At 35.7% G+C, this 57671-nt stretch carries 56 protein-coding genes and 1 tRNA gene; 43 read left to right on the top strand and 14 right to left on the bottom strand.

The genetic code is table 11. The features are described from left to right. Positions 1–194: 194 nt before the first annotated feature. The 5 genes from HFD15_RS03475 (at position 195) to glmM (ending at position 8749) form a co-directional block, all read left to right on the top strand. Positions 195–1331 (top strand): ABC transporter ATP-binding protein, encoded by a 1137-nt coding sequence (locus HFD15_RS03475; RefSeq protein WP_003131545.1) that lies wholly within the window; start codon positions 195–197, stop codon positions 1329–1331. Positions 1332–1638: 307 nt separating this feature from the next. Continuing rightward, positions 1639–5310 (top strand): pyruvate:ferredoxin (flavodoxin) oxidoreductase, encoded by a 3672-nt coding sequence (gene nifJ / locus HFD15_RS03470; protein WP_058208676.1) that lies wholly within the window; start codon positions 1639–1641, stop codon positions 5308–5310. 207 nt (positions 5311–5517) lie between these two features. Continuing rightward, on the top strand, positions 5518–6396 hold the full coding sequence (gene cdaA, locus HFD15_RS03465) for a diadenylate cyclase CdaA (RefSeq protein ID WP_003131542.1): 879 nt from the start codon (positions 5518–5520) through the stop codon (positions 6394–6396). Continuing rightward, positions 6386–7345 carry a YbbR-like domain-containing protein gene (locus HFD15_RS03460; RefSeq protein ID WP_012897245.1) on the top strand — a complete coding sequence of 320 codons (960 nt, stop codon included), beginning with the start codon at positions 6386–6388 and terminating at the stop codon, positions 7343–7345. Before cdaA ends, HFD15_RS03460 begins: the two co-directional genes overlap by 11 nt. Positions 7346–7390: 45 nt before the next feature. After that, complete coding sequence (glmM, locus tag HFD15_RS03455) at positions 7391–8749, top strand: phosphoglucosamine mutase (protein ID WP_003131539.1); 1359 nt, start codon at positions 7391–7393, stop codon at positions 8747–8749. Positions 8750–8824: 75 nt separating this feature from the next. Here glmM and treR read toward each other — a convergent pair whose 3' ends face one another. Continuing rightward, on the bottom strand, positions 8825–9541 hold the full coding sequence (gene treR, locus HFD15_RS03450; protein ID WP_003131538.1) for a trehalose operon repressor: 717 nt from the start codon (positions 9539–9541) through the stop codon (positions 8825–8827). A 110-nt stretch (positions 9542–9651) separates the two neighbouring features. On the opposite strand from treR, the gene HFD15_RS03445 reads away from it, so the two are divergent. The 4 genes from HFD15_RS03445 (at position 9652) to pgmB (ending at position 15027) form a co-directional block, all read left to right on the top strand. Further along, positions 9652–10137: a glucose PTS transporter subunit IIA gene (locus HFD15_RS03445; RefSeq protein WP_012897247.1), complete on the top strand. Its 486-nt coding sequence runs from the start codon at positions 9652–9654 to the stop codon at positions 10135–10137. A gap of 136 nt (positions 10138–10273) precedes the next feature. Then, positions 10274–11839, top strand: coding sequence for a PTS transporter subunit EIIC (locus tag HFD15_RS03440; protein ID WP_025016545.1), 1566 nt, complete (start codon positions 10274–10276; stop codon positions 11837–11839). Between the two features lie 67 nt (positions 11840–11906). Then, on the top strand, positions 11907–14216 hold the full coding sequence (locus HFD15_RS03435; RefSeq protein WP_058208678.1) for a glycoside hydrolase family 65 protein: 2310 nt from the start codon (positions 11907–11909) through the stop codon (positions 14214–14216). Between the two features lie 145 nt (positions 14217–14361). Next, a complete protein-coding gene (gene pgmB / locus HFD15_RS03430) occupies positions 14362–15027 on the top strand; it encodes a beta-phosphoglucomutase (protein ID WP_012897250.1) in 666 nt (221 codons plus the stop codon). A 58-nt stretch (positions 15028–15085) separates the two neighbouring features. Here the strand turns inward: pgmB and HFD15_RS03425 are convergent, their stop codons facing one another. Beyond that, complete coding sequence (locus HFD15_RS03425; protein ID WP_058208679.1) at positions 15086–15853, bottom strand: alpha/beta hydrolase; 768 nt, start codon at positions 15851–15853, stop codon at positions 15086–15088. Between the two features lie 111 nt (positions 15854–15964). Between HFD15_RS03425 and HFD15_RS03420 the strand changes: the two genes are divergently transcribed. The 12 genes from HFD15_RS03420 to HFD15_RS03365 all read left to right on the top strand — a co-directional run bounded on the left by HFD15_RS03420 (position 15965) and on the right by HFD15_RS03365 (position 26299). Continuing rightward, entirely contained in the window at positions 15965–16660 is a 696-nt protein-coding gene (locus HFD15_RS03420) for an ATPase (RefSeq protein WP_017864144.1), read from the top strand. Positions 16661–16867: 207 nt separating this feature from the next. Next, a complete protein-coding gene (gene tsaE / locus HFD15_RS03415; protein WP_023188979.1) occupies positions 16868–17314 on the top strand; it encodes a tRNA (adenosine(37)-N6)-threonylcarbamoyltransferase complex ATPase subunit type 1 TsaE in 447 nt (148 codons plus the stop codon). Beyond that, complete coding sequence (locus tag HFD15_RS03410) at positions 17311–17829, top strand: GNAT family N-acetyltransferase (protein WP_167593323.1); 519 nt, start codon at positions 17311–17313, stop codon at positions 17827–17829. The genes tsaE and HFD15_RS03410 overlap by 4 nt, the downstream gene beginning before the upstream one ends. 104 nt (positions 17830–17933) lie before the next feature. Further along, positions 17934–19319, top strand: coding sequence for an LCP family protein (locus tag HFD15_RS03405; RefSeq protein ID WP_003131524.1), 1386 nt, complete (start codon positions 17934–17936; stop codon positions 19317–19319). 78 nt (positions 19320–19397) lie between these two features. After that, a tRNA-Arg gene (locus tag HFD15_RS03400) sits at positions 19398–19471 on the top strand. A gap of 148 nt (positions 19472–19619) precedes the next feature. After that, positions 19620–20381: a tRNA pseudouridine(38-40) synthase TruA gene (gene truA, locus HFD15_RS03395; protein ID WP_058204098.1), complete on the top strand. Its 762-nt coding sequence runs from the start codon at positions 19620–19622 to the stop codon at positions 20379–20381. A 32-nt stretch (positions 20382–20413) separates the two neighbouring features. After that, a complete protein-coding gene (locus tag HFD15_RS03390) occupies positions 20414–21202 on the top strand; it encodes a bifunctional hydroxymethylpyrimidine kinase/phosphomethylpyrimidine kinase (protein ID WP_023188975.1) in 789 nt (262 codons plus the stop codon). Between the two features lie 39 nt (positions 21203–21241). Further along, positions 21242–21742 (top strand): ECF transporter S component, encoded by a 501-nt coding sequence (locus HFD15_RS03385; RefSeq protein ID WP_167593324.1) that lies wholly within the window; start codon positions 21242–21244, stop codon positions 21740–21742. After that, complete coding sequence (locus HFD15_RS03380) at positions 21723–22265, top strand: TIGR01440 family protein (protein WP_039114660.1); 543 nt, start codon at positions 21723–21725, stop codon at positions 22263–22265. The genes HFD15_RS03385 and HFD15_RS03380 overlap by 20 nt, the downstream gene beginning before the upstream one ends. Next, entirely contained in the window at positions 22266–23402 is a 1137-nt protein-coding gene (locus HFD15_RS03375; protein WP_039114661.1) for an alanine--glyoxylate aminotransferase family protein, read from the top strand. A 235-nt stretch (positions 23403–23637) separates the two neighbouring features. Continuing rightward, positions 23638–25245, top strand: a complete 1608-nt coding sequence (locus tag HFD15_RS03370; RefSeq protein WP_015425877.1) for a CTP synthase — start codon at positions 23638–23640, stop codon at positions 25243–25245. Positions 25246–25384: 139 nt separating this feature from the next. Continuing rightward, the gene (locus HFD15_RS03365; protein WP_058208089.1) at positions 25385–26299 is read left to right on the top strand and encodes an L-lactate dehydrogenase; all 915 of its coding nucleotides are present in this window, start codon (positions 25385–25387) and stop codon (positions 26297–26299) included. Positions 26300–26330: 31 nt separating this feature from the next. Here HFD15_RS03365 and HFD15_RS03360 read toward each other — a convergent pair whose 3' ends face one another. The 5 genes from HFD15_RS03360 to HFD15_RS03340 form a co-directional block, all read right to left on the bottom strand. Beyond that, positions 26331–27203, bottom strand: a complete 873-nt coding sequence (locus tag HFD15_RS03360; protein WP_039114668.1) for a DUF1003 domain-containing protein — start codon at positions 27201–27203, stop codon at positions 26331–26333. Between the two features lie 347 nt (positions 27204–27550). Next, positions 27551–27751, bottom strand: a complete 201-nt coding sequence (locus HFD15_RS03355; protein WP_012897261.1) for a YjzD family protein — start codon at positions 27749–27751, stop codon at positions 27551–27553. 97 nt (positions 27752–27848) lie between these two features. After that, complete coding sequence (locus tag HFD15_RS03350; protein WP_058208088.1) at positions 27849–28328, bottom strand: nucleoside 2-deoxyribosyltransferase; 480 nt, start codon at positions 28326–28328, stop codon at positions 27849–27851. Continuing rightward, positions 28312–28866, bottom strand: coding sequence for a TIGR00730 family Rossman fold protein (locus HFD15_RS03345; protein WP_003131507.1), 555 nt, complete (start codon positions 28864–28866; stop codon positions 28312–28314). The genes HFD15_RS03350 and HFD15_RS03345 overlap by 17 nt, the downstream gene beginning before the upstream one ends. Continuing rightward, entirely contained in the window at positions 28866–29519 is a 654-nt protein-coding gene (locus HFD15_RS03340; protein WP_003131506.1) for a deoxynucleoside kinase, read from the bottom strand. Before HFD15_RS03340 ends, HFD15_RS03345 begins: the two co-directional genes overlap by 1 nt. A 478-nt stretch (positions 29520–29997) precedes the next feature. Here HFD15_RS03340 and HFD15_RS03335 point away from each other — a divergent pair, with 478 nt between their 5' ends. After that, positions 29998–33180, top strand: coding sequence for a DNA polymerase III subunit alpha (locus HFD15_RS03335; protein WP_058208086.1), 3183 nt, complete (start codon positions 29998–30000; stop codon positions 33178–33180). Positions 33181–33210: 30 nt separating this feature from the next. Here the strand turns inward: HFD15_RS03335 and HFD15_RS03330 are convergent, their stop codons facing one another. Next, the gene (locus HFD15_RS03330) at positions 33211–33864 is read right to left on the bottom strand and encodes a hemolysin III family protein (protein WP_021464201.1); all 654 of its coding nucleotides are present in this window, start codon (positions 33862–33864) and stop codon (positions 33211–33213) included. Between the two features lie 201 nt (positions 33865–34065). Between HFD15_RS03330 and HFD15_RS03325 the strand changes: the two genes are divergently transcribed. From HFD15_RS03325 to HFD15_RS03305, 5 genes are all read left to right on the top strand, one after another. Beyond that, on the top strand, positions 34066–34902 hold the full coding sequence (locus tag HFD15_RS03325; RefSeq protein WP_014570388.1) for a DegV family protein: 837 nt from the start codon (positions 34066–34068) through the stop codon (positions 34900–34902). 13 nt (positions 34903–34915) lie between these two features. Beyond that, the gene (locus tag HFD15_RS03320) at positions 34916–35755 is read left to right on the top strand and encodes an SGNH/GDSL hydrolase family protein (protein WP_370519720.1); all 840 of its coding nucleotides are present in this window, start codon (positions 34916–34918) and stop codon (positions 35753–35755) included. Continuing rightward, entirely contained in the window at positions 35752–36963 is a 1212-nt protein-coding gene (locus HFD15_RS03315) for a glycoside hydrolase family 3 N-terminal domain-containing protein (protein ID WP_167593326.1), read from the top strand. Before HFD15_RS03320 ends, HFD15_RS03315 begins: the two co-directional genes overlap by 4 nt. A gap of 9 nt (positions 36964–36972) precedes the next feature. Then, positions 36973–37629: a YpmS family protein gene (locus HFD15_RS03310; protein ID WP_010905401.1), complete on the top strand. Its 657-nt coding sequence runs from the start codon at positions 36973–36975 to the stop codon at positions 37627–37629. A 104-nt stretch (positions 37630–37733) separates the two neighbouring features. Further along, the gene (locus HFD15_RS03305) at positions 37734–38009 is read left to right on the top strand and encodes an HU family DNA-binding protein (protein ID WP_010905402.1); all 276 of its coding nucleotides are present in this window, start codon (positions 37734–37736) and stop codon (positions 38007–38009) included. Between the two features lie 91 nt (positions 38010–38100). On the opposite strand, the gene HFD15_RS03300 is transcribed toward HFD15_RS03305, so the two are convergent. Continuing rightward, complete coding sequence (locus tag HFD15_RS03300) at positions 38101–38598, bottom strand: GNAT family N-acetyltransferase (RefSeq protein ID WP_058208085.1); 498 nt, start codon at positions 38596–38598, stop codon at positions 38101–38103. A gap of 146 nt (positions 38599–38744) precedes the next feature. Between HFD15_RS03300 and HFD15_RS03295 the strand changes: the two genes are divergently transcribed. The 8 genes from HFD15_RS03295 (at position 38745) to HFD15_RS03260 (ending at position 44592) form a co-directional block, all read left to right on the top strand. Further along, complete coding sequence (locus HFD15_RS03295) at positions 38745–39254, top strand: methylated-DNA--[protein]-cysteine S-methyltransferase (RefSeq protein ID WP_167593327.1); 510 nt, start codon at positions 38745–38747, stop codon at positions 39252–39254. A 13-nt stretch (positions 39255–39267) separates the two neighbouring features. Then, positions 39268–39828: a bifunctional transcriptional activator/DNA repair enzyme AdaA gene (locus HFD15_RS03290; RefSeq protein WP_003131759.1), complete on the top strand. Its 561-nt coding sequence runs from the start codon at positions 39268–39270 to the stop codon at positions 39826–39828. Between the two features lie 93 nt (positions 39829–39921). Further along, entirely contained in the window at positions 39922–40731 is an 810-nt protein-coding gene (locus HFD15_RS03285) for an ABC transporter ATP-binding protein (RefSeq protein WP_039114681.1), read from the top strand. Further along, positions 40728–41453, top strand: coding sequence for an ABC transporter permease (locus tag HFD15_RS03280; RefSeq protein ID WP_023163807.1), 726 nt, complete (start codon positions 40728–40730; stop codon positions 41451–41453). The genes HFD15_RS03285 and HFD15_RS03280 overlap by 4 nt, the downstream gene beginning before the upstream one ends. 62 nt (positions 41454–41515) lie before the next feature. Further along, entirely contained in the window at positions 41516–41974 is a 459-nt protein-coding gene (locus HFD15_RS03275; protein WP_058208084.1) for a LytTR family DNA-binding domain-containing protein, read from the top strand. Continuing rightward, the gene (locus HFD15_RS03270) at positions 41971–42348 is read left to right on the top strand and encodes a hypothetical protein (RefSeq protein ID WP_012897270.1); all 378 of its coding nucleotides are present in this window, start codon (positions 41971–41973) and stop codon (positions 42346–42348) included. Before HFD15_RS03275 ends, HFD15_RS03270 begins: the two co-directional genes overlap by 4 nt. A 113-nt stretch (positions 42349–42461) precedes the next feature. Next, on the top strand, positions 42462–43607 hold the full coding sequence (locus tag HFD15_RS03265) for a cysteine desulfurase family protein (protein ID WP_167593328.1): 1146 nt from the start codon (positions 42462–42464) through the stop codon (positions 43605–43607). A gap of 106 nt (positions 43608–43713) precedes the next feature. Continuing rightward, positions 43714–44592 (top strand): C40 family peptidase, encoded by an 879-nt coding sequence (locus HFD15_RS03260; protein WP_039114687.1) that lies wholly within the window; start codon positions 43714–43716, stop codon positions 44590–44592. A 57-nt stretch (positions 44593–44649) separates the two neighbouring features. Here HFD15_RS03260 and HFD15_RS03255 read toward each other — a convergent pair whose 3' ends face one another. Together HFD15_RS03255 and cysK are read right to left on the bottom strand one after the other, a co-directional pair. Further along, complete coding sequence (locus tag HFD15_RS03255) at positions 44650–46299, bottom strand: peptide ABC transporter substrate-binding protein (protein WP_167593329.1); 1650 nt, start codon at positions 46297–46299, stop codon at positions 44650–44652. A 210-nt stretch (positions 46300–46509) separates the two neighbouring features. After that, positions 46510–47442 carry a cysteine synthase A gene (gene cysK, locus HFD15_RS03250; protein WP_003131750.1) on the bottom strand — a complete coding sequence of 311 codons (933 nt, stop codon included), beginning with the start codon at positions 47440–47442 and terminating at the stop codon, positions 46510–46512. A gap of 217 nt (positions 47443–47659) precedes the next feature. Here cysK and HFD15_RS03245 point away from each other — a divergent pair, with 217 nt between their 5' ends. Beyond that, entirely contained in the window at positions 47660–48745 is a 1086-nt protein-coding gene (locus tag HFD15_RS03245; protein WP_058208082.1) for a LysM peptidoglycan-binding domain-containing protein, read from the top strand. Between the two features lie 39 nt (positions 48746–48784). Here HFD15_RS03245 and HFD15_RS03240 read toward each other — a convergent pair whose 3' ends face one another. The 3 genes from HFD15_RS03240 to recU form a co-directional block, all read right to left on the bottom strand. Continuing rightward, positions 48785–49417, bottom strand: coding sequence for an MBL fold metallo-hydrolase (locus HFD15_RS03240; RefSeq protein ID WP_003131748.1), 633 nt, complete (start codon positions 49415–49417; stop codon positions 48785–48787). Continuing rightward, positions 49418–51412 (bottom strand): transglycosylase domain-containing protein, encoded by a 1995-nt coding sequence (locus HFD15_RS03235; RefSeq protein ID WP_058208081.1) that lies wholly within the window; start codon positions 51410–51412, stop codon positions 49418–49420. Positions 51413–51491: 79 nt separating this feature from the next. Beyond that, positions 51492–52121, bottom strand: a complete 630-nt coding sequence (gene recU / locus HFD15_RS03230; RefSeq protein ID WP_167593330.1) for a Holliday junction resolvase RecU — start codon at positions 52119–52121, stop codon at positions 51492–51494. Positions 52122–52201: 80 nt separating this feature from the next. Here recU and HFD15_RS03225 point away from each other — a divergent pair, with 80 nt between their 5' ends. The 7 genes from HFD15_RS03225 (at position 52202) to tig (ending at position 57407) form a co-directional block, all read left to right on the top strand. After that, the gene (locus HFD15_RS03225; protein WP_010905434.1) at positions 52202–52726 is read left to right on the top strand and encodes a DUF1273 domain-containing protein; all 525 of its coding nucleotides are present in this window, start codon (positions 52202–52204) and stop codon (positions 52724–52726) included. Between the two features lie 159 nt (positions 52727–52885). After that, on the top strand, positions 52886–53272 hold the full coding sequence (gene spx / locus HFD15_RS03220) for a transcriptional regulator Spx (RefSeq protein WP_010905435.1): 387 nt from the start codon (positions 52886–52888) through the stop codon (positions 53270–53272). A gap of 91 nt (positions 53273–53363) precedes the next feature. Beyond that, positions 53364–53645: a UPF0223 family protein gene (locus tag HFD15_RS03215; RefSeq protein WP_003131743.1), complete on the top strand. Its 282-nt coding sequence runs from the start codon at positions 53364–53366 to the stop codon at positions 53643–53645. Continuing rightward, positions 53611–54390, top strand: coding sequence for an inositol monophosphatase family protein (locus HFD15_RS03210; RefSeq protein WP_058208079.1), 780 nt, complete (start codon positions 53611–53613; stop codon positions 54388–54390). Before HFD15_RS03215 ends, HFD15_RS03210 begins: the two co-directional genes overlap by 35 nt. A gap of 93 nt (positions 54391–54483) precedes the next feature. Further along, positions 54484–55776 (top strand): UDP-N-acetylglucosamine 1-carboxyvinyltransferase, encoded by a 1293-nt coding sequence (gene murA / locus HFD15_RS03205; protein WP_058208091.1) that lies wholly within the window; start codon positions 54484–54486, stop codon positions 55774–55776. Next, entirely contained in the window at positions 55776–55967 is a 192-nt protein-coding gene (locus HFD15_RS03200; protein WP_003131739.1) for a DNA-directed RNA polymerase subunit beta, read from the top strand. Before murA ends, HFD15_RS03200 begins: the two co-directional genes overlap by 1 nt. A gap of 156 nt (positions 55968–56123) precedes the next feature. Further along, a complete protein-coding gene (gene tig / locus HFD15_RS03195; protein WP_033900528.1) occupies positions 56124–57407 on the top strand; it encodes a trigger factor in 1284 nt (427 codons plus the stop codon). Positions 57408–57671: the final 264 nt, after the last annotated feature.

The raw sequence follows: 57671 nt of genomic DNA, 5'->3' as shown, positions 1-57671 counted from the left end.
GTAACTTTTTCTGTCAGTAAAATACGACGGCTCGGAGCATTTTAGTTGAGGCTAAGAGAATTGTCAACTACATTAATAATTCTGTCAGTAAAATGTGCAACTTGTACAATTAATTTAGGCAAATCACTGATTGAAAACAGAAAACGTTTACAGTAGAATAATATTAAAGAACAAATGTTATTAGAGGAGAAAAAATGACAACACTCAGTTTAGACAAAATCTACAAAAAATATCCCAATGCGACGCAATACGCTGTTGAAGATTTCAACATTGATATCAAAGATAAAGAATTCATTGTATTCGTTGGTCCTTCAGGTTGTGGTAAATCAACAACATTGCGAATGGTCGCTGGTCTTGAAGATATTACTGAAGGCGAATTTAAAATTGACGGTAAAATCATGAATGATGTCGCACCAAAAGATCGTGATATTGCCATGGTTTTCCAAAACTATGCGCTTTATCCACATATGACCGTTTTTGATAACATGGCCTTTGGTTTGAAACTTCGTAAGTTCAAAAAAGATGAAATTAAACGTCGTGTTGAAGAAGCTGGAACAATTCTTGGTCTTTCTGATTTGCTTGACCGTAAACCTGCTGACTTATCAGGTGGTCAACGTCAACGGGTAGCAATGGGACGTGCGATTGTCCGTGATGCCAAAGTTTTCCTCATGGATGAACCTTTGTCAAACTTGGATGCTAAACTTCGTGTTTCAATGCGTACAGAAATTGCAAAAATTCACCGTCGAATTGGAGCGACAACAATCTATGTAACCCATGACCAAACTGAAGCGATGACTCTTGCTGACCGTATTGTTATTATGTCATCATCACCAAACTCTGATAAAACAGGGACAGTTGGTCGTGTTGAACAAATCGGAACACCACAAGAGCTTTATAATGAACCTGCTAATAAATTTGTTGCCGGTTTTATCGGTAGTCCTGCGATGAACTTCTTTAATGTCAAAGTTGCTTCTGGAAAATTAACAAATAATGAAGGTTTGAATATGGACCTTCCAGAAGGAAAAGCAAAATTGCTTAAAGAACAAGGGTATGAAGGAAAAGAAGTGATTCTTGGAATTCGTCCAGAAGACATTCAAGCAAGCAATTTGGCACAACAAGCCTATCCAAATCAAACAATTGAAGCTGAAGTTGTCGTTTCTGAACTTCTTGGAGCAGAAACTATGCTTTATCTTAGAGCTGGTTCAACTGAATTTGTTTCTCGTGTTGAAGCGCGTGATTTCCGCAATCCAGGAGAAAAAATTACAGTGGCTTTGAACCTAAACAAATCACATTTCTTTGATGCTCAAACTGAACATCGCATCATTGATTAAAATTTACGCCCTCTTATCTCTAAAGATTCTGTCATTAATTGATAGAATCTTTTTTAGTTTGTAAGTGAAAAAATTACTGATAGGTCTTGTAAATAAAGGCTTTTCAACGATAATGTCAAAGATAATTGACACTAAGCAGCTTCAACTTTTCAGGCTTAAAATGCTAAAATTAACTTAGTCAAAATAATATTATTAGGAAAGCTCTCGTCTTTTTCGATTTAGTACTAAATCACATAAAGAACACCGACACCGCTCTTTATGCCGTAAAAATGTCGAATAAATGCTCTCCTGAGAAGGTTTGAAAAAAATGAAAAAAACAATGGACGGAAACATGGCGGCAGCACATATTGCTTACGCCTTTTCAGAAATTGCCGTAATTTATCCAATTACCCCAAGTTCACCAATGGCAGATTATACTGACGCGTGGTCAGTTGCTGGTCGTAAAAATATCTGGGGCTCAACAGTAAAAATTACAGAACTACAATCAGAAGCCGGTGCAGCAGGTGCCATGCACGGTGTTCTTAAAGCAGGAGGGCTTGCGACAACTTATACCGCTTCGCAAGGGCTCCTTTTAATGCTTCCAAATATGTATAAAATGGCTGGTGAACTTTTGCCAGCAGTTATTCATGTCGCAGCTCGTGCCGTAGCGGCTGGGGCGCTTAATATTTTTGGAGACCAGTCTGACGTGATGTCAGCCAGAACAACTGGGTTTGCCATGTTAGCAGAGTCATCTGTTCAAGAAGTGATGGACTTGTCAGCAGTTGCCCACTTAGCAACACTTGAAGGTTCAGTTCCTTTCTTGAATTTCTTTGACGGTTTTAGAACTTCTCATGAAATTCAAAAAATTGATGTTATTGATTATCAAGATTTATTACCAATGGTTAATCAAGAAAAATTAGCTGATTTTCGTGACCGTGCAATGAACCCTGATCATCCTACAGTTTCAGGGACAAATCAAAATGCAGATATCTATTTCCAACAAAGGGAAACGGTCAATTCTTACTATGAAGCTCTTCCTGAAATCGTTCAAAAATACATGGGAAAAATCAATAAACTTCGTGGGACAGATTATGATTTAGTCAATTATTATGGCGCACCTGATGCGACAGAAGTCATTGTTTCTATGGGTTCTGTTGCTGGGACAATTGAGCAAACAGTTGATTATTTAAATGGACAAGGCCGAAAAGTTGGTTTTATCAATGTTCACTTATATCGTCCATTTCCATTGGAAAACTTTCTTGAAAAATTACCAAAGACAGTCAAATCAGTAGCGGTCTTAGACCGTACAAAAGAATCTGGTTCAAATGGAGAACCTCTTTTCCTTGACGTTCAATCAGCGCTTTTCAATTCTAATGTTAAACAAGTGATTGGTGGCCGCTATGGAATTGGTGGAAAAGATACTCGTCCAGAACACATCGTCAGTGTTTTTGATGAATTAGTCAAAGCACAACCAAAACGTATGTTTACAATCGGAATTAATGATGATGTTACAAACTTGTCTCTGACAAATTCAAAAGTCCTTGATTTAACACCAGCAGATACATTTCAAGCAAAATTCTGGGGCTTTGGTTCAGATGGAACAGTTGGTGCCAATAAAGCAGCAATCAAAATTATTGGTGACCATACTGATAAATATGTTCAAGCCGCTTTTGAATATGATTCAAAAAAATCAGGTGGATTAACCATTTCACATTTACGTTTTGGTGATTCGCCAATTACTTCTGAATATATGACAGCTACACTTGATTTTGTTGCTTGTCACAACATGACTTATGTACGTAAATATAACTTGACCAAAGGCTTGAAAGCTGGAGGCCTATTTCTATTAAACACAAGTTGGAATCTAGAACAACTTTCAAAAAATCTTCCGAATGAAATGAAGAAATTCATTGCCGAAAATCAAATTCGATTTTATACGATTGATGCCATGAAAATTGCTCATGAAACCGGAATGGAACGCAGAATTAATACGATTATGCAGGTCGCCTTTTTCAAATTGGCTCATGTTATGCCTTTTGATGAAGCCTATGAGATTCTGAAAAAGGATGCTCAAAAATATGCAAAGAAATCACCAACCATTGTTGAACAAAATTTGAATGCAATGGCACTTGCTTTGAACGGCTTGCATGAAGTAAAGATTCCAGAAAGCTGGGCTGAAACTCAAGAAGAAAAAACGAAAGTTCTTACGACAGAAAGTTCTCGTAAAAAATATGTTTTTGAAATTGTAAATAAAACCAATGCCTTTGAAGGTGATGAACTTTCGGTACAAACCTTAGTCGATAACAAAATGACTTTTGGAGATGAACCATTGGGAACAAGTGCTTCTGAAAAAAGGGGAATTGCCTTAGAAATTCCTGAATGGAATGCCCAAGCTTGTATTCAATGTAATGAATGTTCATTTGTTTGTCCTCATGCTGCCATCAGACCATTTTTAGTCGACGAAGACGAATGGAATCAAGCACCAGAAGGTTTCCATGTTATGGATTATAAAGGAGCTGATGGCTTAAAATATCGGATTCAGGTCTCTGTTGAAGACTGTACAGGTTGTGGATTATGTGTTGAAGCCTGTCCTAAAAAGGGTGAAGCTTTAAAAATGATTCCTTATGAGGGACAAGAAAAAGAATCTGTCAATTGGGCTTTTGCGCAAACCCTTAAAACAAAAGAAAATCCAGCTCGTCCAGGTACAATTGCCGCTAGTCAATTTGAAAAACCACTTTTTGAATTTTCAGGAGCATGCTCAGGCTGTGGTGAAACACCATATATTAAATTATTGACACAAATGTTTGGTGACCGAATGATGATTTCCAATGCAACTGGCTGTTCAGCCATTTATGGTGGAACACAAGCAACACCATATACAACAAATGAGTTTGAACAAGGCCCTGCATGGTCAAACTCACTCTTTGAGGATAATGCGGAATACGGATATGGAATGTGGTTAGCTTCTCAAACCAGACGTCAAAAATTAGCAGCCCAAGTCCTTGAAGCCTTGCCAGAAATGTCAGATGATTTGCAAAAATTGGCGAAAGACTGGGTAGAACACTTAGAAGATTCAGAAGGAACACGAGCAAGAGCCGAAAAAATGAAGGGAATGCTTGCTTCTGAACACTTCAACTCAGCTAAGTTGGATGAAATATATAAACAAAAAGATCAATTTGTAAAACCAACCCAATGGATATTTGGTGGAGATGGTTGGGCCTATGATATTGGTTTTGGCGGTTTAGATCATATTGTAGCTTCAGGTGCTGATGTTAATATCTTAGTTATGGACAACGAAGTCTATGCCAATACTGGGGGACAAGTTTCTAAAGCAACTCCAGCTTCAGCAATTGCACAATTTGCTGCTGGCGGTAAATCTAATACGAAAAAAGATTTAGGAGCGATGCTAATGACCTACGGAGATGTTTATGTGGCTCAGATTGCTTCTGGAGCAAACATGATGCAAACAATCCGTGCCTTTGATGAAGCTGAAAAATTTAAAGGTCCCTCAGTCATTATTGCTTATACTCCATGTATTTCACATGGTTTATATGGAGGAATACATTTAGCACTTGATGAAGCAAAAGAAGCCGTGAATTCTGGTTATTGGCAACTTTATCGCTATAATCCTCTTCTTGAAGATTTGGGTAAAAATCCGATGATTCTTGATTTCAAAAAACCTGATTTTAGTAAAGTTAGAGATTTCTTATTGACACAATCTCGTTTTGGTAATCTATTAAAAGTTGATGCTGAACATGCAGAAAGTTTGTATGCTAAAGCTGCCAAAGATTCTCGTAAACGATTTATGCGTTATGCTAGAACATCAGGAGATTTAGATAAGTATTTAGAACGTGAAGCAAAAGCACTGGCGAAAAAAAATCCTGAATCAGAGGGGACTATAGAAGTTACTCTGCCAAAAGAACGTAAGAAACGTCCAGTTGATCCTGAGCGTGAAGCAAGACGAGCTGCTCGTAAAGCAGAACGTGAGGCTAAAAAATAATATATTCTTACTAATGAAAAGTTACTGACAGAATTTTTGTCAGTAACTTTTTTATTCTCGTCAGCTAAAAACTACAGTTTTGCTAATGTAAAAATTACAGATAGATTAAGGGAATAAGAACAAGATGATAAATCTTTATTTGGGAATAAAGCAGTTCACGTAAAATTTTGGTATAATTAGACTAACAATATAAAAGGAGGGGGACTTTTGACCGACTTCAATCAATTTTTTAACCTTGAGTTTTGGCAAAAGATTTTTGAATTGAATGAATCACCTCTGCGAATTGCTATTGCAATATTAGACATTGCAATTATCAGTTTTTTCCTTTATCAAGCGATTAGGTTTGTACAAGGAACAAAATTAATGACGCTTGTTCGTGGTGTGATTATTTTCATTTTTATCAGAATTATTGCCGGACTTATTGGACTTACAACAGTTGAGTGGTTACTCAACCAAGTTATTACCTATGGGGTTATCGCCGGAGTTATCATTTTTCAGCCTGAAATTAGGCGAGCGCTTGAAAGCTTAGGAAGAACAACCACATTATTTACACCAACGAGAAAAAGTAGCCCTGATGGGCATATTTCAGCTTACGAGAAATCTTTTGCTTACATGTCTGAGCGAAAAATTGGCGCTTTGATTGCGATTGAGCAAGGGCAAAATTTAAATGAATTTGTAAGTACAGGGATTCGTTTAGATGCGGATATTACTAGCGAATTACTTATTAATATTTTCATTCCAAATACACCTTTGCACGATGGCGCGGTCATTGTTCAGGGAAACAAAATTGCTGTAACTTCTGCCTATCTTCCTTTGACCGAAAAATCGGGGATTTCAAAACAATTTGGGACTAGACACCGTGCTGCAATTGGACTTTCTGAAGTCTCAGATGCTTTAATTTTAGTGGTTTCCGAAGAAACTGGTGGAATTTCAATCGCTCACAATGGAGAATTTTTCGCGGATATTTCCAAAGAAAAATTCCATGATATTCTAGTGGCCATTTTAGTTCCTAAAGTTGAAAAAAATGAAAAAGGAACAGGGAAGAATAGAAAAAATAAAGCAGGAGGAAAGAAAAATGGCAAATAAATTTTTTAATTCCAAAACATTTTATATCCTTGCCTCTGTTTTCTTTGCGATTGTCCTTTTCTTTAATGCTAATGCAACATCCATCCGTAATCAGGGAACTAATCAGTCTGGAGAAGTTTACACGGCCACAATTAATAACGTTCCAGTAGAATTAAAATATAATTCTAATAAATATTTCGTTAGTGGTTATAACAGCACTGCGACGGTTCATCTTTCTGGATATAATCGCTTGTCTATCACTAATGAAGAAAATTCGGACACAAGAAATTTCTTTTTAAGTGTTGATTTGACCAAACTAAAAACAGGAAAATTTGATGTACCAATTCGGATTGAACAACTGCCTGGCGGAGTAACGGCAACGATTGAACCTAAAACAATGAATATCACTTTAGAAGACAAAGTGAAGAAAGAGTTTGAAGTAACACCAAAAGCTGATTCAACTCAATTGCCAGAAGGTTTTACAATTGATTCACTTTCAGTGAGTGATGAAAAGGTAAAAGTGACTGCCGGGGAAGAGAGCATCAAAAAAATTCAAGCAATTGAAGCTGCTTTACCAAATGATGTTAATTTAAATGAAAATTATTCAGGCACAGTCACTCTTCATGCCGTAGACAGCACAGGTAAAATTCTTCCAGCACAAATTGAACCTTCAACGACTCATTTAAAAGTTGTAGTAAATAAATTAACTAAAGATGTGCCGGTTAAAGTGACACAAAAAGGAACGCTTGATAAGACTTTATCATCTATTAAGACAAAAGTATCTGATAAAACAGTTACTCTCTCAGGAGAAAAAAGTGCTTTAGAAGCAATCAACGAGGTTGAAGCATCAGTGGATATCTCTGGAGTTGTAAAAGAAACGAAAGTAACTGTTCCTATACGTGCAACAGGAGTAAGTGCTGATCCACAAGAAGTTGAAGTAACATTAACACCTGTAAAAATAAGTGGATAAATTTTCAGAGTCAAATAAAAATAATAAAAATGGAGACAAGAAAAAATGGGTAAATATTTCGGAACAGACGGTGTTCGCGGGGAAGCAAATGTTGAATTAACGCCGGAGATGGCTTTTAAACTTGGTCGTTTTGGTGGCTATGTCCTTAGTCAACATGAATTAGGTACACCAAAAGTTTATGTTGGTCGCGATACACGAATTTCTGGACAAATGCTTGCGAGCAGTTTGATTTCAGGACTTTTGTCTGTTGGGATTGAAGTTTATGATTTAGGAGTCATTGCAACACCAGGTGTAGCATATTTAGTTAAAAAAGATGGTGCCTCTGCTGGGGTCATGATATCAGCCAGCCATAATCCAGCACTTGATAATGGAATTAAATTCTTTGGTGGTGATGGTTATAAATTAGAGGATGAAAAAGAACTTGAAATTGAAGCATTGATTGACGCTGAAGAAGACACATTGCCACGCCCATCTGCTCAAGGCTTAGGAATGCTGCATGACTATATCGAAGGTGTTCGTAAATATCAAGCTTTCTTAAAAACAACAGCAGAAGGTAATTTTGAAGGCTATAAGGTTGTTCTTGATACAGCTAATGGTGCAGCTTATACTTCTGCTCGTGCCGTTTTTGCTGATTTAGAAGCGAATTTGACAGTTATTGGTGAAAATCCTGATGGACTCAATATCAATGTAAAAGTAGGCTCAACTCATCCTGAAGCGATGGCTAAAAAAGTTGTCGAAACAGGAAGTGACCTCGGACTTGCCTTTGACGGTGATGCTGACCGCCTGATTGCCGTTGATGAAAATGGAGAAATTGTTGATGGCGATAAAATTATGTTTATCGTTGGGAAATATCTTCTTGGACAAGGAAAATTGGCTCAAGATACGCTAGTAACAACTGTGATGTCTAATCTTGGATTCCATTTAGCGCTTGAAGAAGCAGGGATTAATTCAGTGATTACAGCCGTTGGTGACCGTTATGTTGTTGAAGAAATGAAGAAAAATAATTACAACTTCGGTGGTGAACAATCGGGTCATATGATTTTCCTTGATTACAATACAACAGGAGATGGTCAACTTTCAGCCATTCAATTGTTGAAAGTAATGCGTGAAACTGGCAAATCTTTATCTGAATTAGCAAGTGAAGTTACAATTTATCCACAAAAATTAGTTAATGTTCGGGTAAAAGATAATGCAGCTAAAAAATCAGCAATGGATGTGCCAGCGATTCAAAAAGTAATTTCAGAAATGGAAACTTCAATGAATGGGAAAGGTCGTATTTTAGTTCGCCCTTCAGGAACTGAACCACTCTTGCGTGTCATGGCTGAAGCGCCAACTCATGAAGAGGTCAATCATGTTGTAGATACCATTGTTGAAGTTGTTGAAGCAGAAATTGGTGTAAAATAAAGAAAAAAAGCAAGAACTGATTTTGTTCTTGCTTTTTATTATCAAGTAAAAACTCTCCTTATTGGGAGAGCTTTTTTATCTTTTTTGTCGTCTGGCAAATTCTGTGAAACGAAAGCGGTCGACTTGATGTCGAGATTCAGTATACTGAAAAAGAGTATTATCAGCAAGATAAACATGGGATTTGACAGAAACGACATGATGGTCTTTGGGATTTAAGTCAAGATATTTAAAGTCATCTTCGCAGGCAAAATCAATCGTGACTTCCTTTTGAGCATAGGCAATATCAAGCCCTAGAGTATCTTCTAAGTAGTCATAGGTTGAAATTTTAGCATGTTCTGGAGTTAAACCTTCGGAATATTTTTCTAAAAATAAATCCCAATCTAAAATTGAAAATTTGCCATCTACTTTGCGCCTTCTGAGAATACTTATGGCGTGTTCACCAACGGCAAAACCAGTTGTTTCTGAAAGTTTAGGGTTAATTTCAAGTCTTTCAAATCGAATGACCTCAGTTTCACTATGGAAACCCATAGAGGTTTGTAGTTCTTTGTATGAAGTTAAGCCAGAGATAGGGAAAAGGAGCCTATCGTGAGCGAGGACAATGCTACCATAGCCATGTCGTCTTTGAATAAGCCCTTTCTCTTCTAAAATTTTTAAAGCCTGTCTGACTGTTGAACGACTGCTCTCGTAATTAGCAGAGAGCTCATTTTCACTTGGAAGAATATCGTTCGTTTTATAGATATCGTTAAAAATCTTTTTTTCTAAATCTTGCAAAATCACTTCATATTTCTTCATACTTTATATTTTATCATAAAAATAATTGTTACCGCTTGCTGAAAACGTTTTTATATGATACAATGATTTTGTTAACTTGTACGTACAACTTCAAAAGATAGGAGATTCTTATGTTTGGAATAGGAAAAAAGAAAGAATTGAAAGACGATAAAGGGCTATATAATCCAGTTTCTGGAGAAGTTATTGAACTTTCAAAAGTAAACGATCCGGTATTTTCAAAGAAAATAATGGGTGATGGTTTTGCAGTTGAGCCCAAAGAAAATAAAATTTTTGCTCCAGTTTCTGCAAAAGTAACTTTGGTTCAGGGACATGCAATTGGCTTTAAACGTGCTGATGGCTTAGATATTCTTTTACATCTAGGTATTGATACAGTAGCTCTTAAAGGGGCACCATTTAAAATTAAAGTTAAAGTGGATGATATTGTTAATGGTGGTGATGAGCTGGGAACTGTTGATTGGGGGCAGATTGAAGCTGCTGGTTTGGATAAGACAACAATGGTTATTTTTACAAATACTAAAGACCTTTTATCTGGCTTTGAGGTTAAATATGGTTCAGCCAATGCACGTGATGAATTAGGTCAGGCAAGTGTTAAGTAAGTAAAAATATCAACCAATAAATTTATAGCACAAAGAAGACGAGAACTTTGGATATAGATTTTGTGACTATTAAACTCGTCAATTATTATTTTATATTATGAAATGCTTCATAGATAATGAAGCAAAAGGAGAACTTATGGCAAATTATTCACAACTTGCGACTGATATTATCGCAAATGTAGGTGGCGCTGAAAATGTCACAAAAGTTATTCATTGTATCACTCGTCTTCGTTTCACTTTAAAGGACAAGGATAAAGCCGATACAGCAGCAATTGAAGCCTTACCTGGTGTGGCAGGCGCGGTTTATAATTCAAACTTGAATCAATATCAAGTGGTTATTGGACAAGCGGTTGAGGATGTTTATGATGAAGTTGTTGAACAACTTGGGGATGCGGTAGTTGATGATGAGGCAACGGCACAAGCAGTCGCTGCAACAGCACCAGCTAATGGTAAAAAACAAAATCCGATTGTTCATGCTTTCCAAGTGGTCATTGGAACAATTACTGGGTCAATGATTCCTATTATTGGTTTACTTGCAGCTGGTGGGATGATTAATGGTTTACTTAGTATCTTTGTTAAGGGAAATCGCTTAATCGAAGTGATTGATCCTGCAAGTTCAACTTATGTCATTATTTCAACACTGGCAATGACGCCCTTTTACTTCTTACCTGTTTTGGTTGGTTTTTCAGCAGCAAAACAATTGGCACCTAAAGATACTGTTTTACAATTTATTGGTGCTGCAGTCGGCGGATTTATGATTAATCCAGGGATTACTAACTTGGTAAATGCGCATGTTGGAACGAATGCGGCAGGTAAAAATGTTGTTGTTGAAGCAGCTGCTCCTGTTGCAAATTTCCTTGGAGTAACTTTTAATACAAGTTATTTTGGAATTCCAGTTGCTTTGCCAAGCTATGCTTATACAATTTTCCCAATCATTGTAGCCGTGGCAATTGCTAAACCACTGAATGCTTGGTTGAAAAAAGTTTTACCACTTGCCTTGCGTCCAATTTTCCAACCAATGATTACTTTCTTTATTACCGCATCAATTGTTTTACTTTTGGTAGGTCCAGTTATTTCTACAATTTCTTCTGGATTGTCATTTGTGATTGATCATATCTTGTCATTGAATTTAGGAATTGCAAGTATTATCGTTGGTGGTTTGTATCAATGTTTGGTTATCTTTGGATTGCACTGGTTGGTTGTTCCACTTATTTCACAAGAATTGGCGGCTACTGGAGCAAGTTCACTCAATATGATTGTTTCTTTCACAATGCTCGCTCAAGGGGTTGGTGCCTTGACTGTCTTCTTTAAATCTAAAAAAGCAGACCTTAAAGGACTTTCTGCTCCAGCAGCAATTTCAGCCTTTTGTGGGGTAACTGAACCGGCAATGTATGGGATTAATTTGAAATATGTGCGTGTCTTTATCATGTCTTCAATTGGTGCCGCGATTGGTGCAGGTGTTGCTGGATTTGGCGGATTACAAATGTTTGGGTTCTCAGGTTCTTTGATTGGTTTCCCTAACTTTATTTCTAATCCTTTGACACATCACGCTCCTGCGGGTAACTTGATGCTCTTCTGGATCGCGACTGCGGTATGTGCGGTTGCAACTTTCCTATTGGTTTGGTTCTTTGGTTATAAAGATACAGATGTAATGGGAGAAGGCGTTGAACAAAAAAATGCATTTAAAGATGCAGTTAAATAATTAATAAACTCAGTTGGAGGCAGTGCTGATAAATTCTGCTTCCTTTAGTTTTATATGAGGGGGAAAAATGACTGAAAAAGATTGGATAATCCAATATGATAAAAAAGAAGTAGGGAAACGTTCTTATGGTCAAGAATCTTTAATGTCATTGGGAAATGGTTATTTAGGGCTTCGAGGTGCGCCTTTATGGTCAACTTGTTCTGACAATCATTATCCTGGCTTGTACGTAGCTGGTGTCTTCAACCGGACGAGTACAGAAGTCGCAGGACATGATGTCATTAATGAAGATATGGTAAATTGGCCAAATCCTCAATTAATAAAAGTATATATTGATGGTGAATTGGTTGATTTTGAAGCGTCAGTTGAAAAGCAAGCTACAATTGATTTTAAAAATGCTTTGCAAATTGAACGTTATCAGGTGAAATTGGCCAAAGGAAATTTGACTTTAGTAACAACAAAGTTTGTAGATCCAATTAATTTTCATGATTTTGGTTTTGTTGGTGAAATTATTGCTGACTTCTCTTGTAAATTAAGAATTGAAACTTTTACTGATGGTTCAGTTTTAAATCAAAATGTTGAACGTTATCGGGCTTTTGATAGTAAAGAATTTGAAGTAACCAAAATTTCCAAAGGACTTTTGGTTGCTAAAACAAGAACAAGTGAAATTGAACTTGCAATTGCTTCTAAATCATTTTTGAATGGATTGGCTTTCCAAAAAATAGATTCTGAGAATGATGAGATTTTAGCAGAAGCAATCGAAATTGACTTACAAAAAAATCAAGAAGTTCAGTTTGACAAAACGATTGTCATTGCAAGTTCTTATGAAAGTAAAAATCCTGTTGAGTTTGTACTGACAGAGCTGTCAGCAACTTCTGTCAGTAAAATTCAAGAAAATAATGCGAATTATTGGGAAAAAGTTTGGTCAGATGCCGATATTGTTATCGAATCAGACCATGAAGATTTACAAAGAATGGTCAGGATGAACATTTTCCATATTCGTCAAGCGGCACAGCATGGTGCTAATCAGTTTTTAGATGCATCAGTAGGTTCACGTGGCTTGACTGGTGAAGGCTATCGGGGCCATATCTTCTGGGATGAAATTTTTGTTCTTCCTTACTATGCGGCTAATGAGCCAGAAACGGCGCGTGATTTGCTCTTGTACCGAATCAATCGATTGACCGCAGCGCAGGAAAATGCGAAGGTTGATGGAGAAAAAGGAGCTATGTTTCCTTGGCAGTCCGGCTTAATTGGTGATGAACAATCGCAATTTGTTCATTTGAACACAGTAAATAATGAATGGGAACCAGATAATAGCCGGCGTCAAAGGCATGTTAGTTTAGCCATTGTATATAATTTATGGATTTACTCACAACTGACAGAAGATGAAAGCATTTTGACTGACGGTGGTTTAGATTTAATCATTGAAACGACAAAGTTTTGGTTAAATAAAGCCGAATTAGGAGATGACGGCCGTTATCATATTGATGGGGTCATGGGACCTGATGAATATCATGAGGCCTATCCTGGGCAAGAAGGGGGAATCTGTGATAATGCCTATACTAATTTAATGCTCACTTGGCAATTAAATTGGCTGACAGAATTATCAGAAAAAGGATTTGAAATTCCTAAGGAATTACTTGAAAAAGCTCAAAAAGTTCGGAAAAAACTGTATCTAGATATTGATGAAAATGGTGTGATTGCGCAATATGCTAAATATTTTGAGCTTAAGGAAGTGGACTTTGCAGCTTATGAAGCAAAATATGGGGATATTCATCGCATTGACCGTTTGATGAAGGCCGAAGGTATTTCCCCTGACGAATATCAAGTGGCTAAACAGGCTGATACGCTGATGTTAATCTACAATTTGGGTCAGGAGCATGTGACTAAGTTGGTCAAACAATTGGCTTATGAGTTGCCCGAAAATTGGTTGAAAGTCAACCGTGATTATTATCTTGCTAGGACTGTTCACGGTTCAACGACTTCACGTCCGGTTTTTGCTGGGATTGATGTGAAATTAGGGGATTTTGATGAAGCGTTGGATTTCTTGATTACAGCAATTGGCAGTGATTATTATGATATTCAAGGGGGAACAACGGCCGAAGGGGTTCATATTGGGGTCATGGGCGAAACGCTCGAGGTGATTCAAAATGAATTTGCTGGTCTGAGTCTGCGAGATGGCCAATTTGCAATTGCTCCTTATTTACCAAAAAGCTGGACAAAATTGAAATTTAATCAAATTTTTAGAGGAACTAAAGTTGAAATTTTGATTGAAAATGGACAATTATTACTGACAGCGTCGGCGGATTTACTGACCAAAGTTTATGATGATGAGGTTCAATTAAAAGCCGGTGTACAGACTAAATTTGATTTAAAATAAATGGTTTTACTCTTAATAAAGTTTTGATACAAGGATTTACAATTATTTTTTAATAAAAAAATTACTGACAGAATTTCTGTCAGTAATTTTGGAAAGTCATTGCTTAAAAATATATTTTTAAAATGACGAGAAAGAAGGTAAAAAGATGTTTAAAGCAGTATTGTTTGATTTAGATGGTGTAATTACAGATACCGCAGAGTATCATTTTAGAGCTTGGAAAGCTTTGGCTGAAGAAATTGGCATTAATGGTGTTGACCGCCAATTTAATGAGCAATTAAAAGGGGTCTCACGAGAAGACTCGCTTCAGAAAATTCTAGATTTAGCTGATAAAAAAGTATCAGCTGAGGAATTTAAAGAACTTGCTAAGAGAAAAAATGATAACTATGTGAAAATGATTCAGGATGTGTCGCCAGCCGATGTCTATCCTGGAATTTTACAATTACTCAAAGATTTACGTTCAAATAAAATCAAAATTGCTTTAGCATCGGCTTCTAAGAATGGTCCATTTTTATTAGAGAGAATGAATTTAACTGGATATTTTGATGCAATTGCTGATCCGGCTGAAGTTGCAGCATCAAAACCAGCACCAGATATTTTTATTGCAGCAGCACATGCAGTGGGTGTTGCCCCCTCTGAATCAATTGGGTTAGAGGATTCTCAAGCTGGAATTCAAGCCATCAAAGATTCAGGGGCTTTACCAATTGGTGTAGGGCGCCCAGAAGATTTGGGAGATGATATCGTCATTGTGCCTGATACTTCACACTATACATTAGAATTTTTGAAAGAAGTTTGGCTTCAAAAGCAAAAATGATTCGTAATTAATAAATTAGATAAAACCAATAAAAAAATACCACTTTTGAGTGGTATTTTTAATTTTTGATTTGTCTTTCCAACCAATCAGAAGCCCAAGAAACCCAGCGATGCACTGACGGAAGACAATAGGCATCAGAAGGAGCGGTTGTCCGATTAGCCAAAGAGACACCATGAGGTCCAGATTCAAAAAAGTGAGCTTCAAAAGGAACTTGATGTTTTGAGAGTCGATCACAATATTTAAGGCTGTTATAGATAGGAACACCCTCATCATCAGCCGTATGCCAAATAAAGGTTGGAGGAGTTGAGGAAGTGACTTTTTCCGAAATATTATATTCTGAGATATTTTCAATTTCAAAATTAAAATGTGACAAATCACTAGGCCAACCAAAAGTGAAGGAAGTTACTGGATAGCAGAGAATAACTCCTTTTGGTCGATGGATTTGTTCAGAATTACCATACCAAGCGGCTAGATGCCCTCCGGCAGAGCAACCAAGTAAGAAAACTTGCTCAGGATTGATTTGCCATTCTTTATGATTTTGATGAATCAGAGAAAAAACAGCTTGAACTTCTTCAAGATTTTGTGATAAAAAGTTATAGTTTGTTCCTTTATTCATCACGGTGTAATTAAGGAGAAGCACTTGATAACCTTGGGCGAGAAAAGCTAAGGCAAGAGGGTCAGATTCTCTTTGTGAAATATGTTGATAACCACCACCAGGGCAGATAATAATAGCAGGAAAAGTATAATTTTCGTTTTGACGAGGATTTTGGAGCTGATAAAAATCAACCCATGCATTATCATTTAAAGAAAACGTTGATTTATTCATAAGTTTATTGTACCAAAAAAGGGTTGAAAGAAATATCAAAATACCTCGTTGTTTATTTATTACATTAATAAATTTTAAGTTCGTTTAAGAAAACTATCATAGAATTTGATTATGAAGAAAATTATTTATAGTATAGGTCTGATATCCTTGCTTAATTTTGGAACGATTGCTTATGGAGAAACGGCAACCGGGACTTCAGCAAGTTCAGGAGATGCAACAGCTCAAAGCTCAACAGGGACTTCAAGTACCTCAAATTCAGCAAGTTCAGCTAGCAGTAGTTCGCAAAATACAAGTTCCTCTGAAGGAACGAATTCGACAAGTCAAAATCAAACACAAACAAGTACAACTGCTCAAAATCAGACAGATAATGTTGGGCAAAATCAAACGCCTCCGGTAGTAGAAAATCGAGACAGTTCAACAGATAAAAATTCTGGCAGTCAAAAAGAAACTAAAAATTCAACCACAATTATTAATGAAACCGTCAACAATAATGCAAAAGGGAACAATATTCTTTTGATGACATTGACCAGTTTGTCAGCATCAGTCACAATCATTGGGGGAATTATTGCCTTTGTGCGTCATTTGCGTGGCCGTGGCAAGAAGAAAAATCCTGTCAGTAAGGCACAAGTTTCTAAAAATGGGAAAACTCCTTCAAATTCAATGACAGCTGAGCCATCAGTAAGTTCTAAAAAAACGCCAAATGAAGAAAAAGTACTGACAGAAACTCAGCAAATTAATATGCAGGCGGATGAATTGCTCAAAAATCATAAAAAACAACAAAAAGAATATCGTCGCAGAAGAAGATAAAAAGCCATTTAAGGTTTTTTATTTTGCCCAAATTTTTGAAAAACTGTCAGTAAAATTTACTGACAGCTTTTATTTTAAAGACTGTGATAATGAAGGAGATAAACTTTTTCAAGTGGCAATACTGAAATTTTCTAAAGTTTGATTGTTTTTAGATTCATCAGTTGCAAACGTTAGATAGTGTCTTAGGGGATGTGTTATAATAAAATCATGAAATTTAACGAAGAAGAAATGTTACAATTTGCACAAAAATTGGGAAGAAAATTAGAGGCTCAAGATGTTATTGTTTTAACTGGCGAGCTTGGGGCTGGAAAAACAACTTTTACCAAAGGCTTGGCTTTGGGCTTAGAGATTCATCAAATGGTTAAAAGTCCAACTTATACAATTGTCAGAAGTCTGGAAGGACGTTTGCCACTCCATCATATGGATGTTTATCGCATTGGTGATGATCCGGATAGTTTTGATTTAGATGATTATTTATTCGGTGATGGGGTTTCGGTCATTGAATGGGGTGAAATGTTAGGCGATGATTTGCCAGAAAATTATCTGGAAGTCATTTTTGATAAGTATTCTAAAGATTTGGTCAACGATCAAGAGCGTGAAATTATTTTGAAACCACATGGAAAAAGATATGAGGAGCTCGTTAATAACTTATGACTACAGAGCTAATTGTTAGAGAAGCAAATGGCGCCGACAGTTCTAGAGTCATTGAATTTCTCAATAAGGTTGGAACAGAAAGTAATTTTTTGACCATTGATGAAGTAGGAATTTTAATCTCTGAAGCAGAAATGACGGACTTTTTAAATCAACAAGCTGAGAAAGATAATAATGCTTATTTTCTTGCATTCGTTGGTGATGAAATTGCTGGTATTTTGCATTTGACGCCGGATTATCATTATCGAGTACGTCATATTGCGGAACTTTTTATCGCTGTGTCAGAAGATTATCAAGGCTATGGCATTGGGACGATTCTACTAGAAGATGCACTTGAGTGGGTAGAAGAAGTTGGAACAATCAAACGTTTGGAATTAACTGTCCAAGCACGTAATAAAAAAGCACGTCATCTTTATGAAAAGTTTGATTTTGAATTAGAAAATGTCAAAAAATGGGGCGCCCGAGATGAAAATGGTCAATTAATTGATGTTTGCGAATATGTTTTATTTTTTGACTAATAGTTGACCCTTTTGTCAGTAAAATTAAATATAATTAAAGAAAAATTAAAATCTAATTTTTCTTTTTTTGTTGTGAAAAATCAGAATTTTGATATAATGCTAATATGAAGCTTTGGATAAAAACACTTCTCATGCTTGGAAGTATTATTTTAGTAACGGCAATTGCTGCAGGCGGATATACATTAACCGTTCTGAACAGTACAACAAAAGCCTTTAAAATGACTTACACTAATGCTGGGAATAAAAAGACAGAACAAGTCATTCAGGCAACTGAACCTCTAACAATCCTACTTATGGGGGTTGACACAGGAGGCGAAGGGCGTGGAACTTCCGATTCATGGAATGGGAATTCTGACTCACAAATTCTGATGACGCTTAATCCTAAAACGCACACGACAACAATGGTTTCAATTGAACGTGATACGATGACTAACATTTTAGATGCTGACGGAAACATTGTTTCTAAGCAAAAAATGAATGCAGCCTATCCCTTAGGTTATAACTCAGGGTCATCTTCTGACGGTTTAAAAAATGCCGTAAGTTATGCTATGAAAACTATTAGTGCTCAGACTGGTATTAATATTGACAGTTTTGCAACAGTCAATTTTGATGGACTAGTTAATATGGTTGATAATGTTGGTGGGATTGATATTAACAATACCACAGGCCAAACTCTCTATATTTCAGATACAGAGCCGCAATATACTGCGAAAGTTCCACCTGGAAAACAACATATTAATGGTGACCAAGCCTTAGTTTATACCCGTGACCGACATCATTTACCAAATGGTGACTATGGTCGGGCAGCTCACCAACGTGAAGTCATTGCAGCACTCATGAAGAAAATTTTAGCCTTAGATAATATCACACGCTATGAACAATTTTTGAATGAAGCCTCAAAAGATTTTAGAACTAATATCCCAATTAATGCTTCAACAATTACTTCATTACTAGGTTATAAAGATTGCTTTAACAAAGTAGTTTCTATTCAATATGAAGGCGTTGGTGAAATGGTTGATGGTGCTTCTTATCAATTTATGCCAACAGATATTTATCTCGCGATGCAAAATATCATGAAGAAATCGCTTGATGAATCAACAGTGACCACTTTGCCAAGCAGTTTGATTACTTATGAATCAGTTTTTGGCTCAGGAACAGCACCTTTTTATTATCTTCCGTCAGCTACTGTAACTGAAAAAGGAAAATCAACGGTGACTTATGGTGTTGATACGCAAGGAAATCTTGTTTCTTTGAATTCTAAAAATTCAGGGAATTATGTTTCGACAAGTGGTGGCTCAGTTCAATCAGATTCAAGTTCGGGCTCCTCTAGCTCATCAAGTGATTCCACGGCAACCTCAAGTTCTGATTCTACTTATCAACAAGATAATACTTACAATGATGGCTATAATAATAGTAATGACAGTACAACATCTAGCTATGGAACAGATGATACAAACACAGGGAACTATGGCTACGGTACAAGTCAATAATTGAAAAAAATAAGAGAATATGATAAACTTGTTTCTGTCAGTAATTTTAGCTTAAAAATTTACTGACAGAAATAATTTGGTCCGATAGCTCAGCTGGATAGAGCATTCGCCTTCTAAGCGAACGGTCGAGGGTTCGAATCCCCCTCGGATCATGGTGCCAAACCTCGCCCCACCTTCGTAGTGGGGCATTTTTTTATACTTTTTTACGAAAAGCAATTTAAAAGAAACATATTAAAAAAGGATAAACCATTATAAAAAAAGAAAATAAAGTCCTAATAAAAATTGTGCTATAATAGAAAAATGACAAGATACAAAGCCACAATAGCCTATGATGGCACAGATTTTGCAGGTTTTCAAAGCCAAACAAATCAAAGAACAGTTCAAAAAGAAATTGAAAAAATACTGACGAAGTTAAATTCTTTTGAGCCAGTTATTTTACAAGGCTCAGGCCGAACAGATTCTGGAGTTCATGCTTTTGGTCAAGTCATTCATTTTGATTTAAAGGGTAAAGTTCGTGATTTGGAACGTCTGCGATTTGGTTTAGACACTCAAACCCCAGCAGATATTGCAGTAAAAAAAGTGGAACTTGTCCCAGATGATTGGCATGCAAGATATCAAAAGCATGAAAAAACCTATGAGTATTATCTAGAAAATTCAATTACACGAAGTCCATTTCAAAGACATTCTAAAGCCTATTTTCGCTATCCACTTAATTTTGAGCGGATGCAAGAAGCAATGTCAAAGTTGGTTGGAGAACATGATTTTACAGGTTTTACAGCATCGGGTTCATCAGTTGATGACAAAGTAAGAACGATTTATCAGGCAGAAATTATCCGTCTTGACGAAGAAAATTTCAAATTTATTTTTCGTGGCAATGGCTTTTTGTATAAACAAGTGCGAAACATGGTTGGAACAGTCATTAAAATTGGTAATGACCGAATGCCTGTCAGCCAAATAGATAAAATATTGACCTCTAAAAATAGAGATTTTGCAGGACCAACAGCAGCACCTGAAGGTTTATATTTGAAAGAAGTCAAATATGTGGAAAATACTGACATCTAAAAGCTACTGTCAGTAAAATTAATGGAGAGAAGATGCCAAAGAATTTAAATGAAAGCAAAAAAATTCTAACAATTGCAGGTTCAGATATCCTATCCGGAGGCGGGATGCAAGCTGATTTAGCGACTTTTGCAGCCAATGGGCTTTATGGCTTTTGCGCCTTAACAAGCATTGTAACTGTCAAAGAAGATAAATTTTTTGTTCATCCAGTAGAAAAAGAACTCTTTCAAGAAGAGTTGGAAAGTTTAAGCGATGTGGACTTTTCAGCCATAAAAATAGGACTATTACCCAATAAAGAAATACTTGAACTGACCAAAAACTGGCTGACAGCTCTGTCAGTGAAATCTGATACTCCAATTATATTAGACCCAGTCATTGTTTTTAAAGAAAATGCTGACTATTCGGTCAATGAAATGCGTGACCTTTTCATCAGCCAACTCTTTCCTTTGGCGACTGTAATTACCCCGAATCTCAAAGAAGCAGAAATACTGACAGGGCTGTCAGTAAAAAGTAAATCAGAGATGAAAGAAGCAGCCAAACTTTTGCATGATTTTGGAGCAAAAAATGTCGTCATCAAAGGAGGAAATCGATTTGACCAAAAACAAGCCATTGACCTTGCTTATGATGGAAAAGCTTTTTATGAATTATCAAGCCCGATTATAGAAAATAATAACAACGGAGCAGGTTGTACCTTTGCTTCATCGATTGCGGCTAATATGGCTTATAATCACCTCTTTAAAGATTCAGTCAAGAATGCAAAAGACTTCGTTTATCAAGCCATTCAAAATGCAAATGAATATGGTGTTTTTCAAAATAAAAAATAAATTTCCAAAAGTAAACCAAACTTCTAGGAAAAGTAGGAGATGAAACTCATGGACAACAGAAATATCAAAAAATTAACTTTACTTGCGATTTGGACAGCAGTCACTTTTGTTCTAGGTCGCCTATTTACCTTCCCTATTCCAGGTTCAGCCGGTAATATATTAACTCTTTTGGATGTCGGAATTTATACAGCAGTCTTTCTATTTGGTAAACGAGAGGCGGCAATAGTTGGGGGCTTTGCAGCCTTTCTACTTGATTTGACTGCAGGCTACAGTAACTACATGTTTTTCAGCTTAATTATTCATGGCGGGCAAGGCTATCTCGCAGGATTAACAAGATACAAATGGCTTAACTTTTTGGTCAGTCTTGTCTTTATGGTTGGAGGATATTTTATTGTTGGTGGATTAATGTATGGCTGGGGTTCAGCCATTGGGGGACTTTGGGTAAATATTATTCAAGTTGTGGTTGGCTTTGCTTTAGCAAAAGTCTTGAGCCCGCTCATTGAAAGGACAGGTATTTTAAATGGATTTAGAAAAGCTTAAAAAAGACACACAAGTCATTATCGATGATGTCATAAAACAAACAGAAATTAAAGCTGGTCAAGTCTTTGTTCTTGGTTTATCTTCATCAGAAGTAAATGGTGGTTTAATTGGCCATGCCAGTTCTAGTGAAATCGGTCAGGTCATTGTTTCTGTCATACACAAGACCTTGTCAGACAAAGGAATTTATCTGGCGGTCCAAGCATGTGAACATCTTAATCGTGCCCTACTCATTGAAGAAGAATTAGCCGAAAAAAAAGACTGGGAAATCGTTTCTGTGATTCCGCAACTCCACGCTGGTGGAAGTGGTCAAGTTGCCGCCTACCAGCTCTTTAAATCTCCAGTTGAGGTAGAACATATTGTTGCCAAAGCCGGTTTAGATATTGGTGATACTAGTATCGGAATGCACGTAAAGCACGTCCAAATTCCCGTCCGTCCAATTTTAAGAGAACTTGGTGGCGCTCATGTAACAGCTCTTAAATCACGTCCTAAACTCATTGGTGGAGAACGTGCGAGGTACAAATAAATGAAAGAGATGTTAATCATGACCCCAGGTCCGACTGAGGTGGCTGAAAATGTTCGATTAGCAAGAGCAAAGGCAACAACGAATCCGGATATTGATTTAGATTTTTATGACTTTTACAAAAAAACTTGTAGTAAACTTGCTCAATTTTTAAAAACCAAAAACGATGTCAGAGTTTTAGCTGGTGAAGGAATTTTAGGATTGGAAGCGGCTTGTGCTTCGTTAACCGAAAAAGGTGACCGCGTACTTGTGCTTGATAATGGTATTTTTGGTCATGGCTTTAGTGATTTCATTGAGCTTTACGGAGGTGAAGCAATTCTACTGGAGAGTTCAGGAAAAGAAGCATTTTCCTTAGAAATTCTAGAAAAATTTTTAGAAAAAGACCATGACTTTAAATATGCAACAGTCGTTCATTGTGATACACCCTCAGGCGTCTTAAATGACCTCTCAAGCATTTGTCCTCTCTTAAAAAAATATGGAATTCTAACCGTTGTTGATTCGGTTGCGGCGATGGGTGGTGAAGATTTACAAGTTGATAAGTGGCAAATTGACATCGCTCTTGGTGGCTCTCAAAAAGTGATTTCAGCTCCACCAGGCTTAACAATTGCATCTATTTCAACAGAGGCTTATCAAGCGATGACAGAGAGAAAAAGCCCCATCGCAAGTTTTTATTGTAATCTCCTTACTTTTAAAGATTATTATGAAAAAAAATGGTTTCCATATACCATGCCAATTTCTGATATCTATGGATTAGACCAAGCGATAGATAATCTTCTTGCCGACCAAGAAATCTTGAAACGTCATGCGATGATTGGTCATGCGACAAGACAAGCAATTGAAAATTCTCCTTTGGAACTTTATTTGCAGAATGGCTATTCAAACACCGTTTCTGTTATTAAAGTGCCAGAAGGTCTGAATGATCAAGAAATCTTAAGGAAAATGCGTGAGAACTATCGAGTGATGATCACAGGATCATTTGATTATTTGGCAGGTAAAGTTTTAAGAATTGGGCACATGGGAGAGAATGCGAGACCAAATAAAGTGGCTTACAGTCTATATGCGCTTCAAAAAGTATTAGAAGATTTTGGTATTGCATTTAAAAATAATTTACAAGAAGATTTTTTAGAAGCTCTGAATTGAAAAAGAAGTGAAGCTTATAGCTTCTAATACAAATAAAAAGAAAAAATCTGATATTACAATGGTTCATGAAAAATAAAAAAACAGACTTTTGACAAAAAAGGAAAAATCAGATATAATTATTTTCGGGCACTGGTTTTTTATTATAAAAAATCAGTAACGGTAGGCTCCCCTCTGGGGAGCTGTTTTTGTTTTTCCCAGTTATTTCTGTTTTGTAAAAAGATTAGAGGAGATTTAGATGTCAACTAAGTATATTTTCGTCACTGGTGGTGGTACTTCGTCAATGGGTAAAGGGATCGTAGCGGCATCGCTCGGTCGTTTGCTTAAAAATCGTGGGCTTAAAGTCACTGTCCAAAAATTTGACCCATACCTTAACATCGACCCAGGGACAATGAGCCCTTATCAACATGGTGAAGTCTTTGTTACTGATGATGGTGCTGAAACTGACCTTGACCTTGGTCACTATGAACGTTTCATTGACATCAATTTAAATAAATATTCAAATGTTACTTCCGGTAAAGTTTACAGTGAGATTCTTCGTAAAGAACGTAAGGGAGAATATCTCGGAGCAACTGTCCAAATGGTACCGCATGTGACTAACATGTTGAAAGAAAAAATTAAACGTGCAGCAACAACAACTGATGCAGATATCATTATCACAGAAGTTGGTGGAACGGTTGGCGATATGGAAAGCTTGCCATTTATTGAAGCTTTACGCCAGATGAAAGCCGAAGTTGGTGCGGACAACGTCATGTACATTCACACTGTTCCAATTCTTCACTTGCGTGCTGCTGGAGAATTGAAAACTAAAATCGCCCAAAATGCGACTAAGACACTTCGTGAATATGGTATCCAAGCTAACATGCTCGTATTACGTAGTGAAGTTCCAATCACGACAGAAATGCGTGATAAAATTGCGATGTTCTGTGACGTAGCACCAGAAGCAGTCATTCAATCGCTTGATGTTGAACACTTATACCAAATTCCATTGAACCTTCAAGCACAAAATATGGACCAAATCGTTTGTGACCATTTAAAACTTGATGCACCAAAAGCAGATATGACAGAATGGTCAGCAATGGTTGACCATGTCATGAACCTCAAGAAAAAAGTAAAAATTGCTTTGGTTGGTAAATACGTAGAATTACCAGATGCTTATATTTCAGTGACTGAAGCGCTTAAACATGCAGGTTATTCATCTGATGCCGAAGTTGATATTAACTGGGTTAATGCTAATGATGTAACTGATGAAAATGTTGCTGATCTTGTTGGTGATGCTGCAGGGATTATTGTACCTGGAGGATTTGGTCATCGTGGCACAGAAGGTAAGATTGCAGCCATTAAATATGCGCGTGAAAATGACGTTCCAATGCTTGGAATCTGTCTTGGAATGCAATTGACAGCAGTTGAATTCGCTCGTAATGTTCTTGGACTTGAAGGAGCTCATTCATTTGAATTAGACCCTGAAACAAAATATCCAGTCATTGACATTATGCGTGACCAAGTTGATGTTGAAGACATGGGTGGAACACTACGTCTTGGACTTTACCCAGCTAAATTGAAAAATGGCTCACGCGCTAAAGCAGCCTACAATGATGCTGAAGTGGTTCAACGTCGCCACCGTCACCGTTATGAATTCAATAACAAATTCCGTGAAGACTTTGAAAAAGCTGGTTTCGTATTCTCAGGAGTTTCACCAGATAACCGTTTGGTTGAAATCGTTGAACTTTCTGATAAAAAATTCTTCGTGGCATGTCAATATCACCCAGAATTGCAATCACGTCCAAACCGTCCAGAAGAACTCTACACAGAATTCATTCGTGTAGCGGTTGAAAATAGTAAATAATATAGGCTAAAAAACCTCCGAGATTAGGAGGTTCTTTATTTGTTTTAAATAATCAGAATATTTAAAATATAGCTTGTTTTCCCATACTTTTTGTATTATAATAGATTCAATTTAAATCTGAAGAAAAAGGGGTGAAAAGATGCGTAAAGTAGGTCTAATTGGTTGTGGTCATGTTGGAGCAACGGTGGCTCTTGATATTGTTCAAGGAGGTCTTGTAGATGAGTTGGTCATTATTGATAAAAAAAGAGAAAAAGCTGAAGCAGAGGTTCTAGACCTGCTAGATGCCCTTTCTCTTTTGCCGTTCTATGTCAAAATTTATGTTGGAGAATATACTGATTTAGTAAATGCCGATATCATTTTATCGACCTTAGGCCATATTGAACTAATCAAACCTGGCGGAGACCGTTTTACAGAATTAAAAGCAAATATTCCAGAAATTAAAGAAGTTTCTGAGCAATTAAATAGGATTAATTTCAAAGGAATTCTGATTGCAACAACTAATCCAAATGATGTGATTGTCAATCTCTATTCTCAATTACTGAACCTCCCTCAAAGTCATATTATTGGAACGGGAACATATTTAGATACTGCAAGAATGAAAGCACAAGTAAGTAAAGCATTAAAGATTGATGGGCGGGCTATTGAAGGATATGTCCTTGGAGAACATGGAAACTCACAATTTACCGCTTGGTCAACGGTCAGAGTTGGGGGACAATCTTTTTTAGAGATTGCTAAAGAAAAAAATCTAGATTTAGAAGATCTAGAAGAAAAAGCGCGTCAAGGAGGCTTTGCTGTCTTTAATACGAAAGGTTATACTAATGTTGCCATAGCTGCAGCAACAGTATCTCTGATGAATCTGGTGCTTTCTGATGCTAAGAGTATTGCTATCTGTTCACATTATGATGAAAAGTTTAAATCCTATATTTCTACCCCTGTTTTGATTGGTAAAGAGGGAGTAGAGGCCCTTGTAAAATTTCCCTTAACTTTTGAAGAAGAAGTTAAGCTCAAACAATCAGTCTGTGAAATTCAGGAAAAAATAGATTATTTTAGTTAAAAAAAGAGCCTGTTCATTTGAACAGACTTTTTTAATCAGAATTAGCCATGTCTTCTTCTTCCTCATCGTCAGTATTTTCTTCAATACTGTCAAGAGTTTCTTCAAAACTATCAAAGGTTTCTTCAAAATCATCAAGTTGATCTTCGACATCATCCAAACGCTCACGAATATCTTGGTTTTGTTGATAAACTTCGTTAAGAAGAATTTGGATATCTCCAAGCATTTCGGTTTGAATTTTTTGAATTTGCATATTTGAAGCTTGATCATCCATCATCAAATGGTCAAGTTTTTCATGGAGGGCAGCTACCCCTTTTTCTGATTTAACATTGACTTGGAAGTCATTTTTAGCAGACAAGCGGTCATGGTGTGCAGCACGATTTTGACTCATCATAATCAAAGGGGCTTGCATTGCGGCCGTAATCGATAGAAAAAGGTTGAGGAGAATGAATGGATATTTATCCCACTCGACTCCGAAAATACCAGAGACATTAACAAACATCCAAACGACTAAAATTCCAAGATAAGTTAGAATGAAAGCCCACGAACCGACAAATTCAGTAACTTTATCAGCCACACGTTCACCGATAGTTTCTTGGGTTTGAAGTTGTTCTTCCACGTCATGAATCTCAAAATTTGCCTTAGTTAATTCTTCATTAAGTAAATCATTAACGGTAAAGTTTTTTTGCAGGTCAAGATGAAAAAGGGTATCTAAGACCTCCAAACGGAATTTAACCTGATGTTCATTACAGATGAAATCATGACTGGTTGCTTCTGGGTAATCGCGCATGATAACGGTTTGAAGGCTAGGGTCAAGATTCTCAAGGAAATCTCCTCCTGACCGGCGATGAACACGACCGTTAACAAGACAGACGACTTTATTTTTATTAATTGGAGTTGGAGCCATTTTATAGCATGGTTCAAGCTTGTAAAATCTAATTTCTTATTTTGTGAAATGGGTCAAGTTTTTTGATTTAAAATCAAAAAGTTGGCACAAGAAGAGCGCCAATCTACTCTTGGTCAATTTGACAGAATAAGTAATCATAATAATTGCGGGTTTGGGTCGACCTTTCAAAGCTTGAGCGCTCTCCTTTCATTTAGGTTTTTAAAGGACAGTTTAAATATGTCCATATTAAATTATAAGGTATTTTAAGAAATTTGCAAGCCTCAGGACTAAAATAAAAACTCCTGCAGAGCAAGAGTTTTTATTTTCAAACACTTTTTAGCGAAAGAACCTGATAAAATATCAGTAATTTAGTTTGCTTTAGCCTCTTTTTCCACAGCTACAGCTTGGAAAAGATATACAAAAAGACCAAAGATAAGCGAGATAATCGTTGTCCAAAGTTCAGGGTCTGGAACGCCAGCAAGAGCAGTTGCAACATAACCTACAACTTGTCCAAGAGCAAGCGACCAAAAAAGTGTGACAATAAGTTTCATATTTACGCTTCTTTCCATTATTTTCTATCCGCCTATAGTATAGTACAAATTATGACAAATTTCAAATTTTATATATAAAGGAGAAGATAAAAATAAGCAGGTACTTATCTCTTTACTATTGGTATTTTCCACTATATGGGATTAGTTTAGACTCTAAAAAATCATATTCTTCAACTTGTTCAATCTGGGTGAAGAAAGCTCTATTTCGCTCAGTGAGCATTATATTTGCTGGAATAGTATCTTCAAAACGAATAAGATAGGTTGGTTTTTCTAAAGCAATGGCGTAGCCAAGCTCCCAAGCTGTTCCAGAATCAGTATCTTGATGATCGAAATCAACAATTGCAACAATGATATCTGCTTTATTTACCTCATTTACATCATCTTCCATTGTCGCTTTGGCCCATTCAGGGGTAAAAGCTTCAACTTCTTGTGGTAAAGATTCAGGATGTTGACATCTCATTGGGCTAAAAAAGTTTGCTACTGTTTTATTTTTTGAAAGTGCATTTTCTAAAAGTTCAACTTTTTTTATTTGACTTTCACTAAAAAATGGTGCGGCAAGGTAAACGTTAACTGCTTGATTAAACAACTTGTTCAAGTTTCAAATCTCCTAATAATTCTATGGTTTCTTCGGCGGTATCAACAAGAGAAATGGCATCTATGACTTCTTTAGAAATCATTCCTTCCTTAAGTTGCAAGCGCAGTAGGTCAAAAAGAGGTTGATAAAATTTTCGACCAACAAAAATGACTGGGCGGACAGCGGTTTGGTTGATAGACATCTCAGTTAAAAGTTGAAAACTTTCTTCCATTGTCCCAAATCCACCAGCTAAAATGACAAAAGCTTCTCCTAAATCAATGAGTTTACGTTTGCGCTCATCCATTCCACTTGTTAAATAAAGTTGACTGGCATTTTGACGAGGTGGTTCTAAAGGGAGAATTCCATCAGGATAAACGGCAATAACTTTACCTTGATGACGAATGACTGCATCTGAGACCATTCCCATACATCCTTCTTCGGAACCACCATAGACGAGGGTATGGCCTGATTTAGCAAGTAATATTCCTAATTTTTCGCTTGTATCTTTATAGATTGGATTTTTTCCATCTCTTGAAGAAAGAAAGACGGTGACATTCATTAATTATTTTCTCCTTCAATTTCTTTTAATTTTTCTTTGATTTGTTGCAAAACATGAATTTTTGATTGTTCGTCCTCCACAAAATCATATTTATCGCCATCAATTTGGATTTTGGGACAAATATCAAAGTCTTCAAACCAAGTATCATATCTGCTATTTAATTCTTTATAGTAGTCATATAAACTTGGATCGTATTCCAATTGTTCAAATTGACGTCCTCTTTTTTTGATTCTTTCTAGCATTTTATCAAAAGAAACTTTGACATGAATGAGTAAATCAGGCCTTTTTTTGAAAGATAAACTATCAATTTCTTCCAACATATTGTTAAGTAAGTCATCATAAACCTCGACTTCCGTTTCATCTGCTCGTCCTAAATCGGCGTTCAAATGAAAAAGCAGACTATCTTCATAAATCGAGCGGTCTAATACATTATTATTATCAGACAAGGCTCTTTTGATTGAATCAAATCGCTTATTTAAAAAGTATATTTGTAATAAGAAGGCATATTTTTGAGGGTTCTCATAGAATAATGGCAAAACTTTATTATCGTCAACACTCTCATAAAAAGCTTGTGTTTTCAATTCCTCCGCCAACATCTCAGTTAAAGAGCTTTTTCCTGCTCCGATTGTTCCAGCTAATACTAGCACTGTCATTACACCTTTCCCATTCTATTTTTAGTTTTAGTGATTGTTTAATTAAAAATTAGTAATAAATAAACATGGCTTGCTCATTATAGTGCAAAAAAAAGTTCTCGTCAAATTGCTAAGTTATAACCTATAAATGCTGTTGTTAAAGGATTCTTTTAGTTTTTATAATTTTTTTATTACGATTAATAAAAAGGTGAAACATCTTAGTTTTTTGTAATAAAAACGAATTAAAAATAAGAATGAAAGCAGTTTTAAAATCAAAAAATGTCAAAAATGTTGGACGTTTTCAGGCGTTAAGTTGTTTTTTGATATCAATTTAGTTAAATTTAATTACTTTTGTTTGCGTTTAATAACTAAAATTTGACGCTTTTTTTGTTCTTAGTTTGTCTAAACTTATCCCAAGTTCAAGCTAAAATATAGTATAATAAAATTAATATCTTTTAATTAAGAAATACCAGTCGTTTTAGCAAGAAAGGAGGAAAATATGTTTGCACCCTTGAATACAAAAACTGAATATAGTTTTTTAGATAGTGTCGTTAAAGTTGATGACTATTTGGAAACGGCGCACCGTTTAGGTTATCAAACGGTTGGAATTTGCGATGTTGGGAATCTTCATGCTGCTTTTCGTTTTGTCAGAAAAGCTCAAAAATTTAATTTGCAACCCATTATTAGTATTGAGCTAAATTTTGAATGGCGGGGTTTACCAATTGCTTTTTCTTTTATTGCTAAAGATACTGAAGGTTATAAAAACTTACTTCGGATTTCGACGCTTCATAACTATGGACGCCGTCAATTTTCTGATATTCAAAATCATTTATCAGGAATCGCCTTGATTATTCCTGAAACTTACGGAAGTTTGAGCGAGCTGACAGAACTTTCGTCAGTAGCTGATGAAGCTTTTATTGGGATTGATCAACTGACAGATAAAGGGGCTAAATTTAATTTACCAACACTTCCTTTTCCTGCTATTCGCTATTTGAATTTTGCTGATAATGAAATTTTAGCAATTTTGCATGCAGTGCGTGATGGAGTTTCTTTCGATGAAAGTTTAACAATCAGTTCTAATGAACTTCTTCAAAGACCAGAAGCTTATGAGACTTACTTCCTGAAATATTTTCCACAGGCTTTGAAAAATCTGTCAGCATTAACAGCAAAGATTGCTTATCAGTTCGATGAAAAATTGGAGCTTCCTAGATTCGATAAGAAGAGACAGGCAGTTGAACATTTACGAGAAGAAGCGACTTTAGGTTTGTCAGCTCGACTTGAAGAAAAAAATTTACTGACAGAAGTCTCGTCAGTAAATTTGCAAGATTTGTCAGTTTATCAAGAACGTTTAGAAAAAGAGTTGTCAGTCATTCATCAAATGGGATTTGATGACTATTTCTTGATTGTCGCGGATTTGTTGCGTTATGCCCGTGAACAAGAAATTTATTGTGGAATGGGGCGTGGTTCAGCGGCCGGTTCTTTAGTTGCCTATGTTTTAGGAATTACACAAGTTGACCCTGTTCAACATAATCTTTTCTTCGAACGTTTTTTGAATCCAGAACGTGTCGCCATGCCCGATATTGACATTGACATGCCAGATGACCGTCGTGCTGAATTATTGGCCTATATGAAAAACAGATATGGTTCAGACCATGTCGCACAAATTGTTACTTTTTCAACCTTGGGTAAAAGACAGGCGCTTAGAGATGTTGGTAAAGCTTTTGGAATGACTGAAGCTGAATTATCCAATTTGACTCGGATGCTTGTGCGTCGTTTTGGAACTTTGGCTGATGAGTATGAAAATAATCAACGTTTTAAAGCTGAAGTGTTAAAAAATGGAAAATTGAAAAGAATTTATGAAGTTGCAAGACGAATTGAGGGAATGCCCCGTCAGACTTCAACACACGCTTCAGGTGTCGTTCTTTCTGAAGAATCTTTGGTGAATTATGTATCATTAAAACCGTCAGAAGATTTGGCTTTGACGCAATATGAGGCGCCAGATGTTGAAGCAATTGGACTTTTGAAAATTGACTTTTTGGGATTACGTAATTTAACAATAATTTCTAGATTACGTGATTTGGTGAAAAGACGTCAAAAAATTGATATTGATCCACTAAAAATAAATTTGGAAGATGAAGACACATTGGCCCTTTTTCGGGCTGGAAATACCATGGGAATTTTTCAGTTTGAAAATCCACAAATGCGACGTTTTTTAAGAAATCTTGCCCCAAGTAAATTTGATGATATTGTTGATGCAACTTCAATTTTCCGTCCTGGTCCATCACAGTTTATTCCACAATTTGTTGCTCGACGACATGGGAAAGAAATTGTGCCTACTGTGGATGATTCTATTAGTGAAATCTTAAAGCCAACATACGGAATTATGATTTATCAGGAGCAAATTATGCAGGTGGCTCAAGCTTTTGCTGGCTTTTCTCTTGGGAAAGCTGACCTTCTTAGACGAGCAATTTCTAAGAAAAAAGGGTCTGAGTTAGAAAAGTTGCGTGAAGATTTCTTAGATTCAGCAAGCCATAATGGCCATTCTAAAGAAAAAGCAGAAGAAATCTATGACTTAATTGAACGTTTTGCTAATTATGGTTTTAACCGTTCACACGGTTTTGCTTATGGGGCACTTGCTTTTCAAATTGCTTATTTTAAGGCACATTTTCCTGATGAATTTTATGAAATTCAATTACGTGATCGCAAACGTGAAGTAATGATTTTAGATGCGTTAGAAAATGGGTTTGAAATAGAAAAACCAAGCATCAATCTGATGAAAATTGGCGATTTTGTAAAAAATAAAAAGATTCGTTTAGGATTGGCTCACGTTCAAGGAATTTCTCGTGATTTAGCAAAATGGATTGTTGAAAATCAACCCTATAAAGATTTAGCAGACTTTGTCGAAAAATTACCTAATAATTTTCATAAAAAAGAAAACATTCTCCCTTTGATTCAGATTGGAGCCTTTGATTATGCAGATTCAAATCGAGGGAAATTAGCTTATAATTTGGCTGACCATGCTAATTTATTAAATTATTATAGTGATGATATTTTTATGGCAAGTTCTGGTGGGGGCTTTGCCTATCATGAGGCAGAAGATTATTCAGAAACCGAAAAATACGATTTTGAAAAAAATTTATTAGGAATTGGGGTAACACCACATCCTTTGCAAAATCTAGCTCGCAGATTTGAAGGTAATTTTACACCACTTGCTCAACTTGTGAAAAATAGACGAATGACTATCTTGGTTGAAATCAATTACATTAGAACGCATCGGACAAAGACGGGGCAAACAATGGCCTTCTTAACAGTATCTGATAGTCGTGAAAATTTTGATGTGACACTTTTTCCAGAGATTTATCGTCAATTTTCAAGTGAGCTTGAACAAGAAAAATTTTATCTCATCAGTGGAAAAGTAACAGAACGTAATGATGAATTACAGCTGGTTGCTGACCGAATAAGCCCAGCTTTGGAAACGGATAGAAAACTTTGGCTAAATTTAAAAGATGAGAAGTATAATCAAAAAATTTCACAAATTTTGCGTGAATTTCCGGGCTCTCATCAAGTGATTCTTCACTATTCAAATTTGAAAAAAACAATCCAAACAAAAATTTATGTGGAAGAATCGGAGATTTTACAAAAAAGGCTGGAAGGGTATGTTATAGCTGGTATTTATAAATAAAAAAACCGTTCATCCGAACGGTTTTTTATCTTATCCCACATAAAGGTAAACAGAGAAGAACATGAGCATTGCAGCCAGTAAAACAAAGAGGTGCCATACCACATGGGCAAAAGGAAATTTAAAGTGATAGATGAGTGCTCCAACAGAATAAACAACGCCACCAGCGACTAAAAGCCAGAAACCTACGGGATGCAGGGCGTTCCATAAAGGATAAATGACAATTAAAATCATCCAACCAAGAACGACGTATAAAACGGTTGATAATTTTGGTGTTTTACCCCATTTTGGTAAGTATATTGATGTTAAAACAATCCCTAAAATAGAACATATCCAAATAACTGCTAGGACAATCCAACCTAGCCAATTGTTTAAAGCAACTAAACAGTAAGGGGTATAAGTTCCAGCAATCAAAAAGAAAATTCCGTTGTGGTCAAAAACTCGAAAGACTTTGACTGCTTTAGTAAAATGTAAACTGTGCGCTAAAGTTGAACATAGAAAAAGAATGACTAACGAAGCTCCATAGATTGTAAAAGCAACCACTTCAAGTGCAGAACCAGATGCGGCACCTTTAATGACAAGGAGAACTAATGCTGCAATTGCTAGACCAGTTCCTGCTCCATGAGTAACTGCATTGAAAATCTCATTGAGAATCTGATAGGTTTTTGAACCTTGTGTTTCTTCCATTTGGTCTCTCCAATTTATTGATTTATTCAGCTTTTGAGCAATTTTTAATTTGTTTTTGGAATCAAAAAAATAATATTATCAACCTTTTTTGCTCTTTCCAACTGAAAATTTGTTATAATATATGATAGCACAAATTGTATAGAAAAGGAATTGGACTGCCGACTTTCTCTTATGAGAAAAATGGGAGTTCAGATAGTAAATATGCCAATAAAAATTGTGACAGATTCATCCATTACGATTGAGCCAGGAATTGCTCGTGAACTTGACATTACTATTGTTCCGTTGTCAGTAACGATCGATGGAACAATGTATTCAGACGACGACTTGAAGTTTGAAGATTTCATGGTCAAGATGGCTGCATCAAAAAACTTGCCTAAAACAAGTCAGCCACCAGTTGGTGTTTTTGCCGAGGTTTATGAAAAAATTGCTGCTGAGGATGATGAGATTATCTCCATTCATTTAACAGAAGCATTGTCAGGAACAGTAGAAGCAGCACGCCAAGGGGGAATGCTTTCAGGTCGTAACGTAACGGTCATTGATAGTGACTTTACTGACCAAGCACAAAAATTCCAAGTGGTTGAAGCAGCGCGCCTAGCAAAAGCAGGAGCATCTAAAGAAGAAATTTTAGAAAAAATTAAATATATTCGAGAAAATACAGAGCTTTTTATCGGATTTTCAACATTAGAAAATTTGGTTAAAGGTGGTCGTGTCAGTCGAATGACAGGACTATTTGGAAGTCTTTTACAAGTTCGCGTTATTGGAACTTTGAAAGACCGTGAATTGAATACTCTTTTACGTGGACGTGGAAGTAAAACTTTTTATAAATGGCTTGAAGAACTTTCAGATTCTATTAGTAGTTCTGGACGTAAAATCCGTGAAATTGGAATTTCTCATGCTCAAGGTTTAGAATTTTCACAAAAAGCGAAAGAAGTTTTGCAAAAATTTGTTGAAAAACCTATTTCAATTTTAGATACCAACACGACAATTGCCACTCATACAGGTCCTGGAGCTTGGGCAATTATGATTGATTATGAATGATAAATCTAAAAATATGATGAAAAATTTTATACATACATTTGCCGGCTTGTTGCTGGCAATTTTGCTAATTTTGGGCTTCTTTTTGCTCCTTTTTCCAAAGGCAGGGGACCGATTTTTAGCTGACAAAAAAGTTTCAACTCTGTCAGCAAAAAATCTGACTTATGCAGCTTTAGGAGATTCACTGACAGAAGGAGTTGGAGATGCCACAGGACAAGGTGGTTTTGTCCCTTTATTTGCCAAAGATATTGAGAATAAGACAGATAGCTCTGTCAGTAGTCAAAATTTTGGGAAAGCTGGAGATACAAGTACTCAAATCCATAATCGTATGATGAAAAGTAAAAAAATTACTGACGGCTTAAAAAAGGCTGATATCATTACGATTACCATTGGAGGAAATGACGTCTTAAAAGTCATTCGTGATAATGTCAGCAAACTCTCATCAATGACAGAAAAAGATTTTACTAAGCCAGGGGAACTTTATCAAGCACGAGTGAAAAAATTATTAGATAAAATTCGTGAAGACAATCCCAAAGCGCAGATTTATGTCCTCGGAATTTACAATCCTTTTTATCTTAATTTTCCTGAGCTTACAGTCATGCAGAATGTGATTGATAGCTGGAATACAGCGACTGCTGGCGTTGTAAGTCAAGAAAAGAACACTTATTTTATTCCAATCAATGACTTACTTTATAAGGGTTCAGGAGATAAACAAGCGGTTGAATCTGGCAGTACATCCGATGCAGTTTCCAATAACTTACTTTATACAGAAGACCATTTCCACCCAAATAACGTAGGTTATCAACTTATGGCTGATGCAGTATTTGCAAGTTATAAGGAGGTCAACCAAAAATGACTAAGCGCTTAAAGAAAAAAGCAAAACCAGTTGTTTTTCTAGCTCTTGTTCTTGGTTGTGCATTAATTTTATCAGGAGTTCTTGGTTTGGCGGGACATTTAAACGAACAAGAATCGTCTAAAACAAAAAAGAAAAGTCAATTGTCAGAAACTAAAAGGAGTTCAACTTCCCCAAAAAATATGGATAAAAATATTGAGCAGATGACTTTGGAACAAAAAGTTGGTCAGTTATTTATGACAGGAATGCCAGCAAATAACTATAATCAGGCAACTTTTGATGCGATTGAAAAGTATCAAGTAGGTAGTATTATTTTGACTGGTCGCTCTAATCTCAGTGTCCCAGAAATGAAAGATATTACTGACAAACTACAAGGCTTAGCACCGGCTAATCGCAAACTCTTGATATCCTGTGACCAAGAGGGAGGAAATGTTCAAGTTCTCCAAGGTCAGGGTTTTCCACAGATTCCTGATGGATTAACTCAAGGAAGTTGGACAGCTGATAAATTACAAAAGGAATCACAAACTTGGGGAAGTGAACTTTACGCAGCTGGAGTGAATTTTGACTTAGCACCAGTTGCTGACCAAGTTTTATCTGCCGACTTTGCTCCACAAAATGCTCCAATTGGCTATTGGAGTCGCCAATATGCTTATGATAAAGCAAGTATCATAAGCCATGCTCAAGCATTTACGGAAGGCATGAAAGCAGCCAAGGTTTTGACAACTGCTAAACATTTTCCAGGGCTTGGAGCGGTGACAGGCAATACAGATATCAGTGCAGGTGTTAGAGATGACCAAACGAATTCCAATAGCGAATCTGTTCAAATTTTCAAAGATTTAATCTCTTCTGGGACACCTTCGATTATGACCGCAACCGCTATTTATGATAAAATTGACCCTAATCTTCCCGGTGCTTTTTCATCCAAAATGGTTGATGGTTTACTACGGAAACAATTAGGCTTTGATGGTTTGGTTATTACAGATGATTTATCAAATGCTGTCCAAGTACAATCATGGACGCCTGGTCAAAGGGCAGTTTTAGCATTGTCAGCAGGAAATGACCTTGTTTTAGCAAATGAGCCTACACAAATTCCAGAAATGATCTCAGAAGTTTTGCAAAAGGTAAAAGCAGACCCAGACTTTGCTAAAAAAATCAGTCAATCAGCCACAAGAGTGATTAAAGTAAAAGAAGAAATGAAACTTGTAGAATAGAGAAGCAAAATGGAAAATAACGAAAATCAAACAAGAAAATCAAAAACAAAAAATTCCACTAAGCCAAAAACTGAAAAAGAAGAAGGTCTTAAAAAACGTCCTATTTGGAAATGGCTCTTTATTATTCTTTTGGCTCTGAATATAGCTGGAGTTGTGTTTATTGCCATTCGCGTGACTAGCCCAAGAGACCAAACGGTTCTCAATCAAAAATCAACTAATAGTTCAGACCAAAAGGTTGCTCAGATTACGAGCACAACTTCGCAGCTTAATGAATTGATAAATAGTTATTTAGAAACTTATCAAACTAAAGAAATGACTTATAAGTTTTATATTTCTAATCAACAAGCAGTTCTTGAGGCATCTTATAAACTTTTTGGAACCAAAATTCCACTTTATATTTATTTTGAACCTCTGGCACTCTCAGATGGTTCAATTAGTCTATCTGTCCAAAATATTTCTGCTGGAAGTTTGAGTTTACCAACTTCAGAAGTTCTGCAAATTGTTAAGGCATACGACTTGCCAGACTTTGTTCAAGTTGAAAGTAAGAAAAATCAAGTGGTCATTAATTTGTCCAAAATAAATGTCTCAGGTAATCTTTATATTAAAGCGAATCAAATTGATTTAGCCAAAGGGAATTTTGTCTTTGATTTCATGAAAAAAGCCTGAAAAACGCATTAAAATGGCATTTTGACTTGCAAACTAGGCTAAGATTTGCTAAAATGAAAATTGCCTATGTTTAAGGTAAAAAACAAATGGAGGACATTTCTAAAATGGCTAACAAACAAGATCTTATCGCTGAAGTTGCAGCAAAAACAGGATTGACTAAAAAAGATTCAGAAAAAGCAGTTAATGCTTTTGGTGAAGTTGTAACTGAATTCCTTGCAAAAGGTGAAAAAGTTCAATTGATCGGTTTTGGTACTTTCGAAACTCGCGAACGCGCAGCTCGTGAAGGACGTAACCCACAAACTGGTGAAGCAATCAAAATCGCTGCTACAGTTGTTCCTGCATTCAAAGCTGGTAAAGCATTGAAAGACGCAGTTAAATAATTATAGCTATTAAGCATTAAACACCGTAATTTTACGGTGTTTTTTTCTTGTCTGTCATTAAAATAAAAAACATATCCCGGGATATGCTTTTTTAGATTTCCTTTGTAAAAAAAGATTCAGTGATAATTTCCCCTAAATTTTCTTCCTTAACAATTCCTGTGTCAGAAAAACCAAGTTTCTTGTAAAAGTGAATGGCATTTTCATTGCTACTTAGTACCCACAGACCAACTTTTGGATAATTCTCTGTTGAAAGTTCTTCTAAGGCGAATTCAAGCATTTTTCGACCTATTTTATGTTTTTTATAGGAGTCAAGTAAGTATATTCCATGAATTTCACCAAAGTTTTCTTCAAAAGAATTATTCCGAAGAGGGCCCCAACCGCAAAAACCAATAATTTTGCCTTCAACAATGGCAACCACTGCATTTGAACAAAGATTATTTTTAAAAATATTAATGCTTGATTCAAGCGTTCTGTTTTTTAAGAAACTTTCTGGGAGAAGTCCAGTGTATGTTTCTAACCAGGCTTTATAGTGAACAAAAGCAATTTGCTCATAATCATCTGGGAGTGCTTTTCTTAGTATTACTTTCATTGTCAGACCCTTAATCTTTTTTTATATTATATCATTTATCAAGAATGATATTCAAAAAAATGAAAAAGCCAAATAGTGATGTTTTCTGCCTTATTTTTTTGTTATACTATTGAATATAAAAAAGTCGGAACGAAGAGGAGGGGAAAATGTTAGCTAAAAAAAACTATCAGTCACCTTTAGGAGAAATAACGCTTTTAAGTGATGAAACTTATTTATTAGGAGTGTGGTTTAAAGAGCAAAAATACTTTGCGGCCAATTATGATTTAAATCAGGCAAAAGAGGATAAGAGTCTTCCAATTATTAATGCTATAGAATGGTTGGACGCTTATTTTAAAGGAGACAACCCTGATTTTAAAAAAATAAAATTGAAACCAGAAGTAACGGAATTTAGAAAAAAAGTACTCAAAATATTAAGTGATGTCCCCTATGGTAGTCTAATTACTTATAAAGAAATATCAAATCTCCTTCAGGTTAATGAAGAGAAAAAAAGAAATATGTCACAGGCGGTTGGTGGAGCAGTTGGACATAATCCACTTTCAATCATTATCCCTTGTCACCGAGTTGTGGGGATCGATGGTTCCATGACAGGATACGCTGGTGGACTAGAGAAGAAAAAAGCTCTTTTGAGACTTGAGCAAGCACATTTAAAAAAATAATTGGAGTTTTCATTTGGAAATTACTGACGAAACTTGGGAAATCATTAAAAATAATGATAAAAACTTTGATAATAAGTTATGGTATGGCGTAGCAACGACCAAAATATTTTGTCGTCCTTCCTGCGTCTCTAGACTACCAAAAAGAGAGAATGTAAGTATTTTTCAAGCAGCCGAGCAAGCCTTAGAAGAAGGTTATCGTCCTTGCAAAAGATGTCGACCAATGGATAAAATTATACCAAATGAGGTTTGGGTAGAAGAGATTGATTTACTTTTAAAAAATCATTATGATGAGGACTTAAGTCTTGAGGAGCTTGGACAAAGACTTCATGGTTCTTCGTCTTATCTTCGCCATATTTATAAAAAAATAAAAGGGCTAACTCCACAGCAAGAACTAACAAGAATAAGACTTGAGCAAGCAAGAATACGATTGCTTAAAGGAAATGAAGCAATCTCTGAAATTGCGCGTGACGTTGGAATGATGAATACTCCTTATTTTATAAAATCTTTTAAAAAGCGCTATGGACTTGCTCCCAATCAATACCGTAAAGCTTATAATATAAATTCCAAAAAATAGGAGAAAAAACTCTTATTTTTTTATCCCTAAAATTGCTTAATTTATCCCAGACTTTTGGTCAGTACTTTTGATAGATTGAGTTAAAATAGCAATATGAAAATAAAAAATATAAAAAAATCCTATGGTAACAATCAAGTGCTAAATGATATCAGTTTTGAATTAAAAGCTGGTGATAAGGTTGCTTTATTAGGTAATAATGGTGCGGGAAAATCAACATTAATGAATATTATTAATGGAAATGTCAAGGCTTCTTCAGGAAAAATTGAATATGGCAAAATGAAACCGACTTCCAATAATACTGGTTATATCATGCAAAATATGACCTTACCTCCTGATGCTTTAGTCAGTGAAGTTTTAGCTTTGTTTTCAAATGATGAACAATCTAAAGAATATGGCTTAAAACTGGTCAAAGAATTTAAAATGGAATCCTATTTAAAGCAAAGATTTTCAAATTTATCTGGTGGTCAAAAACAAAAACTCTTTTTGGTATCTGCACTACAAAATAGTCCTGAATATTTCTTTTTGGATGAAATTACAACGGGTCTTGACAGTGAGAGCAGAGGAGAGCTTTTTAAATTTTTATCTTCAAATTTGAAAGTAAAAAATTCAACTTTACTTTTGGTAACCCATTATTTAGAAGAAGCATTGCAATTATGCGACCGATTTATCATTCTTAAAGATGGAAAAATTATTGCAGATTTACAAAAATCAGATTTAATTCAAGAAGAATTTTCTTTTGTTGAATTTTTAGTAGAAGTTCCAGAATTTGAAGCCTATAAACTAAAAGAAAAACAGTACAAATTACCAAAGGAATTGGCTGAACAAGCCATCATTAAATTCAATAAAGAACTTGTTTTATATCAAAAGACTTACCGTATCAACTTGGAGGAACTATTATCATGAAATTTCTAAAATATTTTACATTTGAACTACGTTTACGCTATCGGAATCCTTCACAAATTTTCTTTGTATTTATCTTTCCCTTATTTTTAATGTTTGCTTTTTCATCAAGTTTTGGAAAAAGCATACCACATTATATTGAAAATAATATTGCATCAATATTATTATACAGTGTTCTATCAGCTAGTTTGACTTCACTGTCAGTACAAATTGCTGACTATCAGTCTGGAAAAATTTATCAATTATTTGTCCAAAGAGGAATAAAAAAATTATTTTATATTATTGCACAAATTGTTAGTTTTATGATTATTATCTTTTGCTCAACGCTTGTTATTCTAGTAGTTGCTCATTATGCTTATGATTATGAGTTTCCTAAGTTGAGTTTATTAATTCTTTTTTATCTAAAACTTTATTTATATTCAATTCCATTTTGTTTATTAGCAATGATTATTGGACTTCTTGCTAAAAACACGGCAACAGCAAGTGCGATTGCTATGCCTCTGATGTTTCTTTCCTTCTTCTTTTCAGGAATGATGATTCCGTTAGCACAACTTTCAGGAGGAATTCGTAAGATTGCTGACAATTTTTTCCTCACTCAGTTACTTTCTGATTTAAACCATACATTAACTTCCAACTATACAGTCGTTCCAAATTGGTCAAGAATATCTTTAAGTGTCGGATTGATTTGTCTCTTAGCCCTATTAGTTTATCGAAGAAAGGCCTAAATACTTTAGCTTTTGTCAGTTAAATAATTGTTTAAGTGAGTATTTATTTATATAATGAAAAAGTGAAATTAAAAAAACAAATTGACCCTAATATAGAAGAAACGGAAATTGTCATTGTTGCTCGAAGGCAAGAAGAATTTTCGGCTATTGTAAAAGAATATCATTTAGAAGATTTGTCTTCTATAGATAACGAAAAACTCTATTTGGCAACAAATAAAGGTTTTGAGATTGTTAATATCAGAGAAATTTTATATTTAAAATCAGAAAAAAATTATCTAGATTTCCATATGACGGATGGAGTGATAAGAGTAAGATCTCCTCTCTATTTTTATGAGAAAAAATTGGCTTTGAATTTTATTAAAATATCAAGAAATACTCTGGTTAATTTTGAACAAATAAGGCGCTTGGAAACAGACTTTGTTTACGGAGTATTGCTTTATCTCGGAGATGAAAAGTTGCCTGTCAGTCGTAGATACTTGGCAAATATCAACAAGAAGTTAGAAGAAGGAGCTAAAAAATGAAATATGTAATTTCGGGACTCAAAGGTGCCTTCATTGCTATAGTATGTGGAGTCTTGCTTACTTTGTATTTTGGTGGAGAAATTGATTTTGAATCAATGACTCTAATTCTTGTTTATGGTTTTGTTCAGGGGGCCATGTCTAAATTGATAGATGAATATGTCACAATTGCCTTGCTTGAATTTGTTAGTCAAGCTTTAGCAAGTTATTTGCTGGCTTGGGGTTACTTATTAGTTAATACTTGGCTTTTTGATAGCTCGTGGCAACATCATATTTGGAGTTTTACTATTACTTGGTTGCTCATTTTTATTTTGGTATATCTTTATTCAATCGTCAGAAATCGGAAAATTGTCAAAAGATTTAATAGACAGAAATAGCGAATGTCAAAAGTTTTTTATGGTAATTTAATCATCATTCTTATATTTTAGTCAAACTTTTCGGTATTTTTTGTGTTAAAATAAGATTGATTTTTAAATATTAAGGATAAAAAATGATATATTTTGATAATTCTGCTACGACAGCAGTTAATCCAATGGTTTTACGAACTTATACAGATGTTGCAACAAAAATTATGGGAAATCCGTCAAGTCTACATGGTTTGGGGACAACAGCGACGAGATTATTAGAGGCTTCAAGACGACAAATTGCTGAACTGTTGGGAGTCGATTCACAAGAAATATTTTTTACAAGTGGAGGGACTGAAGGAGATAATTGGATTTTAAAGGGTGTCGCTTTTGAAAAGCGTCCTTATGGTAATCACATCATTGTTTCTAATGTAGAGCATCCAGCTGTAAAAAATACAGCAGAATGGTTAAAAACGCAAGGTTTTGAAGTTGATTTTGCACCTGTTGATGGGGATGGTTTTGTTATTGTTTCTGAGCTTGAAAAATTGATTAGAGATGAAACGATTTTGATTTCAATCATGGCAGTCAATAATGAGGTTGGAACTATTCAACCGATTGGCGAAATTTCTGACCTACTTGCTGATAAGCCAACAATTTCTTTTCATGTAGATGCAGTACAGGCCATTGGTAAAATTCCATTAGAGGCTTGGTTGACAGAGCGGGTAGATTTCGCGGTTTTATCTGCTCATAAATTTCATGGGCCACGTGGTGTGGGAATTGTTGTTGCAAAAAAAGGGAAAAGACTGACTCCGCTTTTACATGGGGGAGGTCAAGAGCATAATTGGCGTTCGACTACAGAAAATTTAGCTGGAATTGCTGCGACTTCTAAAGCCCTTCGTTTAGCTTTAGATGATGATGACTTTAAACGTCAAAAAGTACGAGCAATGAAGCAGGTGATTTTAGAAGAGTTAGAAAAGCATCGAAAAGTTCATGTTTTTAGTAAAGTGGAGAATTTTGCTCCTAACATTTTGACCTTTGGGATTCGTGGGGTTAGAGGTGAGGTCGTTGTTCACGCTTTTGAACAACATGAAATCTATATTTCGACAACCTCAGCTTGTTCTTCAAAGAAAAATGCGGCGGCTGGAACTTTAGTTGCGATGAATGTCCCTTCAAAATTAGCAACAAGTGCGGTCAGGATTTCTCTTGATTCAAAAAATAATATGGCTGAAGTTGAACAATTTTTGACTGTTTTTCGACAAATTTATCAAGAATTAGAAAAAGTAAGTGGTTAAATATTTTATAAAAGTGATTTGAAGATAATTTCAAACCACTTTTCTTATCCAAATCTTAAATTGTTCTTATTAAGTTATCATTAAACTTGGAGTGGTATAACTAGATATGGAAAAAAGAACAAGAGATTATAAAAAAAATGGCTCTAAAAAAATGAGTAAACAAGGGAAAGTACTTATTCTAGCTTTATTAGCATTTCTAATTTTCTTTGTTAGCTTTAAAATATATCATAGTAAAGATGTTCAGGCTTCAACGATTAAATTGGTTAATAAATCAAATGAGACTTATGCTTACTCTGGTTCAAAAAAATTAACGGGTCTTCAAAAAATTAATGGGAATAATTATTATTTTGATTCAACAACAGGTGTGATGAAGACAGGTTTGATGACTTTGGATGGTGGAACGGTTTATTTCAGTCCACAAACGGGAAAAATGGTTTATGGATTACAAAAAATTAATGGTTATTATTACTATTTCACAAAAAAAACGGGTAAAGATGATGTGGTTAAAGCTTATGAAGCGGTGGCCAGCCAATTGAAATCTGATAATTCAGTGATTGAAAAAACAATTTCATCAGGAATGAAACTGGTTGGGAAAAGTCCATATGTTTATGGTGGAGGGCGCACTGATGATTCGGTAGCTGCCAATGAATTTGATTGTTCGAGTTTTATTGCTCAAATGTTTCGGTTAGGCGGTCAATCTTTGGTTTATCAATTTGCGGCTTCAACCTCTTTGCTAGCTCAAACTGGCGAGGCTGAAGATTGGTCAGATAAGGCGCGTGGTGATTTATTAATTACAGCTGACGATGCAAGTGAGGATGAGCAACATGCGGCTATCTATCTTGGCGGAGGATTTATTCTACATGACTCAACAAGTACTGATGGAGTGAGCATTAGTCGTTTAAATCAGGTCATCAATAAGAAAGTTTTAGGGACAATGGCTTGGGGACAACTTTTTGAGCCAGGACATGTTCGTCGTGAAGTTTAAAATTTACTGACAGAATAAAAAAATTTACTGACAAAAATCTGTCAGTAAATTTTTTTATTATTTAGCGATTTCAGCATGACGTAAATCAAAAATCATGGCTGAGTTATAAGTTGAAATTCCTTTAAGTTTTGGATTTAATAATAAAGAAACAGATTCAGTGGCTAAGGGATTGACATTAGCGGCCTCATATAGTGCATTCTCAGCATCTTTATAATGAGCATAACGTTTATCAGCTGACAGAACGTCAGGAGCTGTAGTCGCTGCTTGATAGGCTTTATCAAAGTTAGGGTTTTTGACTAATCCATGATTCATTGTACTTCCTGATACAAAATTCATCAAGAAATCAGAGGGTTCATTGTAATCTGCACCCCAACTTGTCAGCAGAATTTGGAAATTATTATTTTGAGCATCTTTTTGACGTTGAGCTGAAGAAACGAGTTTCTCATTAATGGTTAAACCTGGTAAATCTTTTTCGAGATTGCCTTTAAGATAGTCAACCGCTGCCTTGGCAAAGGAATTGTCATTTGCTCCTTCAAGTTCAAGAGTAATTGATGTTTTTCCTAATTCTTTTAGACCTTCTTTAAAAAGTTCAGCGGCTTTTGTGGCATCATATTTATAAGGTTGGGCAGCGTAAGTTGCGAAATCTTCTCCATTTGGTGCTTGATCTAATTTTTTAGGAGTCACTGTATTCGTAATTGAAAAACTTGGCGCCGCAATTTCTAACAAGTTTTTTCTATTTGTCGCTAAGTTTAAAGCTTGACGAATTTTTAAGTTTGAAAGTTCGGGAACTTTACCAGATTGATTGTATTCTAAAACATCAATTCTTGGTGAAGTTAGTGCTTTATAATCTTTATTTTTCTTATTTGCAGAAACTAATTCCGGAGTGGCCAAATTAGCGACATCAAGTTTTCCAGATTTGAAAAGATTAACAGAGGTGTTAGGATTATTTACAATTTGATAAGTTGCTCCAGAAAGCTTAACATTTTTGGCGTCATAGAATTGATCATTTTTTACAATTGAAAAAGTTTCATTTGAACCAGTCCAATTATTTTTTCCTTTGACAAATTTGAAAGCACCATTATAAAGACTGGTGTCTGAACTTGTTCCATATTTATTTCCCATTTTTTTAACGAAAGCTTCATTGACAGGATAATAAGCTGGGAGTGTCAGCAATTTATTGAAGTAAGAAGTAGGTGTTGCCAAAGTGATGACTAATTTTGTATCAGATTCAGCTTTAATTCCAAGGGTATCAACTGGTTTTTTACCAGTCATTATTTCGCTGGCATTAGCAACAGGTGTTAAGGCATATGCGTATTGTGAACCAGTTTTTGGGTCAACGGTTCTTTGCCAACCATAAACAAAATCAGCAGCTCTTAATTTAGCACCGTTTGACCACTTTAAACCGTCACGCAAAGTTACATTATAAGTTTTGCCATCTTTTGAAATGTCAATTGATTTTGCCAAATCGTTGACAACTTGCGCTTTGGGATTCCAACGGACAAGTCCAGCATCAACATTGAGAAGAACATCAATGGAATTGACGTCAGCAGCCATGCTAGTGTCAAGGGTTAAAATATTGCTTGCAAAGCTGTATTTGGCTTCTTGAGCGGAATCTTCAGATTTACTGACAGAATGTCCACAGGCTGTCAGTAAAAGGGCAGCAGAAAGTGAAATTGCAGAGAAAGCAAAAATTTTTGATTTATTCATGAAATTGTTTTTTCCTTATTAAAATTTTCCAAGAGCAAAGCGCTCCCAAAATAACTTTACCCTAAAATAGTGAAATATAAAAATATGTTGTTTGGATTTTAGATAAAAAATACTGACAGGAAAATCAGAAAATTTTGTCAACCTTTTTAGCTGATTTATCTTCTCAAATTTCTGTCAGTAACTTTTTTACTTTCTGTCAGTGAAAATTATTTATTTTTCAGACTCAAAATCATAAAGAGCCGTTGATAAGTAGCGTTCTCCATTATCAGGAGCAATCGCTAACACTTTTTTACCCTTACCTAATTTTTTAGCTACTTCAAGGGCAGCATAAATGGCTGCGCCCGAAGAAATTCCAACTAAAAATCCTTCTTTTCCTCCAAGATGACGAGCCGTTAAAATGGCATCATCTCCTTTGACCCGAATGATTTCATCATAAGATTTAGTGTCAAGATTCCCAGGAATAAAACCAGCAGAAATACCTTGGATTTTATGTGGGCCAGCAGCCTCACCCGAGAGAATAGCAGATTCATCAGCTTCGACAACATAAGTTTTGATAGTTGGATTTGCTTTTTTGAGGGCATGCGAAACTCCTGTTATCGTTCCACCAGTCCCTGCACCTGCCACAAAGGCATCAAGTCCAGTTGGCCCAAAAGCATCAATAATCTCAGCTCCTGTTGTTTTTTCATGAATTTCAGGATTTGCGGGATTTTCAAATTGCATGGCAAGAAAATAACCTTCTGTTTCTGAGAGTTCTTTTGCCTTAGCAATTGCTGCTTTCATTCCACCACTAGCGGGTGTTAAAACTAATTGAGCCCCGTAAGCTTGAATCAATTTGCGACGTTCAAGTGAGAATGACTCTGGCATGACAATGACAACTTTGTAACCCAAAGCAGAGCCAACGAAGGCGAGTCCAATTCCTGTATTTCCAGAAGTCGGTTCAACGATTGTTCCACCAGGTTTTAAACGTCCGTCGGCCTCAGCCGCCCGAATCATTGCAAGGGCAATCCGGTCTTTCACAGAACCACCAGGATTGAAAGCTTCAAGTTTGACATAGACATCAGCACTCTCTGCTGGAACATGTTGAAGTTTAACAATTGGAGTTTGTCCTATTAATTCAGTAATGTTATCATAAATTTTAGTCATTTTTTCGCTCCTTTTACTTTATTATAGCTCAAATAAAAAGATTTGCCTCCTAATATTATAATCATGGCTCTAAAAAAAATTTATGATGTGAAATTTAAAAAATAATAAAGAAAAGACTTTACAAATCGCCAGAAAATTTTTATACTAGTAAGTAACAATAAAAATACAATTGGCATATTTTAGTCAAAAAATTATCTAATATTAAAGAGGAGACTCGATGAAACAGAAACATAAATTAGCGCTTGGTGCGTCAATTGTTGCTTTGGCAAGTCTTGGTGGGATTAAAGCACAAGCTGCATCTGTTCAAGAAATTATTAACGCTGCGGTACCAGTGGCAAATGACTACGGACTTTATCCATCAGTAATGATTGCCCAAGGGATTTTAGAATCAAGTGGTGGACAAAGTGCCTTAGCAAGCAATTATAATAATATTTTTGGAGTTAAATACACTTCTGGTACACCTGTTTATCTACCAACACAAGAGTATTTGAATGGAACAATGACAAATGTTGTTGAACCCTTCCAAGCTTATAGCTCAGTTTATGACGCATGTGTTGCCCAAGCTAAAATGTTACGTGCTTCATCATATTATTCTGGGGCTTGGCGTGAAAATACAAGTTCTTACTTAGATGCGACAGCTTGGCTTGAAGGACGTTATGCCACGGATCCAACTTATGCTTCTAAATTGAATAGCGTGATTTCTGAACTTGGTTTAAGTGTTTATGACCAAGGAGGAGAAATATCAGGAGGAACTGCTGTTACAACTAGTTCATCAGCCTCAACAAATTCAGCTGGCACATACAAAGTACAAGAGGGTGATTCATTATCAGCAATCGCTGCTCAATATGGTACAACTGTTGATGCACTTGTGTCAGCAAATAGTTTAGAAAATGCGAACGATATTCATGTAGGAGAAGTTTTGCAAGTTGCTGGTGCTAGCACAACTACAACAAGTACCAATACAACTTCCAATGTATCGTCAAGTTCTACTTATACCGTCAAATCAGGAGATAGTTTATATTCGATTGCGGAACAATATGGAATGACTGTTTCATCACTGATGTCAGCCAATGGAATTTATGATGTTAATTCAATGCTTCAAGTAGGACAAGTATTGCAAGTAACTGTAAGTACTAGTGCAACAACTTCAAACACAACGACTTTAAACAGTTATACAATTCAAAATGGTGACAGCATTTATTCAATTGCCACAGCAAATGGTATGACAGCTGACCAATTAGCAGCCCTCAATGGATTTGGAATTAATGACATGATTCATCCAGGACAAACAATTAGAATCTAAATAAAAAAGTTACTGACAATAGAATCAGTAACTTTTTTTTTATTGGAAAAAAGGATTATTTTGTTTTTCAGTACCAATACTTGTTTTGGGACCATGACCAGGAAAGACTTGAGTATTTTCATCAAGTGTGAAGAGCTGCTCACGAATTGATTTTAAAAGTTGCGCTTGATTTCCAGTAGGTAAATCCCAGCGTCCTATAGCATTCTTAAAAAGTGCGTCTCCACTAAATACAAAAGACTCATTTTCCAATTTAAAAAGCAGACTTACTCCACCAATAGAATGTCCCGGCGTTTCGAGCACTTGAAACTTGAAAGCATCAATATCGTAAAACTGATTAATTTCATAAAAATAATCAGCTTCAGGGCCAGTCACAGCAGTTCCTAGGAAAAAGAATGATGCATTTAATTTAGGATTTTTCATCCATTCTTTTTCAGCTGAATGAAGATAAATAGGAACATCAGGAAAATGTTTCCTTAGTTCATTCAGCCCTATAATGTGGTCGAAATGAGCGTGTGTCAGTAAAATAGCGGAGATTGTTTTGTCAGTAATTTTAAGACGTTCAAGAAGTGCTGACGAATCACTTCCAGGATCAATAATGAGATGTGAAGTAGAATTGCTCAGGAGATATGTATTCTCCTGAGCAATTTTATTAACAATTTTTTCAATTTTCATTTAACTACCATTAGCGGAGGATTGACTTATTGTTTGACCAGAACTATCTGTTTTAACAAGAGCAGTTCCTTCTTGACTAACACCCTCAGGCATTGTCCATGTCGCAACAGATGAAGGATCAGGAGTAAGTTGAGTCATCATAGATGAGAAAACTTTGGTTGCAATCTGAGTACTTGTACCATAAATTGGCGTCATTCGATTTGAATAACCGGTCCAAACAGCCATTGAATACTGAGGAGTATAACCAACAAAGTTTTCGTCTGGAGAAACCATACCTGGAAGGGAACCGTATTTCTCAGTGATTTGATCCATTTCACTATCTGTATAGTTAGATGTACCAGTTTTACCAGCGGCTGCTAAGCCGGGAACAGCAGCGTAAGAACCAACAGATTCAGAAAGTGGCAATGTTAAAACACTTTGAAGAATATTGGTCATGATATAAGCGGTTGAGGCTTGCATTGCTCGTGAGCGGACCGGTTTGTATTCAACTGTACGACCATCGGGGAAGACAACTTTGGAAACATAATAAGGTTTAGTGTAAATCCCACCATTTGAGAAGGCAGCATAAGCAGCAGCCATTTTTTCAGAACTTGCTCCACCATTTTTAGAGTTACTAGAGATGGCATTAGAGTATTCCAGAGGATCTAAAGTAATTCCTAGACCATTAACAAATTTGCTAGAATTATCTAGTCCAACATTGATTAAAGTTTTAACAGCTGGGATGTTACGTGAAAGTGCTAAGGCACTTTTGACAGTCATTGAACCAAAATAAGTATTATCCCAGTTTTTTAAAGGCGTTCCATTTGGATAAGTAGTTGGGGAATCGGAAACATAATTATTAGTTGAAGTATAAATATTATTTTCAAAAGCTGGACCGTAGTCGACAATTGGCTTCATGGTCGAACCCCAATCTCGGTCTGTTTGCACGGCTTGGTTAAAGCCAAAAGTAACATTGCTTGGTTGATTACGACCACCAATTTGTGCAATTACAGCACCTGTTTTGACATCAGTAACAGTTGAAGCAACTTGCATTGTATCATCTGGATAAGTGATATAGTTGCCAGTGTTAACAATATTATATAGATTTTGTTGGGCTGTTGTATCAAGAGTAGTATAAATTTTAGCTCCCTCAGTCAAAATATCATCTCCAGCCAAAGTTTTAGCTTGAGCAATTGCCTGTTTGAGGAAATTATCAGCATAACTTGGAATAGTTATACTTTGTTTTAAAGGTTGAAGTCCATCATCAATTGGGGTAGCCAGTGCTTTCTTTTCTTCTTCAGCTGTAATTTTATCGTAACGACGCATTGCACGGATAACCATATCACGGCGCCATTTAGCAGAAGTAGGGTTAGTATATGGATTATAAGTATTAGGAGCTTGAGGCATTCCAGCAAGTAGGGCAAGTTGAGCGATTGAAAGCTGAGTTAAATCTTTGCCATAATAGGCTTGGGAAGCAGTTCCCATTCCATAATAACCATTTGCCATATTAACCTTATTAACATAAGCTGTAAAAATTTGCTCCTTGGTCCATTTTTGGTCTAATTTTAAGGCCATCCAAGCTTCTTGAATTTTAACACTCAAAGTTTGGTCTGATTCATCGGTTGAGAAGAATGAAAGCTTAATGAGCTGCATATCAAGTGTAGAACCACCGTTTAAAGAACCACCTTTTAAATTATTAACAAAAGCTCCAGCAATCCGAATGGGGTCAATTCCACGAGTATTGAAGAAACGATGGTCTTCAATAGAAGTAACCGCATTAACCAACATTACTGGAATATTATCAGTTTTAACCAGATTTCTTTGTTCAGCTCCTAAAGTTGCCACCACTTTTTCGCTAGAGTCATAAACTTTAGTAGAAGGTTTAGATTCAAGTTTGTCCAAAGTGAGTGCAGGTGCATCCTTAGCATAATAAACGAAAACGGCGCCCCCAGCGGCTAAGGCTAGGATAATTAAAGAAAAGAAAGCAATTAAAAATAATTTTACTGCCGTCCACATTTTAGATTTGGCGGAACCGCGTTTCGTACGTTTTTTTTGTTTATTTTTCTTAGATTTAGTAGAAATTTTACTGTACCTCTCAAAGTTTATTCACAATTTCTAGATAAGGAATTCTAGGAATGTGGTTCGTTTCAATTTTATAGCCATTTTCGCGAATATGAGAAAGCGGAATTGACTTTAAACCGCCTTTTTCGTAATAAAAAGTAATCAAACACGAAGATGGAAGAAGATATGTTTCATTTAACCTTGCAAAGTGCAAGAGGACAAAAGCAATTCCCCCTTGAGCGAGAACATTACTCATGTGAACAATTTGATGCTCATGGAAATTTTTTAGAGGGAAAACAGTTTTTTGCTGTGTTTCCTTTGCTTCAAAGTCGATGTAGTGACCTTTATAGACTCCAGAGTAGTCAGTAGTAGATGCTTGCCTGAAGTAAGCTTCTGTAATTTTTGCACGACTCCTTTGTGGATAATCTACTTTAACGATTTGAATTGGTGTTGGCTTTTTGTGGATAACTGCAAGTCCACGAGAAAGATAATACTCATTTGTTGCATTAATTTCAGCTTCAAAATTCATTCCCCGCTTCCCGAAGGCAACCATCCCTTTGGTTTTTGAGGTGCTTTTTTTAGTTACTGACAGCTCTGTCAGTGATTTTTTTTTCTTAGGAACAGTGCTGTAAGCTTGCGACCTTCCATTAGGATAATTAACCATTCTGTTTTCTACCTTTATAAAATTCTCAGTTAGTTATATAATGTCTATTATAACATAAATTTTACAAGGGGAAAATATTTATGAATTCACTACTAATCATGGGTTATACAAGTTTTGACCTAGGTATTTTCAATGAAAAAGACATAAAAGTATCAATAATAAAAAAAACAATTAGAAGAAAATTAATTAATTTTTTGGAGGAAGGCCTTCGTTGGATTATTTTTACAGGTAATTTGGGTTTTGAATACTGGGCGTTGGAAGTAGCAAAGGAACTTCAGACAGATTATGACTTTCAAATTGGGACAATTTTTTCTTTTGAAACACATGGCCAAAATTGGAACGAAAGTAATCAAGTTAAGTTGGCAGCTTTCAAGCAAGTAGATTTTGTGAAATATGCTTTTGAAACTTATGAAAGTCCAAGCCAATTCCGGCAGTACAATGATTTTATACTGGAAAATACCGAGGGAGCTTTTGTTTTTTACGATGAAGAAAATGAGACAAAATTAAAATATATGGTTGAAAAAATGAAACAAAACACTAATTATGAAGTTTATTTGCTTGATTTTGAAGATTTACAAGAAACTTTTGAAGAAATGAATGAGTGATTTCGTAATTTTTAGAAGAAAATAATTACTAAAAATCATAACGTCACTTTTTTTGCGATATTAATTTTGATATAATACTTAGCAGATGTAAATTAGTTTTTATCCAATGAGGAGAAAAATAAACTTACTGATAATTTTAAAAGGATGGGAAATAGGACTGTGATTGATTTATATTTGTCGCCATCATGTACCAGTTGCCGTAAAGCGCGCGCTTGGTTGCAAAGCCATAAGGTTCCCTTTGTAGAGCACAACATTTTGACACAACCGATGACAACAAACGATTTGCGTCATATCTTGACGAAAACGGAAAATGGAACAGAAGATATTATTTCGACACGGTCAAAAGTTTTTCAAAAATTGGCTGTGGATGTTGATAATTTGACTATTAATGAATTATTAGACTTGGTAACAGAATTTCCAAATCTATTAAGACGTCCAATTATTACTGACTCAAAACACCTACAAATTGGCTTTAACGAGGATGAAATTCGTGCATTTTTGCCACGTGAATATCGTCGAGCAGAAATGTTAAGTACAATAGATTAAGATTTAGGCAGCAAAATTTACTGACAACAATTCTGTCAGTAAATTTTTGCTGAATTTTATAGATTTTTTAGCCTGAACGGGCAGGAGAAACATGAAAGAAAATTATAATTATCCTCTTGATTTAAGTTGGAGTACTACTGAAATGACAGAAGTGCTCTCTTTTTTCAATCAAGTTGAAAAATTTTATGAAAGCAAAGTTGAAAAAGAAGTTTTTTTAGAATCCTATAATGCTTTCAAAAAGATTGTTCCCTCAAAAATGCAAGAAAAACAGCTTGGACGTGATTTTGAACTAAGCAGTGGTTACTCACTTTATCATGCAGTCAAGGAGGTAAAAGCTAGTGGAAAACGATTTGTCAGTGCTGACAAGGCTTGAATTAGCTAAAGATTGGGTAAGAGATGCTGGAAATTTCTTAAAAGAAAATATAGCTGCTCCGTTGGAAATTACTGAAAAGACTCGCTATGATGACTTAGTGACAAATTTTGACAAAGAAGTCCAAGAACAAATAGTAGCCAATATTCTCCATCATTTCCCGGAAGATAAAATTTTAGCCGAAGAAGACGAAGAAAAAATAAAGTTCGATTCAGAAATTCCGCATCTCTGGGTCTTAGACCCCATTGATGGAACAACAAATTTTATTGTTCAAAAAGATAATTTTGCCGTGATGCTTGCTTATTATGAGTATGGTGTTGGTAAATTTGGTCTGATACTAGATGTAATGAAGGATAAACTTTATTGGTGTGATAGCCACAAAGCCTTTTGTAATCAAAAAGAATTGGAACTCAAAGAAAGACCTTTGGCTCAAAGTTTACTTGGAGTGAATAGTTACATGTATAGATCTAATAGTGGAGGCTTGTTAGATTTAAGCCATCAAACTTTAGGGGTTCGTATCATTGGCAGTGCAGGTATCAGCTATGGTCAGCTTCTGGAAGGAAAGATAATTGGCTATTTCAGTAATCTTCAACCTTGGGATTATGCAGCCGGAAGTATTATTGCTGAAAGAATTGGCTATGTTACATTGAACATATCGGGTGAAAGTCCCCATTTTAACTGTAGAGAGCGAGTATTCACTGCCCCCTCATACTTAATTTCTGAAATACAAAAATACATCAAAAAATAAACAGAGTGAAATATTTCAGAAAAATGGAAGGTACTTTTGTGTTATAATCTAAAAATATAAAATAAAATTTAGAGGAAAAATAGGATTTAAATGATGGATAAAATAATTGTAAAAGGTGGGCAAACAAAACTTCAAGGTGAAGTTGAAATTGAAGGAGCAAAGAACGCCGTTCTTCCTCTTCTTGCAGCAACATTACTCGCTAGTGAGGGTGAAGTTGTACTTACTAATGTCCCTATTTTAAGCGACGTTTTTATGATGAATAATTTGGTAAATCATCTTGGAACTGCGATTAGCTTTGACCAAGAAGCAAAGAAAATTATTGCTAAATCAAATTCAGAAATAAAAACAACTGCACCATATGAGTATGTCAGCAAAATGCGTGCCTCAATCGTTGTTATGGGACCAATCTTAGCCCGCAACGGACAAGCACGTGTATCAATGCCAGGTGGATGTTCCATTGGATCTCGACCAATTGATTTACATTTACGCGGTTTTGAACAAATGGGAGCAACAATCACTCAAAATGCTGGTTATATTGAAGCTAAGGCTGATAAATTAAAAGGAGCTCATATTTATCTTGACTTTCCATCAGTAGGAGCTACTCAAAATCTTATTCTTGCTGCAACACTAGCTGACGGGACAACAACACTTGAAAATGCAGCACGTGAACCAGAAATTGTTGACTTAGCAAACCTCCTAAATAAAATGGGAGCAAATGTCAAGGGGGCCGGAACAGATACAATTATTATTAAAGGTGTTGAAAAAATGCATGGGGCAAACCATTCAGTTGTTCAAGACCGAATTGAAGCAGGAACTTTCATGGTTGCGGCCGCAATGACACAAGGTGATGTTTTAATCAAAGATGCGATTGCTGAACATAACCGTCCATTGATTTCAAAACTTAGCGAAATGGGTGTTAATTTTACCCAAGAAGAATCTGGACTTCGAGTTGTTGGGCCTGAAAAACTAAAAGCAACAAGCGTTAAGACTTTACCACACCCAGGATTTCCTACAGATATGCAATCACAAATGACAGCTGCTCAGGCCGTTGCCGTGGGAGAATCAGTGATGGTAGAGACAGTATTTGAAAATCGTTTCCAACATTTGGAAGAAATGCGTCGTATGGGATTGGAAGTTGACATTACTAGAAATACAGCGCTTATTCAAGGAAATTCAAATTTACAAGGTGCTGCGGTAAAATCAACAGATTTACGTGCAAGTGCCGCATTGATTCTTTTGGGATTGGTTGCCAAAGGGCAAACAACTGTTAGAAGATTAAGTCATTTAGACCGAGGCTACTATAAATTCCATGAAAAATTAAAAGCTCTGGGAGCTGATATTATTCGTGTAGAAGACGAAGACGGAGAAGGAGAAGGAGAAGGCTAATGTTTAAGAAAACCATAAAATTTTTAGGACTAAGACTCTCTATTATTATTTTTGTTATAGTTCTACTAGTTCTTGCCGCCGTTTTAGGACTTATGGTTGGTTATGGTTTTCTAGGTGGAGGAAATCCTTCCAACGTTTTCAACCATAATTTATGGAAAGAAGTTATGGATAAACTTAGCCCTGCAAAATAATAAAAGACTTGATTCGGAAGAATCAGGCCTTTTATTTTGCTAAGAAATTACATTTTATAAGTCAAAAAAGCTAGTCTTTCTTGAAATATAGCGGATTTTATGCTATTCTTGAAAGGTATGAATTTCTGAGCTCAGGCTCAAAATAAGGAGAAAAAAATGACTGTAAGTTTTGAAAAAACTAGTGATACTAAAGGTACACTCTCATTTTCAATTGACCAAGAAACAATTAAAACTGGGCTTGACAAAGCCTTTAATAAAGTAAAAGCTAACATTAGCGTTCCTGGTTTCCGTAAAGGTAAAATCAGCCGTCAAATGTTTAATAAAATGTACGGTGAAGAAGCACTTTTTGAAGAAGCTTTAAACGCTGTTCTTCCAACTGCTTATGATGCAGCTGTAAAAGAAGCTGGTATCGAACCAGTTGCACAACCAAAAATTGATGTTGCAAAAATGGAAAAAGGTTCTGACTGGGAATTGACTGCAGAAGTTGTTGTAAAACCAACAGTTTCACTTGGTGACTATAAAGACCTTACAGTTGAAGTAGAAGCAACAAAAGAAGTTTCTGACGAAGAAGTTGAAACACGCTTGACTAACTCTCAAAACAATTTAGCTGAACTTGTAGTAAAAGAAACTGCTGCTGAAAATGGTGATACTGTTGTTATTGACTTCGTTGGTTCAGTTGATGGTGTTGAATTTGAAGGTGGAAAAGGTTCTAATCACAGTCTTGAACTTGGTTCAGGTCAATTCATTCCAGGATTTGAAGAACAACTTGTTGGAACTAAAGCTGGTGAAACTGTAGAAGTTAAAGTTACATTCCCAGAAAACTATCAAGCTGAAGAACTTGCTGGTAAAGAAGCACTCTTTGTTACAACTGTTAATGAAGTAAAAGCAAAAGAATTACCAGAACTTGATGATGAACTTGCTAAAGATATTGACGAAGAAGTTGAAACTTTGGATGAGCTTAAAGCTAAATTCCGTAAAGAACTTGAAGAATCAAAAGCAGAAGCTTATGATGATGCTGTAGAAACTGCTGCAATCGAAGCTGCTGTTGCCAATGCTGAAATCAAAGAAATTCCAGAAGAAATGATTCACGAAGAAGTTCATCGCGCTATGAACGAATTTCTTGGTGGAATGCAACAACAAGGAATCTCTCCAGAAATGTACTTCCAAATTACTGGAACTTCTGAAGATGATCTTCATAAACAATATGAAGCAGACGCTGACAAACGCGTGCGTACAAACTTGGTAATCGAAGCAATTGCTGCTGCTGAAAACTTTACAACTTCAGATGAAGAAGTTAAAGCAGAAATTGAAGATCTTGCTGGTCAATACAACATGCCTGTTGAACAAGTTGAAAAACTTCTTCCGGTTGATATGCTTAAACATGATATTGCAATGAAAAAAGCAGTAGAAGTTATTGCAACAACAGCAAAAGTAAAATAATTTCATATAATAATGATAAAAAAATAAGTGTCAGTAATTACTGGTACTTATTTTTTTATTATTAATTCAAATTTTGAGTGAGATTTAGTTCATGGATTTATCATAATAAGTGAAAAATCGATCCAATTATGAATATAAGTTATAAAAAGTATACATGATAAAACATGACAACCGTGGGATTTTCCGGACGTAAGATAAAAAAAGGTATAAAAGTCACAGTTAATTCTTGACAAGTTTAGGTAGGTTTGATAGAATATAATAGTT

Source organism: Lactococcus sp. EKM203L (assembly GCF_011800585.1).
Lineage (GTDB): Bacteria > Bacillota > Bacilli > Lactobacillales > Streptococcaceae > Lactococcus > Lactococcus lactis.
This window is presented reverse-complemented; position numbering and strand designations above follow the sequence as displayed.

Excerpts from the sequence above, each read along its gene's own strand:
- HFD15_RS03475 (WP_003131545.1), top strand. The coding sequence starts at position 195 with ATGACAACACTCAGTTTAGACAAAATCTACAAAAAATATCCCAATGCG.
- nifJ (WP_058208676.1), top strand. The coding sequence starts at position 1,639 with ATGAAAAAAACAATGGACGGAAACATGGCGGCAGCACATATTGCTTAC.
- HFD15_RS03460 (WP_012897245.1), top strand. The coding sequence starts at position 6,386 with ATGGCAAATAAATTTTTTAATTCCAAAACATTTTATATCCTTGCCTCT.
- glmM (WP_003131539.1), top strand. The coding sequence starts at position 7,391 with ATGGGTAAATATTTCGGAACAGACGGTGTTCGCGGGGAAGCAAATGTT.
- treR (WP_003131538.1), bottom strand. The coding sequence starts at position 9,541 with ATGAAGAAATATGAAGTGATTTTGCAAGATTTAGAAAAAAAGATTTTT.
- HFD15_RS03445 (WP_012897247.1), top strand. The coding sequence starts at position 9,652 with ATGTTTGGAATAGGAAAAAAGAAAGAATTGAAAGACGATAAAGGGCTA.
- HFD15_RS03440 (WP_025016545.1), top strand. The coding sequence starts at position 10,274 with ATGGCAAATTATTCACAACTTGCGACTGATATTATCGCAAATGTAGGT.
- HFD15_RS03435 (WP_058208678.1), top strand. The coding sequence starts at position 11,907 with ATGACTGAAAAAGATTGGATAATCCAATATGATAAAAAAGAAGTAGGG.
- pgmB (WP_012897250.1), top strand. The coding sequence starts at position 14,362 with ATGTTTAAAGCAGTATTGTTTGATTTAGATGGTGTAATTACAGATACC.
- HFD15_RS03425 (WP_058208679.1), bottom strand. The coding sequence starts at position 15,853 with ATGAATAAATCAACGTTTTCTTTAAATGATAATGCATGGGTTGATTTT.
- HFD15_RS03420 (WP_017864144.1), top strand. The coding sequence starts at position 15,965 with ATGAAGAAAATTATTTATAGTATAGGTCTGATATCCTTGCTTAATTTT.
- tsaE (WP_023188979.1), top strand. The coding sequence starts at position 16,868 with ATGAAATTTAACGAAGAAGAAATGTTACAATTTGCACAAAAATTGGGA.
- HFD15_RS03410 (WP_167593323.1), top strand. The coding sequence starts at position 17,311 with ATGACTACAGAGCTAATTGTTAGAGAAGCAAATGGCGCCGACAGTTCT.
- HFD15_RS03405 (WP_003131524.1), top strand. The coding sequence starts at position 17,934 with ATGAAGCTTTGGATAAAAACACTTCTCATGCTTGGAAGTATTATTTTA.
- truA (WP_058204098.1), top strand. The coding sequence starts at position 19,620 with ATGACAAGATACAAAGCCACAATAGCCTATGATGGCACAGATTTTGCA.
- HFD15_RS03390 (WP_023188975.1), top strand. The coding sequence starts at position 20,414 with ATGCCAAAGAATTTAAATGAAAGCAAAAAAATTCTAACAATTGCAGGT.
- HFD15_RS03385 (WP_167593324.1), top strand. The coding sequence starts at position 21,242 with ATGAAACTCATGGACAACAGAAATATCAAAAAATTAACTTTACTTGCG.
- HFD15_RS03380 (WP_039114660.1), top strand. The coding sequence starts at position 21,723 with ATGGATTTAGAAAAGCTTAAAAAAGACACACAAGTCATTATCGATGAT.
- HFD15_RS03375 (WP_039114661.1), top strand. The coding sequence starts at position 22,266 with ATGAAAGAGATGTTAATCATGACCCCAGGTCCGACTGAGGTGGCTGAA.
- HFD15_RS03370 (WP_015425877.1), top strand. The coding sequence starts at position 23,638 with ATGTCAACTAAGTATATTTTCGTCACTGGTGGTGGTACTTCGTCAATG.
- HFD15_RS03365 (WP_058208089.1), top strand. The coding sequence starts at position 25,385 with ATGCGTAAAGTAGGTCTAATTGGTTGTGGTCATGTTGGAGCAACGGTG.
- HFD15_RS03360 (WP_039114668.1), bottom strand. The coding sequence starts at position 27,203 with ATGGCTCCAACTCCAATTAATAAAAATAAAGTCGTCTGTCTTGTTAAC.
- HFD15_RS03355 (WP_012897261.1), bottom strand. The coding sequence starts at position 27,751 with ATGGAAAGAAGCGTAAATATGAAACTTATTGTCACACTTTTTTGGTCG.
- HFD15_RS03345 (WP_003131507.1), bottom strand. The coding sequence starts at position 28,866 with ATGAATGTCACCGTCTTTCTTTCTTCAAGAGATGGAAAAAATCCAATC.
- HFD15_RS03340 (WP_003131506.1), bottom strand. The coding sequence starts at position 29,519 with ATGACAGTGCTAGTATTAGCTGGAACAATCGGAGCAGGAAAAAGCTCT.
- HFD15_RS03335 (WP_058208086.1), top strand. The coding sequence starts at position 29,998 with ATGTTTGCACCCTTGAATACAAAAACTGAATATAGTTTTTTAGATAGT.
- HFD15_RS03330 (WP_021464201.1), bottom strand. The coding sequence starts at position 33,864 with ATGGAAGAAACACAAGGTTCAAAAACCTATCAGATTCTCAATGAGATT.
- HFD15_RS03325 (WP_014570388.1), top strand. The coding sequence starts at position 34,066 with ATGCCAATAAAAATTGTGACAGATTCATCCATTACGATTGAGCCAGGA.
- HFD15_RS03320 (WP_370519720.1), top strand. The coding sequence starts at position 34,916 with ATGATGAAAAATTTTATACATACATTTGCCGGCTTGTTGCTGGCAATT.
- HFD15_RS03315 (WP_167593326.1), top strand. The coding sequence starts at position 35,752 with ATGACTAAGCGCTTAAAGAAAAAAGCAAAACCAGTTGTTTTTCTAGCT.
- HFD15_RS03310 (WP_010905401.1), top strand. The coding sequence starts at position 36,973 with ATGGAAAATAACGAAAATCAAACAAGAAAATCAAAAACAAAAAATTCC.
- HFD15_RS03305 (WP_010905402.1), top strand. The coding sequence starts at position 37,734 with ATGGCTAACAAACAAGATCTTATCGCTGAAGTTGCAGCAAAAACAGGA.
- HFD15_RS03300 (WP_058208085.1), bottom strand. The coding sequence starts at position 38,598 with ATGAAAGTAATACTAAGAAAAGCACTCCCAGATGATTATGAGCAAATT.
- HFD15_RS03295 (WP_167593327.1), top strand. The coding sequence starts at position 38,745 with ATGTTAGCTAAAAAAAACTATCAGTCACCTTTAGGAGAAATAACGCTT.
- HFD15_RS03285 (WP_039114681.1), top strand. The coding sequence starts at position 39,922 with ATGAAAATAAAAAATATAAAAAAATCCTATGGTAACAATCAAGTGCTA.
- HFD15_RS03280 (WP_023163807.1), top strand. The coding sequence starts at position 40,728 with ATGAAATTTCTAAAATATTTTACATTTGAACTACGTTTACGCTATCGG.
- HFD15_RS03270 (WP_012897270.1), top strand. The coding sequence starts at position 41,971 with ATGAAATATGTAATTTCGGGACTCAAAGGTGCCTTCATTGCTATAGTA.
- HFD15_RS03265 (WP_167593328.1), top strand. The coding sequence starts at position 42,462 with ATGATATATTTTGATAATTCTGCTACGACAGCAGTTAATCCAATGGTT.
- HFD15_RS03260 (WP_039114687.1), top strand. The coding sequence starts at position 43,714 with ATGGAAAAAAGAACAAGAGATTATAAAAAAAATGGCTCTAAAAAAATG.
- HFD15_RS03255 (WP_167593329.1), bottom strand. The coding sequence starts at position 46,299 with ATGAATAAATCAAAAATTTTTGCTTTCTCTGCAATTTCACTTTCTGCT.
- cysK (WP_003131750.1), bottom strand. The coding sequence starts at position 47,442 with ATGACTAAAATTTATGATAACATTACTGAATTAATAGGACAAACTCCA.
- HFD15_RS03245 (WP_058208082.1), top strand. The coding sequence starts at position 47,660 with ATGAAACAGAAACATAAATTAGCGCTTGGTGCGTCAATTGTTGCTTTG.
- HFD15_RS03240 (WP_003131748.1), bottom strand. The coding sequence starts at position 49,417 with ATGAAAATTGAAAAAATTGTTAATAAAATTGCTCAGGAGAATACATAT.
- HFD15_RS03235 (WP_058208081.1), bottom strand. The coding sequence starts at position 51,412 with ATGTGGACGGCAGTAAAATTATTTTTAATTGCTTTCTTTTCTTTAATT.
- recU (WP_167593330.1), bottom strand. The coding sequence starts at position 52,121 with ATGGTTAATTATCCTAATGGAAGGTCGCAAGCTTACAGCACTGTTCCT.
- HFD15_RS03225 (WP_010905434.1), top strand. The coding sequence starts at position 52,202 with ATGAATTCACTACTAATCATGGGTTATACAAGTTTTGACCTAGGTATT.
- HFD15_RS03215 (WP_003131743.1), top strand. The coding sequence starts at position 53,364 with ATGAAAGAAAATTATAATTATCCTCTTGATTTAAGTTGGAGTACTACT.
- murA (WP_058208091.1), top strand. The coding sequence starts at position 54,484 with ATGGATAAAATAATTGTAAAAGGTGGGCAAACAAAACTTCAAGGTGAA.
- HFD15_RS03200 (WP_003131739.1), top strand. The coding sequence starts at position 55,776 with ATGTTTAAGAAAACCATAAAATTTTTAGGACTAAGACTCTCTATTATT.
- tig (WP_033900528.1), top strand. The coding sequence starts at position 56,124 with ATGACTGTAAGTTTTGAAAAAACTAGTGATACTAAAGGTACACTCTCA.